A 54,306-nucleotide genomic window follows, 5' to 3' on the forward strand; every position below is an offset into this window, starting at 1 on the left:
AGATCAACGCCATGACACGTGGTCAGTCGTAAGCACGGGTCAGACCTTCCAGACTGCATGCATCTTCTCACAGTCGTAACAATTGCCCTTGCCACTCATCGATGGACGCAGGCCATAGGCCTGCAACTTCTTCTGATAGTCATAAGAACAATATTGGCTGCCGCGATCCGAATGGAAAGGGCAGCCTTCCGGAAGCTGGCGCAGGCGCACCGCCATATCCAACGCCCTGATCGCCAAATCCTTGTTGGCTCCGCCGCCCTTCGGGTCATCCTGTCGCTGACAGCCCAACCCACGACACGCCGGCGATGCAGGTCGAGGATGACGGCAAGGTAGAGCCAGTCCTCGGAGGTCCAGATATAGGTAATGTCGCCGGCCCATTTGCGGTTGGGAGCATCGCCGGCAAAATCACCGTCCAGCCAGTTTGCCGCGACACCCAGGCGATGGTGGCTATCGGTGGTCACCTTGTGCTCGCGTAAGCGTGGCGCCGAGGCCGCCTTGCGCGGTCGCGGGATGAAGGGCTGATTGCCGCTGGGATAGGGAGCGGCACAATGGATAGCGAGATCGAAGGTGGACCGGCGAGCGGTCATATGAGTGGGCGAGCCAAAGAGAATTTGGCTGGTTCATGTAGTTTATGAGAACATAACAAGAAACGATTCTGCAAGAGGCGTTGCGGTAGTACGATCTTCCCGGGTCTAGACTGCGCCACGCCCTAACCGCGCACCAGTTCAAGCAGCGGGTCGGGGAATGGCAATAGGGGGTGGCTACAGGTCGCTTTGAAGCCCGTTTGATTGTTTTGCAGCCAACAACTAACCGATTGGCACGAAAGGCAACGAATTTACCTCGTTTTGCTCGGAAAGCCCTATAAAACTGCCAAAAACTGATGCCTTCCAAGCTTGTGATGCGGGTTCGATCCCCGCTACCCGCTCCACCGTCATCTTGCGGCAGCATCGCGCCGATCCAGTCACGGCTATTTCGATATATCGGGGTCCCCCGCTTGGGCAATGGCACTGCCAAGGCCCTCAGCCTATGGTCGCGGCCGGATTTCAGCGCCGCAACAAACCGCGCATGAGCGGAGATTGGCTTATGAAGCAGGGCATCTCGCGCCGCGTCTTTTCGCTTGGGTCCGCCGCGGCGCTGCTTTCCGCGCAGGGCAGGGGCATGGCGGCAGCGGCATCGGGCGGCGCGCCGATCGACAAGATCAGGCTGCCTATAGTGGTGACTCCCGATGCACCGAAGGACTCCGTCGTTTATGCGGCCCAGGAACTGGCTGCCCATCTGGAAAGGGCGATCGGCGCCCGGCCTCTTATTTTTCCGGAAGCCCGGGTGGCGGAGGAGGGGGACGGGCACGCATTCATCTATCTTGGCGAGACAGGCTTCGCACGCTCGGCGGGATTGAACGTCGGGGACCTGCCGCCCGAAGCCTGCCAGCTTCGCACTATTGGAAACCGTCTGGTCATCGTGGGACGCGACGGGCCGGGGGACCCGCTGGATTCCGACGTTTCGGCTGGCACCCTGTTCGGCGTCTATGACGTGCTGGAAAAATGGCTGAAGGTCCGTTGGCTCTGGCCCGGGGATGGCGGGACCCTGGTTCCGAAGGTCGCAACGCTGATCTTGCCGCAGCTGGATGAAATTGTGGCGCCCGCCTTCATGCAGCGGCACGTGCGGATCTTCAAGCCGGACAGGGCAGGCCATCCCGAACTGGGATTTTCGCCGTCGGTTGCGGCCGACTTTCTCGCGGCGCAGCGGGTCTATCTGAGGCGGCATCGCATGGGCCGGCGACAGCGCATAGGCTATGGCCACGCCTTTGGCGACTGGTGGGCCCGCTATGGGGAGCAGCATCCCGAATGGTTCCAGCTTGTCGATGGCAAGCGCGGCCCGGTAAAGAAAGGCGGCCGCTATTCGATGTCGATCGCCGAGCCGGGGCTGCACGAAAAGATCGTCGCCCTGTGGCGCGAGAAAGGTGGCGCCGCCGCTCCGGCGAGCTTCATCAACGCGGTGGAGAATGATATTCCGGGCCTGTGCGAATGTCCGCTCTGCAGGGCGCTCGACAGTCCTGCGCCGCCCGATTATCTGACATTCGTTCCGCCCCAGTCGAAGATGGCGCGCACGGCGTTTGTAACGGACCGTTATGCGCGGTCCTGGCTCGCCATCCAGAAGCTGGCCGCGCGGGAAAATCCCGATGTCACCATCGTCGGCTATGCCTATGCCAATTATTTCGTGCCGCCGACATCGGGTGTTCGACTGAACCGGAACATCCTGATCGGCTTCTGTCCGTCCGGCTGGTTCTACCCGCGCCGGCCGCAGGTGCAGGAATGGATGAAGAAGCAATGGCGAGGCTGGGCCGGCACGGGCGCTCGGGTCTTTCTGCGGGTGAACTATTTCCTCGATGGCTATTGCATGCCGTTCATCTTTGCCCATCAGTTCGCCGATGAATTCGGGAACGCTGCCCGGAACGGGCTGGTCGCCACCGATTTCGACTCGTTGACAGGGCAATGGGCGACGCAGGGGCCGACGCTTTACCTCATGATGCGGCTCCAGAGCCGGCCTGATGCCGACCCAGACACCTTGCTGGAGGAATATTACGCAGCGTTCGGCAAAGCGGCGGCGGATGTGAAGGCGTATTTCACGCAGTGGGAGGCCTATGTCGCCAATCTTGGCCCCGGGCTGGACCAGACGTTTCGGGATCGGGATGCGTCTCGCTGGAAAAGCTGGGCGAAAGCGGCGGCGGCCGTCTATCCCGAAGCCTGTTTCGCGCAGGGTGAAGCGTTGCTGGCCAGGGCGGCGGCCAGCGTATCCGGCGATCCGGACGCATCGGAAAAAGTGCGGTTCCTGCAACTGGGCCTGGAGCATGCAAAGCTCTGTTCCCGCGTGGCCGGCGATCTCACCCTGAGTCCTGATGGCCCGCCCGACCAAAGCAGGGGCAGATCCAGCTTGGACGCGCTCATCCGCTTTCGCCGGACGCATGAGCGCCTGTTCATAGCGAATCTGGACCATTGTGCGTGGGTCGAAAGCGAAAGCTGGCAACTGTCCTGAACCACCCCGTCATCGCCTTAGTCGCACCACCGTCTCATCCAGCACCGACAGGAAGCGCGAGCGATCCGCCTTGCCGAAGGGCGCCGGTCCCCCGATGCTATCGCCCAGTGCGCCGGCGCGCAGATCCGCCATGATGGCTCGTACCGCCACCGCATTGCCGATGGACGCACGGGTGAAGGGCTTACCGGTCGGCGCTATCACGGCGCCGCAGCCGGCCTTGAGGCATCGATCCGCCAGCAATATGTCGGCCGTGATGATGATGGACCCCACAGTCACATGCTCCACGATCCAGTCGTCCGCGGCGTCGAAGCCGTCGCTCACGACAATGCGCGAGACGAGCGGATGGGCCGGTACGCGGATGGGGGAGTTGCTGACCACGACGACGGGCACGCCATGGCGCCAGGCGACCTTGTAGCTTTCGTCTTTTACCGGGCAGGCGTCGGCGTCTATGAGGATCTGGAGCATCGGAGGGCTGTAGAGGGTCGCGCGGAAAAAGAGGAGGGCCTGTACCTCAACCGCCCGTGTATCAAGGAGCATCCATGGCCGACATCATCAATCTTAGGCAGGCGCGCAAGACGCGGGCGCGGGCCGACAAGGCGCGGCAGGCTGAGGCCGATCGCGCCCGCTTCGGCCAGACCAAGGCGGAGCGACAAGCGCGTATTCAGGAAGAAGAACGAGCCGACCGGCAATTGGAGGGAAAGAAGCGGACTGGGTCGGAGGAGGATTCACAATAGAGGCAAAATGGTGAGGCAATAGCTCAGCGATATTCCGTCTCGTTCAAGATGAACGAATATTAATTCAGGCCTATTTCATGACGATTCGCCGGATGATCGGGGCATTTCGTCCCGAATATGAACCTGGTTATGCGTTCGATCGAACGGTTCGGTGGTTAAGCTTGGGCTATGAGAGGATATATTCACGCCGTTCGCCCCGCCGGAGCCGCGATTGCCGCTGTTCTGGCCCTTGGTTCCACCATGGCAGGAGCGCAGGACGCCCCCGCCGGATCGGCCCCCATAATTGTGCCGCCACCCGTCGTCACGGCCCCTGCGCCGACGTCGGCCGATCCTGCTTCCACGCCAGCGCAGCAGATGGTGCAGAAGACGCCCTCCGTGGAAGAGAGGTTGGCGGCAGCAAGAGCCGCGTCGGAAGCTGAAAGCGCTGTTCCTGCGCCGGAGACTTCTTCGCGCCGCGAGGCGCGCGCGCCACGAACCGAACCGTCTGCGCGGCCATATCGATCCAGCCGCGCGGCTGAAGCTTCGCCCGCCCCCGCCGCTCCACCACGCGTGCCGACCGCGCAGATGCGCGATGCCGCTCCGACTGGAGCCACCGAGGCCAGGGTACCCGCTGCTGCACCAATGGCCACTTCCGGGCGGCAGGAAACCGCCTCCCGCGCGGCGGGGAACGGCCAGGATCCAGCATTGCTCTGGGCTGCGGGTGGCGGCCTGCTGATTCTGGCCGGCCTCGGCGGCGCGGCGGTCATGCGTCGTCGCAGGCGGCTGTTGGATGATCGGGAAGACTGGACCGGCGTAGCGGTCGAGAGCCGTGCGGACGACATCCCCGCGGCGCCTGTCGAGCCTGACCCCGCGCCTCGTTACTCGATGGCGTCGCCGTCCGTCCCCATCAATGCCGGCGCAACCCTGCAAGACATGGTCGCCGCCCCGCCGACAGCTGAAAACCCGTTCCGTACGCACAAGAGGCGCTTGGCGCGGGCAAGATTCCTGCTGGCTCAGGAGGAACGGCAATCCGCCGCGCGGCCTGCCCCCGTCGAGACAACCCTGCCGCCCCAGACCATTCGTACCGAGCCGCAGACGCAGACCGTCTATCGGCTGGGCTCCGGTCCGGGAAATCGCCTGGGATACAAGCCGCAGACCCGCTGACGGGAAGCGACGCCGATCGAAGATGAGGGGCGATGGTACCATGCCGTCGCCCCGCGCAGGCCCAGCTGCTCGATTCGGTTGCACTTGGGGCCTACCCCTGATACCGGCGCGCCGGTAATTTCGCGCCAGTTTGAAGGAAGGTCGCTCCGCCCATGTCCGATAAGATCAACCGCATTGTCCTGGCCTTCTCAGGAGGGCTGGACACCAGCGTGATCCTGAAATGGCTGCAGCAGACCTACAGTTGCGAGGTGGTGACCTTCACGGCCGACCTTGGGCAGGGCGAGGAGCTGGAACCCGCGCGGCAGAAGGCCAAGCTGATGGGCGTCAGGGATGAGCATATCTTCATCGACGACCTGCGCGAAGAATTTGTGAAGGACTATGTCTTTCCGATGATGCGCGGCAATGCGCTGTATGAGGGGCTGTATCTGCTCGGCACGTCGATCGCCCGTCCGCTGATCGCCAAGCGGCAGATCGAGATCGCGCGGCAGGTGGGCGCGGACGCCGTGTCCCATGGTGCGACTGGCAAGGGTAATGACCAGGTCCGTTTCGAACTCGGCTATTATGGCCTTGCGCCGGATATCAAGGTGATCGCGCCGTGGCGCGAGTGGGACCTGACCAGCCGCACCCGGCTGATCGAGTTCGCGGAGCAGCACCAGATCCCGATCCCCCGCGACAAGCGCGGCGAAAGCCCCTTTTCGACCGACGCGAACATGCTGCACACCTCTTCGGAGGGCAAGGTGCTGGAAGATCCGTGGGAAGAAGTGCCGGACTATGTCTATTCGCGCACGGTGAATCCCGAGGACGCGCCTGACGCGCCCGAATATATCACGATCGATTTCGAGCGCGGCGACGGCGTTGCGATCAACGGCGTCGGCATGAGCCCGGCAACGCTGCTGGAAACGCTCAATGACTATGGCCGCAAGCATGGGATCGGCCGGCTCGATCTGGTCGAGAACCGCTTTGTCGGCATGAAGTCGCGCGGCATGTATGAAACGCCCGGCGGCACCATTTATCACCTCGCTCATCGCGGCATCGAGCAGCTGACGCTGGATCGTGGCGCGGCCCATCTGAAGGATGAACTGGCGCCCCGCTATGCCGAGCTGATCTACAACGGTTTCTGGTTCAGCCCGGAGCGCGAGATGCTGCAGGCGGCCATCGACCACAGCCAGGAGAAGGTAAGCGGTACCGTCCGCCTGAAGCTCTACAAGGGCGGCGTCCAGGTCGTTGGCCGCAAGTCGCCCTATTCGCTCTACAGCGAAAAGGTCGTGACCTTCGAGGACGATGCGGGCGCCTATGACCAGCGCGATGCGGCGGGCTTCATCAAGCTCAACGCGCTGCGGCTGCGATTGCTCGGCAGGCGGGACGGTTGAGGGAAGGCGCCTCGCGGTTACAAATTGCGACAGTTTCGCCCGTGACCTGACATAGTTGCGGGACAAGTCTTCCCCATAAGGCGTTGCAGGGACGGCGGTGCCGTTCGCTTGAACTCCGCGAAAGGAAGACTGGAAGATGATCCGCAAATTTCTCGGCACCGTTGGCGTAGGTGCGCTGCTGGTCGGCGGGCTGGCTGCATCGCACCTCGCCTTGGCGCAGCCCGATCGTGACGGGCCGGGCGGCCGGCAGGGCGCGATCATGGCGATGGTCGACGCCAATCATGACGGCAAGATCAGCAAGGCGGAACTGACCGCCGCGCTGAACGCCCGCTTTGACAAGCTGGACGTCAATCACGACGGCAAGCTGACGAAGGAAGACCGCGAACTGGCGCGGCAGGCGCGGCTTGAAGAGCGCTTTGCAGCGCTCGATACCGATCATAACGGGCAGATCAGCAAGGCCGAATTCCTCGCCGGCCATCAGGGACGCTTTGGCCAGCGTGACGGCGATCGGCCGGACCGCGGCAAGCATGAAGGTCGCGGCTTTGGCCGGGGCGGTCATCGCGGCTTTGGCGGTGGCATGATGATGCGCGGCGGTGGCGGCCCGATGGGCGAGGCAATGAAGGATGGTGTGGTCACCCGCGCCGAGTTCATGGCTGGCCCGCTCGCCATGTTCGACAAGGCGGACAGCAACAAGGATGGCTTCGTCACTGCGGACGAAATGAAGGCCGCCCGCGATGCCATGCGCAGCGCCTGGCAGGCTCGCCGAGGGGCGGAAGCGCCCGACCGGAACTGATCCGGAGAGGAAGGGCGCAGACCCGGCCTTCGCCCTTCCAAGCTTCGGCAAGTCGTGACAAGAACCCTGTATGAGCGAAAAGCCCCATCTGCTGCTCGTCGACGACGAGCGATCTATCCGCGAGCCGCTGGGGCAATATCTGTCCCGCAACGGCTTTCGTGTCACGGCGGTCGAAAGCGCGGTCGAAGCGCGGCTGCGCCTCAATGCCAACGCGATCGACCTCGTCGTGCTCGACATCATGATGCCGGGGGAGGACGGACTTTCGCTGTGCCGCCATATCCGCGAAACCAGCGATATTCCCGTCATCCTGCTGACCGCGAAGTCGGAGGAGACAGACCGCATCGTCGGGCTGGAGATGGGCGCGGACGATTATGTGCTGAAGCCTTTTTCCCCACGCGAGCTGGTGGCGCGGATCAAGGTGATCTTTCGCCGCGTGGCGGCCGGCGGCCAGCGCGTAACCGCGCCCGATGGCGCAACCTACGCCTTTGCCGGCTGGCTGCTCAAGTCGCAGGAGCGCACGCTGGTCGACAGCGAAGGCGTGGCCCTGCCGCTATCGACCGCCGAATATAATCTGATGCTGGCTTTCGCGACGCGGCCCAACCAGGTGCTGAGCCGGGACCAGTTGCTGGACATCACGCAGGGGCGCGAGGCCAACGCCTTCGACCGGGCGATCGACAACCAGATCAGCCGGCTGCGCAAGAAGATCGAACCGGACCCCAAAAACCCGACACTCATCAAGACAGTCTGGGGCGGGGGCTACACATTGTCGGCGGATGTAAGAAAGCTGTGAGACGGATTCGCCTGTGGCCGCAAAGCCTGGTCGGTCAGATCATCATGCTGGTCGCGATCGCCCTGTTCGTTGCGCAGGCGATCAATTTCGGCCTGCTGCTGCGCGAGCGGAACCGGCTGACGCTGATGGCGCAGACGGCTCCCGGCGTCTATCGCATCGTTGACGCGCTTGATGGGCGCGCCGATCGCCGACGCAAAGACGGTCGGCCGCGCGCATATTTCCAGGATATGGCTCCCCGCCTGGCGGGCGACAGGCGGCCGGAGGTGGAACGCCGCGCGCTCGCCATGTTCGCTGACATCGGCCTCAACATTCGCGCAGTCCGGGTCTTCGAGGACAGTCAGGCGGCGCCGCTGCGCCGCTGGGAAAGTATTCGCATTCGCGCGCGTGGCGAGCTTCCGCCGGGCGGCCGCATCCGGCGCCTCATCATGGCCGCTGAATATCAGCCGGGCCAATGGGTGGTGACGCAGGCGCGCATCGGCGATAGGTCGCCGCGCTTTGGTGGTTGGTTGATGGGGCAGACGCTCATCCTTTATGCCATCGTACTGCTGCCCTTGCTGTGGATGGGGCGGCGGCTGGCGCGGCCTTTGGGGCAGTTGACCCGGTCCGCCCAGCAATTCGCGGCCAGCGGCGTCGCGGACCCGGTGGAGGAGCGCGGGCCAGGCGATGTCCGCGAGCTGACGACCGCTTTCAACGCGATGCGCGGCCGCATCGTCGCCATGCTCGACGAAAAGGACCGGATGCTGGGCGCGATCGGCCATGACCTGCGCACGCCGCTCGCATCGCTGCGCGTGCGCACCGAGTCGGTCGAGGACGAAAGCGAACGGGCGCGCATGTCCGAGACCATCGACGAGATGAACCGGATGCTGGAGGACATATTGTCGCTGGCCCGCGCCGGACGCAGCAGCGAGCTGCTGCAAAAGGTCGACCTGTCCGCCCTTGCCGACGCGGTGGTGGAGGATTTCATCGAATTGGGATCACCGGCGCAGATGGCGGACAGCGATCGCGCGGTTGCGTCGGTACGGCCCCGCCAGATCCGCCGGGCGCTGCGCAACCTCATCGAAAACGCCATCGTCTATGGCGAGCGCGCGCATGTGTCGGTGGAGCGGGGGGACGGCGCGATCCGGCTGGTGGTGGCGGATGACGGTCCCGGCATCGCCGAGGACAGGATCGCGGAAATGATGATGCCCTTCACCCGGCTGGAAGGATCGCGCAATCGGGAGACGGGCGGGGCTGGGCTGGGCCTCGCGCTCGTGCGTGCCATCATGGCGGAGCATGGCGGGTCTTTGAAGCTTGTCAATCGGACCCAAGGTGGCCTGGAGGCGAGCCTGGTCCTGCCGGTCTGACGGGCCTGTCGCCATTCTGCGCTGCCGCCCCCCTTAAATATAATTAACTGGCGTTTCCCTGTCTCCATCGCAAAAAGTCCGGTCGTCACGCGAAGGGTGTCCGCATGGAACTGGAAGTCAGCGCAGAGGCGAAGGACAAGGCGCTCAATCGCAAGGTGGCGATGACCGTCGTCATCCTGTCCGTCGCCATGGGGCTGGGCAACATCAAGGACGGCAACATCGTTCAGGCCATGCAGCAGGCCAAGGCGGACTCCGTCGATCGATGGGGCGAATATCAGGCAACCAAGACCAAGTGGCACATCGCCGATACAGCGCGGGCTGAAATCAGCGTTATGGCGGGCGAACGGCCAAGCGCTGCGGTCGCGAAAACGCTGGCGTCACTGGACGCAGAGGTTGCCAAATATCGGACCTCAGCACCGCAACTCGCCAAGCAGGCCCAGGATCTGGCGGCACGCTATGACGCCCTCAACGTCCATGACGACCAGTTCGACGCAAGCGAGGCATTGATTTCCACCGCCATATCGGTCGCTGCCGTCGCCGCCCTTGCCGAAAGCTTGGGCACGCTGACCATGGCGTGGGTGCTGGGCGGGTTCGGCCTCTTCATGGGTGTGTGCGGCTTTGCCGGGTGGGGATTTCACCCCGACATTCTGAGCAATTTTCTGGGCTGAGCGGGGCTGGGTCAGGGACCCGCCGAAGCCGGCGCTTCGTTGGGCAGATCAATGTTTGCCCGGCTTGCTCGATGTCCCAGGCGCCGTCGGGTTGATCAACTGCGCCCCCTCGGGAAGGCCGGTGCCGCCCAGATCGAGCTTCTGCGCCTCGGCATGGGCGACCTTGACCGGATCGTCGCGCTCGCGGATGGCGGCCTTCGTGGCTGCGTCAGGAGCTTCCTCGTCGCTTCCGTCCCGGCCGCCGGGTGTCCAGCCCAGCACGATGGACATGCGCCGATTGCGCGGATCGTAGAGATTGTCCTTCGCGAACGGCTCGCGGTCCGCGACGCCTTCGATCCGGGCGAACCGGTCATTGCCGATGCCGCTCTCGCTCAGCGCCTTACGGGTTGCTTCGGCGCGGGCGGAAGAAAGCATCCAGTTGTTCATCGTCTGCCCCGCGCTGTACGGCAGGCCATCGGTATGGCCGCGCACGATCAGCGGGTTGGGCATGGTGCGCACGACGCCAGCCACTTCCGTCACCAGCGCCCGGGCCTGCGGCAGCAGCCGGTCGGTGCCCATCGCGAACATCGCGAAATTGGCTTCATCGATCAGGTCGATGCGAAGCCCTTCGCGCGTTTCCGTGAAGCGGATGTTGCGGCGCAATTTCGCCAGGGCCTTGTTGCGGGCCATGCGCGCTTCCAGTTCCTTCTTCACCGCCTCGAACTTGGCGCGATCGGCGGCGCGGGTGGCCTTGCCGCCCTGATCCTTCGTGCCGGTGGCGTCGCGCGGAATGGTGATGGCCAGATTACCCTGGCCGCCGGTGGTGGGATAATTTTCCTTGCTGACCATGGAGTCGCCGCCGAACAGGCCGCTTGACCCCGCAGAGGCCATTTTCAGTTCGACCAGCGTGGGCGTGAAATAGTCGGCCAGGCCCTTGCGCTGCTTTTCAGTGGTCGCGCCCAGCAGCCACATCAGCAGGAAGAAGGCCATCATCGCGGTCACGAAATCGGCATAGGCGACTTTCCACGCACCGCCATGATGACCGCCATGCCCTTCGACGATGATCTTCTTGACGATGATCGGGCGAGGTTCGGGTTCGTTCGCGCCGCGTTTCTTGTCCGCCATGGCTTATTTGCCCCGCATACCGTCGAACACCTCGGCGAAGGCCGGCTGGTTTGCATGGGTGAGGCTGGACCGTGCGGCCTCAATCACCAGTGGCTGCGGATGGCCGTGCAGCGAGGCGATGATGATCTGCTTGACCACATGATACATTGACCCGTCCGCTTCGATCACCGCGCGGCAGCGGTTGGCGAAAGGATTGACCATGCCGTAGGCGAGCAAAACGCCGAGAAAGGTGCCGACCAGCGCCGAACCGATCATGCCGCCCAGGATCGCCGGCGGCTGGTCGATCGCGCCCATCGTCTTGACCACGCCCAGCACCGCCGCGACGATGCCGAGCGCAGGCAGCGCGTCGGCGAGACCCTGGAGGTTGTCCGCGGGGCGCAGCGCTTCGTGGTGATGGGTCTTGAGCGCGTTGTCCATTACCTCTTCGACCGCATGCGGATCGAGTGTGCCCGAGGAAACGACGACAAGGCGCAGCGTGTCGCTGATCAGGTGGATCAGCGTCTTGTCGCCCATCAGGCGTGGATATTCGGAGAATATGGTGGAACTGGCCGGATCCTCGATATGGGGTTCCAGCGCCACGGGTCCCTCGACGCGCAGTGTCTTCATCAGGCGCGAGACCAGGAAGATGCAGTCGAGAAAGTCCTGCTTCTTGTATTTGGGGCCTTTGAAGACCTTGCCAAGGCCGCCGCCCAGCGCCTTCAGGTCCGCACCCGAGTTGCCGATGATGAGCGCCCCGACGGCGGCGCCGCCGATGATGATCATCTCATGGGGCAGGGCATGGAGAACAGGACCGATATCGCCGCCTGTGAAGATGAACCCGCCGAACACCATGGCGAGCAGCACGACCAGGCCGATAATTGCGAACATGTCTATCCCCGAAAATTCTGCCCTGGGGGCCCCTGTGGTCGCGCCTGCATGGCGCCTCGATCGATGGTTAATACGGATTGGTTAGCGCGAGGTTTAGGACGCCGTATTTTTCTGCTCTCGGTGCGCTGCCGTTGCCGGGCACAGGGCCGTCGGCCCAGCGCGCGCCGGGACGATCATGGGCGAAAGCGCGAGCCGCCTTATTTGATGAGGTCGAACAGCGTTTGCTGGTTGATGCGGGCGAAGGCCGACTGCGCGGCATCGAGTTGCAGCAGCTTGCTCTTCACCGAAGAGATTACCTGCGAGAGGTCGGTCGATTCGAGGCCCTGCCGCCGTTCCGCAAGGTCCAGATCCACCGTCGTCAGCCGATCTCCGATCGTGCTGAGCCGGTCGCCACGAACGCCCTGCTTGGCCTGTTCGATGACGAGGTGCCCCTGACCGGCCTTGATCCCGTCGAGCGCCGAGACGAGGTCTGCGTCCGTGCCGCTTTGCAAGGCCGTGAGGCTCTGGCCCAATATGTCGTCCAGCGATTTGGGTGTGCCGCCGACATCGATGCCTTCCGACACGTCCTGGCGCGTGCCGACCACGGCCAGGTTAAGGCCACGGCTGACCGGTACGAGCACGCTTTGCGTATCGTCGAACACAGGCACCCCTTGATAGTCAGTCTGTGTCAGCAATGATCCAACCGTCGTCCGGATCGTCTTCATTTCCTCAACGATGGCAGAGCGGTTGGAATCGTTGAGCGACCCATTGCGCGCCGAGGTGACCAGTTCCTGCGCGCGGACCAGCAGCGTGTTGATCTGCTGCAGATTGGCTTCCGCGTTGGCCGCCCGGGTGGATCCATAATTGACGTTCGCCTGCCAGGCGCCTTGCTGTGACTGGGCCTTGCCGATCTCGGACACTTGCACCCAGGCGAGCGCGTTGTCGGACGGCTTGTTCAATGTGATGCCCGTCGAAATGGCGGTCTGGCCTTCGACGATCGACTGTGAAAGTTGCTGCTGCCGACGGATTTCAGCGATCAGCGTCTTGTTGGTGATGCCTACCATGGGTCAGCCCTTTCAGATGATCTGCAGGATCGCGTCGACGGTTTCCTTGGCGATCTGCAGGATTTTCGCCGATCCCGAATAGGCCTGCTGAAGCCGCAGCAGGTCGGCCGCTTCCATGTCGAGGTCAACGCCGCTTACCGCTTCGCGCGCGGCGACGGCCTGATCGCTGCGGCTTTGCGCGGTGGTCTGTTCCGCCTTGACCGACGACAGCAGGTTCGCCTGGGTCGCGATCAGCGACGTCCAGCCCTGCTCGACGCTGCCATTGCCGCGCAATGTCGTCCCCACCGTCAACAGATTGCCGTTCAGCGTGCCATCCGATGACTTGGTCGCAACGGCCGAGGGATCGGTGATCAGCGCGGTCACGCTGGCCGCGGTTGTGCCCGAAAGGAGGGGGCCGCCGGCAGCGCCCGCGTCCGTCAAGCCCTGCGCATGCCAGGCGTTCATGTCGGTTACGAACTGCTGCGCCAGCGTGTCGAGCGCGGATCGGCGCTGCGCCGTGGTGGCCGCGGCGGAAAACAGCCCGCCAAGGGTGCCGTTCGACGGAGCAGTCAGCGCCGCTCCCCCGCTCGTCGCCAGCGCCAGCGTGCCATCGGCATTGGCCGTCACCGCCAGCGTCGTCGCGCTTGCGCCCTGCACCAGCGTCTGTCCGTTGAAGCTGATTTGCGCCTGGTCATGAGCGCCGAAGCTGATGTCGACGTTGAGGTTGGCCGACAGGGCGCTGAGCGCGGCGTCGCGGCTGTCGAGCAATTGGGCATAGGCGGACGTGCCGGGCTGCGAGCGCAGCAGGCTGTTGTTGATGTCCGCAAGCTGCGACAGGGACCGGTTGATCGTGGCGGCAGACGCTTGGGCTTCGGTTCCGATGCCGGCGGAGACCTGGCCCAGATCCGCCGAGGTGCTCTGAAAAGCTTGGGCGACCCGGTTTATGCTGTCCAGCGTAGTGACCCGCAGTGAACGGTCCGTCGGACTCGCCGATAGCTTGTCGAAATTCTGGAACATCGTCGTCATCAGCTTGCCGACGCCGGTGTCCGTGTCATTGAGCGCGCCTTCGATGTCGCTCATCCAGCGCAGGCGCGCGGTCGAATTGCTGAGCGCCATGCCGGTATAGCGGACTGTTGCGTCGAGATAGGGGTCTGACGCGCGGGTGACGCCCGCAACCTCGGTTCCGCCGAAATTGGCGCGCGAGATATAGGTCGCCATCGTCGCGGTGGAGGACCCGGATTCCACCGTCGTCACCGACCGTCGGGAATAGCCCTCGGTACTGGCATTGGCGATATTCTCCGATACCGCCGCCATCGCCTGGCGATAGGCTTTCGTTCCTGACGCGCCGATGATGAACAGGTCGCTCATGCGCCCTTATCCCTGGGCGAGGCAGAGGGGGCGGTGGCGCTCAAGCCGGCGGCTGTGCTGCTGCGGCCTCCGAACTGGCGCAACAGCATTTCGGCGATGCCCAGGCTGCCTTTTTCCGCCATGGAATCTGCGGTGCGTGCGTCGGCCATGTCGCGGAACTGGTCGCTCGCGCTCGAATCGAACAGGCCCTCGCCCTGCCCGGCCTGACGCATGGTGCCGATCATCTGACGCAGGAAGATCGCCTCAAACTGCCGTGCGGCCTGCTCCAGTTGCGCCTTCTGTGGCGATGGGCTGCCTTGCGTGCCGGGAGAAATCGCCTTGATTTGCATCACAATACCACCAGTTCAGCCTTCATTGCGCCCGCCTGTTTCAAGGCTTCGAGGATCGCAACCATGTCGGCAGGTGAGGCCCCGATGGCATTCACCGCCTTCACTATATCGGCCAGCGATGCTCCACCTTTAAAATTAATCATCGGTTTCTTTTCCTGGTCGATCGAAATCGAGCTGGAAGGCTCGACCGCCGTCTGCCCCTGGGAGAAGGGTGCAGGCTGGACGACGCGGGGCGATTCATTGACGCTGACCGTGATCTTTCCGTGCGCGATCGCGGCAGGGTGGATCTTGACGGCGCCGTTGATGACGACCGTGCCGGTGCGCGCGTTGACGATCACCTTGGCGGCGGCGTCGGCGGGCGATACCTCGATATTCTCGATCATCCCCATCATCATGATGCGGCTCTGCGCGCCCGGCGCGGCGTCGATCGTCACCGAAACGGCGTCGGTCGCGTGCGCGCGCTGGTCGCCGAAAGTACGGTTGATGCCGTCTGCAACGCGCAGCGCGGTCGTGAGGTCGGCCTCGGCGAGGTTGAACGTCAGCGTCGGTGCGGTGTCGAAGCCGGTCGCGACCGCGCGCTCAACCGTGGCGCCGCCCGGAATGCGGCCGGCCGACGGGATGTTGACCGACACCTGGCTGCCATCGGCGCCCGAAACGCCGAGGCCGCCGACGGCGAGATTGCCCTGTGCCATGGCGTAGATTTCATTGTCGGCGCCACGCAGCGGGGTCATGATGAGCGTGCCGCCGCGCAATGACTTGGCCTTGCCCAGTGCCGATACGGTGACGTCCAGCATCTGGCCGGGCTTGGCAAAGGCGGGCAGGTCGGCGGTGACAAGCACGGCCGCCGCGTTCTTCAGCGCCGGATTGATGCCCTGCGGCAATGTCAGGCCGAAGCGCGAGACGACGCCCTTCACACCTTGCGTCGCATAGTCGAGGCTATCGTCGCCCGTGCCCGCAAGGCCAACGACGATGCCATAGCCGGTCAGCTGGTTGGGCCGGATACCCTGGAAGGTGCCAAGGTCCTTGATCCGTTCGGCATGGGCGGGAAACGCCAGCAGGCTGAGCAGGATCGCCAGGAAGCGGAAAAGGCGGGTCATGGCTCGGCCAGTCTCCATCAGAAGGGGCTGATCATAGAGAAGAAGCGCTGCAGCCAGCCCTGGCGGCTTGCGCGGGCGATTTCGCCCTTGCCGGTGTAGATGATCTTGGCGTCTGCCACACGGGTCGACGCGATGCGATTGTCCGGCGTGATATCCGCCTGGCGGACCAGGCCGCTGATCTGGATGAACTCGTCACCGCGGTTGAGCGTCAGCGCCTTTTCACCCTTCACCAGCATCGTGCCGTTGGGATAGACCGCCGCGATCGTCACGGTGATCTCGCCACTGAGCGCGTTGGACTGGGTCGCGTTGCCCTTGCCAGTGAAACCCTGATCGCCGCTCGCGCCGATGTCGGTGGCGGAGAAGAGCTTGGACAATGGTCCCGTGCTGGGCGGGGTCAGGCCGATATTGCCGGTGCGGCTTGTGTCGGCGCTATTACTCTTGGTGGCCTGCGTCTTTTCGACGAGCACGATGGTGATGATGTCGCCGACGTTCTGCGCCCGCGCGCCGCTGGTGAGCGGGGTATAACCCATTGACGCCTGGAAAATGGAGCCATTCGCCGGCGCCGCGACGGGCGCGGCCACGACGGCAGGGGCAAAAAATTGCCGCTCGGCATCGCGCTTTTTGCCGGCCATTGCCGGCGACCCGGCAAAAGCCATTAACGAAATGGCGAATAAGGACGTCGCAGCGGAGCGCATCGTCAACCTCACAGCTGCTGGTTGACGTACTGGAGCATCTCGTCGGTCGCCTTGATCATCTTGCTGTTGACCTCGTAGGCGCGCTGGGTCTCGATCATATCGACCAGCTCCTCGACGACGTTGACGTTGGACGTTTCCAGACTGCCCGAACGGATGACCCCGCGGCCGTCAAGCCCGGCCACGCCCACCTGGGGCGTGCCGCTGGCCGCGCTTTCGGCGAGCAGGTTGCCGCCGATCGGCTGCAGGCCGGCGGGGTTCATGAAGCTCGCCAGCTCGACCTGCCCCAGCTGCGTGGGTTCGCTCTGGCCCTGAAGGGTCGCGGTCACGGTGCCGTCATTGCCGATCGTGACACCGGTCGCGCCCTGGGGAACCGTGATCTGCGGGATGAGCGGCATGCCGTCGCTGGTGACGACGACGCCTTCGGCGGTGGTGCTGAAATTGCCCGCCCGGGTATAGGCGGTGCTGCCGTCCGGCCGCTGGACCTGAAAGAAGCCCGAGCCTTCGATCGCCATGTCGAGAGCGTTGCCGGTTTCCTGCAACGTACCCTGGGTGTTGATCTTGCTGGTGCCTTGCATCGCGACGCCCGAACCCAGGTTCAGGCCGGTGGCGAACTTGTTCTGGCTGTCCGAATTGGCGCCGGCCGCCACCATCTGCTGATAGGCGAGCGTTTCGAAGTCGGCGCGGTCGCGCTTGAAGCCGGTCGTATTGACGTTTGCCAGGTTGTTGGCGATTACCCGCATCTTCGTATTCTGTGCGTCAAGCCCGGTCCGGGCGACGTGAAGGGCTGCGTTGCTCATCGTGTCTCTTCCTCAGGAAGTCAGTCTTGCTGCATGAGAAGCAAGGTTCGTGCCAAATTAACCATCAAGCCGCATGAGCGACGCGCCGCCGTCATCCAGTTCCTTGGCGGTGTTGATGAGCTTCACCTGGGTTTCCCAGGCACGGCTGGCCTCGATCATCTGCACAAGCGCGGAAGTGGCGTTGACGTTCGATCCTTCGAGCGATCCGCCGGTGACGGTCGCAAGCGGGTCCTGCGGCAGCGCACCGCCATTGACTTCGCGGAACAGGCCGTCAGTGCCCTTCGCCATGCTGGAGCCGACCGAGCTGACGAGCTTCAGCGCGTCGACCCGCTGCGGGTTGGATGCTTCGCCCCCCTGCGGCACGCCCCAGATGCTGCCGTCCTGCGCGATCGAGACGCTGTCCATCGCGGGCAGGGTGATGGGGCCGCCCTCTCCCAGCACGGGGAGGCCGTCGCCGGTGGTCAGCAGGCCGCTGTCGGAAACCTTGAGGTCACCGCGGCGCGTATAGGCTTCGCTTCCGTCCGGGGCCTGGACGGCGAGCAATGCGTCGCCGTTCATGGCCACGTCCAGCGGATTGCCGGTTTCGCTGACCGCCCCTTGCGCCATGTCGGAAGCGATCACCTGTTCGGACTGTTGCGCCCGCGTGTCGAACCCGTCGCCCTTGATCCAGCGTGTCTCGGCATTGGCGATCTCCGCGCGGAAGCCAACCGTGTTGACGTTCGCGAGATTGTTGGAAATCGCCGCCTGCCGCGCCATCGCGCCGCGCATCGCGGTAAGAGCCGTGTTGACGAGCCGGTCCATGGGTCTGTCCTGTTATTATCGGCGGGCCTGAGCGCTATCAGGTGCGCATGTTGACGATGGTGGTCGACAGCGTGTTGGCCGCTTCGATCGCCTTGGAATTCGCCTGGAAGTTGCGCTGGGCCGATATCAGCTGGACCAGTTCCTCGGTGATGTCGACGTTCGACCGTTCCAGCGCGCCGGAGCGGACAGCGCCGTAAAGGCCGCTGTTGCCGAGGCCGAACATCGCGTTGCCGCTGGACGAGGTCGCGGTCCAGTGAGCATCGCCCTGCTGGCGCAGGCCTTCCTGGCTGTTGAACGCGGCCATGGCGATCCCGCCCAGATACACGGTGGTGCCGTCAGCGTAGACGCCGGTGATCTTGCCTTCTTCCGACACGCCGACGCTCGACAGCTGGTTGCCGGTGCCGTTGGCGGGCCAGTTGGTCGGGACCTGAAGGTCGACCAGCGCCGAGCTGGACAGCGTGCGATTGGTGATCGCGGTCTGGTCGGCAGCGGAAGGCTGGCCGGTTACCGGGTCGAGCGCGACGACCTGGACGCGGGCGCCGGTCGTGTCGACGGCATAGCGGTTCTCATCGACCGAAAAGGCACCGTTGCGCGTGTAGCTGATCTGGTTGTCGCCGGTGCGCTTCACGGTGAAGAAACCTTCGCCCGTGATGGCGAGGTCCAGCGTCTTGTCGGTGGTTTCGATCGTGCCCTGCGTGAATTGCTGGCTGATGCCCAGCGTGCGCACGCCTTGCCCCGCGACCTGGGTGGTCGTCTGCATCGGCGCGGCGGCGAAGATGTCGCCGAACACGGCCTTGCTCTTCTTGAAGGCCGTCGAGTTCACGTTCGAGACGTTGTTGGCGATGGTCGAAAGGTCCGACTGCGCGGCCTTGAGACCGGAAAGCGAGATATAGAAGGACATGGCGTTGCTCCTTGGGTGATAAGGATGAGGTGCGAGTGAAGGTTAGGCGAGTGAAAGGGCGTCGTTCGGACTGTAGGTGCCGAGCGGGGTGATGAGTTTGGAGGCGCTGCCGTCGGCGGGTGACTGGACCGCGGCGATCGTGGCCCAGCTTGCGACGCGAGTGGGCGAGGCGCCGTTGACGCGGATCCTGAGAGCGTCGGTGGCGACCATGTTGCCGCTTTCGTCCTTGCCGTCCCAATAGAAGTTGGTGTCTCCGGCGGGGCGGTCGCCCAGACTGATGGTCTTGACGACATTGCCGCCGCCATCGAGCAGGTCGACCGTGGCGCCGCTGGTGGCACCCGCGAAGCTGACCTGTCCGGTATATTGTCCGGCCGCGTCGGGAGCGACCAGGTTGCTCTGCACCAGCATCGACTTGCCGATCCAGCTGGCCGCATCGCCCAGCCTGGAGCCGCTCATTTCCGAAGCCAGGCTTTTGAGCGTCGCGTTCATTTCCGCGATGCCGCTGGAATTGGTGATCGTCGCCATCTGCGAGACCATCTGGGTATTGTCCATCGGCTGGAACGGGTCCTGCGTCTGCATCTGCGCGGTGAGCAAGCGCAGGAAATCGGCCTGGCCCATTTCCGACTTGCCGGTGCCGACATTCTTGTAGGGATTATAGACGGACAGCCCGGCGCTGTCGGTGACGGTTGAAGTCGTGCTCATTTGCCGATCCTTATGGTTTCGAGCATCAGCGATTTGGCGGTGTTCAGCACCTGAACATTGTTCTGGTACATGCGGGCGGTCTCGATCATGTCGACCAGTTCCGCGCTGCCATCGACCGCAGCTTCCCATACATCGCCATTCTTGTCGGCGAGGGGGTGGTTGGGGTCGTGGCGTTTGGTGGGCCTGGCGTCGGTGGTCAGGATATTGGCGACCTTGACCGTCGAGACGCCGGGCTTGTCGGTGACCGATTCGAAAACGGGCTTTATCGCGCGATAGGCCTGTGCCTCGCTGCCCGTGACATTGCCGGCGTTGGCCATGTTGGACGCGGTGGCGTTCAGGCGCACCAGCTGCGCGCTCATGGCGCGGCCGGCGATGTCGAAGACGTTCATGGGACCCGAGCCGCTCATGCTCATTCTCCCTTCAGCGCGCGTGTGATGGTGTTGATGCGGCCCTCAAGGAAAGAGAGGGTCGTGCGATATTTGACGGCATTTTCAGCGAACAGCGTCTGTTCGGTGCTGAGTTCGACGGTGTTGCCGTCCAGGCTGGGCTGCAACGGGACGCGATAGCCCATGCTGTCGTCGACCGCCTTGGACACGTCGGCGACGGAGCCGCCCTGCTGCTGGGCCGTCGCTTCCTTGAGCGCGGACTCGAAATCGATGTCGCGCGCCTTGTATCCGGGGGTCGAGGCGTTCGCGATGTTGGACGCGAGCAGGGAAAGACGCTGGGAGCGAAGCGCCAGCGCCTTTCCATGTATCCCGAACAATCCGTCTTCCAGCGACATATGTCCCATTCCGTTTTTTTGGGCGGAGCCCCTAAAATCTGACCTTCACCTGCCGTTCTGATGCCTGAAGGCGTGAACCGCGGGTGATCCGAAGTGATATCAGCAAGAGCCGTGCCAATTTGCGTGGGTGACGCATCGGCAAGACTCGAAATTGCGGGATTCCGGGGATCGGCGGGGTGGAAACGGCAAGGGCGGCAAAGAATTGCCGCCCTGTGGCAGCGCTTTGCCGCCGCCGTCAGGCTGTGATCGGGGGATTATCCGGATGATGGGAATATTGGCGCATCTGTTCGATCCCCTCACCATGGCGGCGATGCTGGCGGGCCTGTGCGTCGTCGCCCTGTTCCAGAATGGCGTCGCCGCGCTTGTTCGCGCCTGCGCCGCGCTCATCCCCCTGTTGAGGGCTGATCCGGACAGGGATCGCGATGTCGCCAGGGCGTCGATGCTGAAGATCGACCAGGTGGCGCAGCTGCGTGGCCTTGCCTGCACCGACCGGGTGAAGACCGCCAATCCCTTCCTGGCCGAAGCGGCGCGCAAGCTGGCGAATTGCGAGCGTCCCGACCAGTTCGAAACATGGGCGGGCCAGACCCTGGCCGACCGCGCCCGCCGGCATGCCGGCGCGCGCAATGTGTGGCTGTCGGTTGCGGACACGGCACCGGCGCTTGGCATGGCCGGGACCATATTGGGCCTGATCGGCATGTTCGCGGCGATGGACGATCCGGCGAAGCTTGGCCCATCCATGGCGCTGGCCCTGCTGACCACCCTATACGGAGTCGTCATCGCCAATCTGGTCGCGGCGCCCGTCGCAAGCCGGCTGACGGACCTGTCCGAACGCGAACTGGCCTGGCAGCAGGAGACGGTCGACCGCATGGTCGCGATCGCGCGGCGCGAAAGCGTGCCGGCGCGCCGCGCCTCGATCCGCGAAGTCGCATGATGAAGGGCGCGGCGTCTCCAGCCCGGCGCAGCCGCTGGGCGATCAGCTTCGCCGATCTGCTGTTGTTGCTGCTCGGCTTTTTCGTGCTGCTCCAGGCGAGCGGCCAAAAGCGCGACGTGATGCTGGTGCAGGTACGGCAGCAATTTGGCGGAGGGCCGATGCAGTCCGGTGTTGAAATGCGCGCCGACGAGCTGTTCCTGCCCGGTGAAGCATTGCTGTCGGACAAGGGCAGGGCGCAGCTGGCGCGGGTCGCGGTAAAACTGCGGGTCGGCGCCGACAGGCTGGAGGTGCGGAGCCTGGGGACAGATCCAGCGCGCCAGCGGTTCGACGAATGGGATCTGGCGGCGGCTCGGCTGGGCGCGGTGGCTCGCGCGCTAGAAGCGGGCGGTGTTGGCCGCGATCGGCTGGTGATCCGGGGGCTCGACCAGCTCGATGGCGGGACCGGCAAGGGCCAGCGGATACGCATCGTCCCCAGTTCCTGAAAGCGGCGTTAACCATTTATTGGGCATCTTGGGTGCTTAGTGACCGGTGAACCCTGTCCGCGTCCCGGAGCCAAGCCGTGAAACTGTCGCCTTTGATATCCTTCCTCCTTGTCTTCGGTGCTGGTGCAGAGCCTGCGCTGGCGCAGCAGAAATTCGAGAATCTGGACCGCATCGATGGTCTGGTGGCGATGACCGTCGGCGCCAATATCGGCGAGCCGGGCGGCCCCGTCGCGCCGGTCGACCGCCGGTTGCGGCTGGCTGCCTGCCCGACGACGCCCAATGTCGAGGGGCCGGTTTTCGGCGCAGCCATGGTCAAATGCGATGCCTTGGGGTGGCGCATTCGCGTGCCGCTTGCGCCAGGGGGTGCCGCCTCGGCCGGGGCGCCCGCCGGTCGCTATGGCGTCGCCGCTCGCCCTGTCCAGCGGGAGATTGTCGTCAAGCGCGGCGATCCGGTGCAGTTGATGGCGGGCAATGCGACGTTCAGCGTTTCGCGGATGATGATCGCGGATGAAGACGGCGCCGTCGGTCAGACGATCAGGGTGCGGGAAGACAAGAAATCGACGCCCGTTCTGGCGCAGGTCGTGGAAATGGGAACGGTCCGCATTCCGGGATTTAATGATTTTTGAACCCCGCCGTTATATATCCTGCGGGACGAGTGAAGGATTACAAGCGATGATCAAATCTGTCGGCCAGAATATCGGCGCCGCCATTGAGGCGTCCCGCTTGCGGGAAAATGGCAAGGCGCGCGCGTCTTCGGACAAGGCTGCGGCAATGACGGCCTCGTCCGCTGGAGCCAGCACGCCGGCCGCGCGCATGGCAGCCGAAGGTTCACCCGTCGACCTGGACCGCATCGCCGCGATCAAGGCCGCGATCGCTTCGGGTAATTATCCGGTCGATCCTGCCGCCATCGCCGACAAGATGCTGGCGCTCGACCTGCCGGTGAACGGGTAAGCCTGCCCATGCCGCTTGGCCTCGCCGCGCTGGACGATCTGCTGAACGCCTTCGAGGCGTTGCGCGCCGCGCTCGACGGCAGCGATCCCGCGACGATCGAAGCGGCGACCAGCCGGATCGACAGGGCCACGACGGCCGCGCGGGCTATCGGGGCCTGGCGATCGGACGAAGCGGTGAAGGCGCGGCTGACCGCACTTCTCCCGCTGCTCGAATCGGCGCGGGTGCGTCTCAACGTCCTCACAGACCAGGCCGGCCAGCGGCTCGCAATCCTGGCGTCGCATGGATCGACGCACGCGCCGCTGACGTACAGGCGCTGAGCTTCACCTGCCGTTGTTCCGAAGGGCGCCCACGAGGCGCCTTTTTCTTTGTGGTTGATGCGCGCTCAATATTTATGGATCGGGCGTTAACCAAATCTTGGCACTAAGCTTGCTCTAATGAGCCCCGGTACCAACGGGGATGTAAAAGCACCAGTGTCGGCATTCGCAGACATAGCAGCGACAGGCGCTTCGGTCGGCAATCGCGTGACCAACGCGATCGCCATGGCCAGCCGCAGGACAGGCGTGGACTTCGCCTATCTGCTCGGCCAGGCGAAGATCGAGAGCAGCCTTAATCCCACGGCACGCGCTACCACCTCGTCGGCGCGCGGCCTGTATCAGTTCGTTGACCAGAGCTGGCTGGCCGTCATTGACAAGCATGGCAGCGAATATGGTTTGGGCTGGGCCGCGGACATGATCAGCCGCACCCCCAACGGCCGCTATTATGTCGCCGACCCCGAAATGCGGCAGCAGATACTCGACCTGCGCAACCATCCAGAGACCGCTTCGGTCATGGCGGCGCAGCATGCCGCCGACAACAAGGCCTATCTGGAGCAGCGCCTGGGCCGGGAAGCTGAGCCGGTGGACCTTTACCTGGCGCATTTCCTGGGCGTCGGCGGTGCAAGCAAATTCCTGAGCGCCCATGACCGCGCACCCGACGCGGCAGCGGCGTCGCTTTTCCCGGCGGCGGCCCGCGCGAACCGTTCCATCTTCTACGACAGGCAGGGCAATGCCCGCAGCTTCGCGGACATCCGCCAGCGTTTCGCCGCCAAGCTGCAGAAGGGCATCGATTCGATCGATGCCGGCCCGATCCAATATGCCGATGGCGCACAGCCGTCCGGACTCCCCGAAGGCGCGAAGGCGGTTCAGCCCGCCGACTATGTGCGCATCGAAACCCAGCGCCTCGCGACCGCGTCGGACGTCAGCGTCCGGCCTGATCCCAGGACGGCGCGCCTCGCCTACCTCATGCTCGCCACCCTCGGAAGGTAACTGGCACTTATGACTCCCGCCCAAGTCAAAGCGAAAATCTGGATAAGCGCCGCCAAGGGAGCGGTGCTGCCCGTCGCGACGCTGATGGTCGTGCTGTTCATGATGGTGCCGGTGCCGGCCTTCATGCTGGACGTCGGTTTCATCACGAACATCATGATCAGCCTGGCTGTGTTGATGGTGGCGTTGAACGCGGGCAAGCCGCTCGACTTTTCCAGCTTTCCCACCGTGCTGCTGTTCGCGACGCTGTTGCGGCTGGCGCTCAACGTCGCCTCCACCCGCGTCGTGCTGGTGCAGGGTCATGAGGGGTCCGATGCGGCGGGCCATGTCATCGAAGCCTTTGGTCATTTCCTGATCGGTGGCGATTATGTCGTCGGCATCTTCGTCTTCGCGATCCTGATGATCATCAACCTGGTGGTCATCACCAAGGGCGCGGGCCGCGTGTCGGAAGTCAGCGCGCGCTTCACCCTCGACGCCTTGCCGGGCAAGCAGATGGCGATCGACGCCGACCTCAATGCCGGCCTGCTGACGCCAGAGGAAGCCAAGGTCCGCCGCCGCGAGGTCGCGACCGAAGCGGATTTCTACGGGTCGATGGACGGCGCCAGCAAGTTCGTGAAGGGCGACGCAGTCGCGGGCATATTGATCCTGGCGATCAACATCGTCGGGGGCATCATCCTGGGCGTCGTCAGCCACAAATTGTCGATCGGCGAGGCGGCGCAGACCTATATCGTGCTGGCCATCGGCGACGCGCTGGTGGCGCAGGTCCCCGCGCTGCTGCTGTCCATCGCCGCAGCCGCGATCGTGACGCGCGTTGGCAGCGAAGAGGATCTTTCGGACCAAATCACCGGGCAATTCGGATCGGGCAAGGCCTGGGTGCCGGTTGCGGCGATCCTGACCTTCCTCGGCATCCTGCCGGGCATGCCGCACTTCATCATCTTGTGCGCCGCAGCCGTGGCAGGCGTGATTGCCTGGCACCTGCGCAGGACGGCAAAGGCGAAGGCCGCCGAGCCCGCGCCGATGCCCGAGCCAGCCAACCCGGCGATCATTGAATGGAACGACGTGTCGGACGGTGCCATGCTGGGGCTGGAGATCGGCTACGGCCTTATTTCCCTGGTCGACGAGCGCAAGGGGGCGCCGTTGATGGCGCGCATCACCGGCATCCGCCGCCAGCTGTCGAAGGAGCTGGGTTTCGTCGTCCCGATGGTCCGCGTGAAGGACAATCTCGCGCTGGAGCCGAACCAGTATCGCATCACCATCGCAGGCGTCGTCGTCGGCGAGGATGAGGTCTGGCCCGAGGATCTGCTGGCGCTCGACAGCGGCGCGCTGGAAGGCGTGGTGTCCGGCCGCGAGGCCAAGGACCCGACGTTCGGCCTTGACGCCGTATGGATATCGCCCGCCAAGCGCAGCGAGGCCGTCGTGTCGGGCTATACGGTCGTCGACCCGCCGACGGTGGTCGCGACCCACCTGAACCAGCTGATCGCGATGAACGCCAGCGAGATGTTCGGTCTGGATGATGCGCGCAAACTGCTCGACAATCTGAAGGACGCCGCGCCGCAACTGGTCGAAGGACTGACGCCGGGCCTGTTCAGCCTGACGCAGATATCCGCGCTCTGCCGTGCGCTTCTGGCCGAAGGCATCGCGCTCAAGGACTTCCGCCGCATCTGCGAGGCGATGGTCGATGTGGGCCGCCCCGATATGAGCCATGAGCAGCTGGTGGAAGCCGTGCGCCAGCGGATCGGGGCGTTGATCATCCAGGGCCTCGTGCCGGTGAAGATGCCGCTGCCGGTCATCACGCTCGACGGCGATCTGGAGGCGCTGCTGGCACAGGCGATGCGCGTTGCGGGCGATGCCCGGCATCCGATCGAACCCGCGCTCGCCAACCGCATCATCGAAGCGGTCGTGCAGGCGGCGCGGCCGATCATGGGCCAGGCCCGCAACTTTGCGATCGTCACCTCGCCAGTGGCGCGGCGCGCGCTCGCCCGCCTGTTCAAGCCCCATCTGCCTGAAACGCCCGTCCTGTCCTTCCTGGAAATTCCGGACGGCAAGGCAGTCGAAGTCGTGGCAGTGGTGGGTGGCGAACAACGGCCTGCTCCGCGCCATGACCCGCTGCCCGCGCGCGAACGCGTCGCTTGAGGATAACCGACCGATGTTCATGAAAAAAATCGTCGCCGGAACAGACGTCAACACCTACGGCCGTGCCGGCACCGACAATTCGCCCGAACAGCTTGCCCGGCGCTACATGCCGCTGGTCCGCAAGATCGCCTGGCATGTCCACGGCCGGGTTTCGAGCGCGATCGAGATCGAGGATCTGCTTCAGATCGGCATGGTCGCGCTGGTCGAAGCCGCCAACAGCTTTGAGGACCGGGGCCTGGGCTTTGCCGCCTACGCGCAGATGCGCGTGCGCGGCGCGATGATCGATCATCTGCGTCGCCAGGCGACGCTCGCCCGGTCGGCCATGGCGAACCGCAAGCAGCTGGCAGCCGTCCGCAACCGCCTTGAACAGAAGCTCGGTCGCTTGCCGCTGGAATCGGAAATGGCAGCGGAGATGGGCCTGGATGCGCCCACTTATCGCGAACTCGCCGATGGCTGCGAGATGGTGCAGCACAGCAGCATGGACGAAGTCTATTCCGACCAGTCCATGTGGTTCGCCGATGTCGAGGACCGCGCTCACGACGTCATGGAGCGCGAATCGCTGAAGGCTGCGCTCGGCAAATGCATCGGCGAACTGCCCCAGCGGGAGGCGCTGGTGCTGCAACTCTATTTCGTCGAGGAACTGAACCTTGAGGAGATCGGGCAGACGCTGGATATTGGCGCCGCACGCGTCTGCCAGATCAAGAAGGCCGCGCTCGACAAGCTGCGCGACAAGCTGCGCGAATGGAATTGACGGGCGGTAACCAAGCGCCGTGCCGACCAGGATGACAATGCACAATCAGCGATCGTTCGCCACGACGTTCTGAAGTGGCGGCGCCGGCCGCCCCGGCTCGGCATTGTGCGGCGCTCGAAAGTTCTGGTTTCGCCACCAGGGTTCCGCCACCTGAAACAGCCCGTGGGCCTCGGCCCGTTGTCCCAGATCCTTGCGCGCGGTCACTGCCGCAAGAACGGGCGCCAGCACCAGTCCAGCCACCACTGGCATGATCCAACCGATTGACGTCCCGGCGCGGATCGCGATGACGGTAAGCGCGCCGCCCAGCATGATATGATATTTGAACAGCCAGACGGCTGTTGTCATCGCCATGCCGTCACGGTCGCGCGTCTGACCGTTCCAGCTGCTTTTGCGCCCCATCAATATGCCGAAGAGATTGATGGTCTGGGTCAGCATGCTGACCGGTGCCATCAGGATCGACAGCGCGATGTCGGCGATCACGCCACGCGCCATCCGCGCCGCTCCGCCGAAGCCGATGCGCCGGGCAGGATCGGCCATCGCCCAGATCATGGCGAGCAGCTTGGGGCCGAACAGCAGCACCGCCGTCAGCGCCAGCAGCCCGCCCGATGGCAGCACGGCAGAGGGCGGCCACACGCCCGTCAGCGCGCCGACCAGCACAACCAGGATCAGCGCGAGCCACAGCGGCGACGTGCAATAGGCCGATGCGCCCACCAGCAGCTGGAAGCGGCTCACCGGATGGAGGCCGCGAATGCGTGAGATCAGCGGCACATGCTGGATATTGCCCTGGCACCAGCGGCGATCGCGGGTGGCAAGGTCGGGGAGGGACGGCGGAAATTCTTCGAAACTGTCGTCCGCCGTGACCATGTGCACGTCCCACCCACGCCGCCGCAGCAGCGCGGCCTCGATCATGTCGTGGCTCATGATGTGGCCGCCAAAGGGCGCCCGGCCGGGCAGTTCGGGAAGGCCGCAGCTCTGTGCGAACGCCTTTGTCCGCAGGATGGCATTATGGCCCCAGAACATGCCTTCGGACCCCGCCCACCAGATCATGCCGGCGGCGGAGATGGGGCCGAATAACCGGCTGGCGAACTGCTGCCAGCGGGCGAACAGGGTGGACGCGCCCATGATGGTCGGCACGGTCTGGATCAGGCCGACATGCGGGTGACGCTCCATGTCCACGGCCAGCCTCGCCATCGTCTGGCCATTCATCACGCTGTCGGCGTCCAGCACGATCATATAGTCGTAGCCGCCGCCGAAACGCCGCACCCACTCCGCGATATTGCCGGGCTTACGACCCACATTCAGCGCCCGGCGACGATAATGGACCGGCCGCGAAAAGGCCGGGCGCATGTCCAGATAGGCGCGTCGTTCCACATCGCCATTGGCGGGACTGGAATCGCTCAGGATGAAGAATTCGAACCGTTCGCCGCCCATGACCTGCGTGAGCGATCGTTCCATGATCGACAGGCGCCCCAGCACGCCCGTGAAATCCTCGTTGCAGACGGGCAGAAGCACGGCGGTGCGCCCTTTGAGCGGAGCGGCGAAATGGGCTCGATGCGCGCGCCTGCCCGCGCCGCGTCCGATGGTCAGCAGCAGAAAGCCGATCAGGCTGGTGGCAAAGCCGAACGCGATCCAGGCGAACAGGGGGATGAAAAGGGCGAGATAGACGCCCTCCCACGCTGAAATGCCGTCCAGGCCGATGGACCGTCGCATTTCGTGCGCTGCCATCGACGCCGGGAGCAGGGCCAGCAGCACCACCAGCATACGGCGAGCCCATTGGTCGATATTCACCGGGCGATGAGGAAAATCACGCGGACTTTCCGCGAAATTCTGGTCTGGCATGGCCAACGGAATCTCCGCGGGCACGCATTCGAACCCCCGCGGGGGGGAATCAGCCCCGGCGTTGCCGCCTGTCTGCTTGCCGCCCGGTGCCGTCATGTCCGATCCAATTTCCGAAACGATGATATATGCGCGAACCCATCCGGCAGCTGCCGGTTTCTCATGCGCCCAGCGGATAATGAACATACTCGCTAATTGGGCGATTGCCCATGCGAAGCTGAACCCGAATATCCGTCGGCCTGCCGTTGTTTCTGCGAATGTCCAGCGCCACGCGGAACAGGCCGGGCTGGTGCAGCACGGGATAGCCCCCCTTGTTGGCGAGCGCGCCGTCGGACAGGTCGACCCAGATGTCCGGCTTGGCGTCGCTGGGCAGGCCGGCGAAATCGAGGATCAGCCGATCGACGCCTTCCTCGCCCGCCTTGCCGGTCCAAACATTGTTGAGCACGGCGATGCCTGGTCCTGCCTGGGAACCGGTGGACGACCAGTCGAGACGATAGCTCGCATCGATTCGGCCGCCGCCGCGAACGGGGGCGGCGGGGGTCCAATAGGCGCAGACATTGTCGACATATTCGCTGGTGGTGGTGAATTCATAAAGCCTCACCTCACCCGCCCCCAAGGGCTTTCGCGGACTCGCCCAGAGCGACGGGCGGCGCTCGTAAAAGACGCCGTCATCCTGATAATGGTCGAAATTCCGGTCGCGCTGCATCAGGCCGAAACCCCGCTGATCGCGCTCGGCAAAGGCATCGACGCGTGGCGCGGCCGGGTTGACGAGCGGGCGCGCATGCGCGGTGCCGTCGACGCTCATGATGGCGAGCAGGTCGGAATCATGGATCTCCGGGCGCCAGTCGCTGCGGGTTGCGCGGCTGGACTGATCATACCAGAACATGCTTGTCATCGGCATGAGGCCAAGTTCGGCGATGGCACGGCGCGGGAACAGCGCGACATCGACATCCTGTCGTACGCCCTGCGGCGAGCGTTCGCTGACGAAGCGATAGGCGCCGGTGATCGACGCGCCGTCGAGCAGCGCGTAGATGGCGAGGCTGCTGCGCCCGGTGCGTTCCAGCCAGAAATGGGTGAAGCGGGGGAATTCCTCCTTCCCCTGGATGCTGGTGTTGATCGCGATCGCCCGGGCGGAAAGACCGAACTGCTTGGTAGCGCCGGGCGAGCGGAAATAGCTGGCGCCCAGGAAGGATAGCCAGTCGCCGTCGCGCGCGGCATTCATCACCCGGAAGCCGGCATAGCCGGCGTTCGGCCCCAGCCTTCGCACGGCATTGTCCGCCGGCGCATTGAAGATGTTTGGGTCATAGGCGAGCGGCGTCGCCCGCCCCTTGTCCACCAGCGCGATTTCGACCGGCTGCTCGGCTGACGCGCTCAAGGGAAAAAGCTGTACGCCCGTATCACCGGGCAGGTCGCCCCAGATCGTCCGGTCATCCCTGAACCGGGCCTGGTAGAGCGCCTCATAGTTGACGTTCCTGGCTCCAGGATGATGGGGCGTTTCGCGGTAGGGCGCACGGGCCAGGCGCTGGGCCCGCGTCACCAGGCCTTCCCAGGAGAATCCCGCCGACCGGGATTGAGCCAGGCCCGAGCGCGGGATGAGAAGGGCGGCGCCCGTAGCGGCGATCATCGCCCGCCGATCGATCTTCGTCATGGCGCCATGATGGGCCCGAAACGATGCAATGCAAGTCCTGGCCGCGCGAAAATGCGATGAAGCCTCCGCCCGGGGGGACGGAGGCTTCGCTGTGCTGGTCGTTCGATCGAAGATAGTCGCCCGGCGCGTTGGGGACTGTTGATGCGCCGGGTTCCCATGGCGGGCTGTCAGGTGACCAATGCCCCAGCCCGCCAATTCAGCTTGCCGGTCCGGATTACTGGATCAGCTTCAGGACGTTCTGCTGGCTCTGGTTCGCCTGGGCGAGCATCGCCGTCGAAGCCTGGCTCAGGATCTGCGCCTTGGCGAGAGCGGTCGTTTCGGCCGAGAAGTCGGCGTCCTCGATGCGGCTGCGGGCGTCGCTGAGGTTGGTGATGTTGTTGGTCAGGCCGTTCACCGTCGATTCGAGCTGGTTCTGTACGGAACCCAGACCGGCGCGGGCGGTCGAGATCGCCTGGATGGCTTCATCGAAGCTGCCGGCAGTTGCGGCGCTGCCCAAAGCCGTCGCGAAGTTGGCCGTCGTGGCGGTGGTCGCGTCGAAGCCGAGGATGGTGGCAAGCGGGGCCGCCAGATCGCCGAAGTTCATGGTGACCGTGTCGGATGCGTTGGCGCCGGCCTGGATCGTCACGGCGCCAGCGGTGCCGGCAGTACCGTCGAACAGTTTCTGGCCGTTGAATTCGGTGTTCGCCAGCGTGCTGGTGATCTGCGAGCTGAGGGCCGTGATTTCGGTCTGGATGTTGGTTTTGGCGTTTGTGTCGTTGATGCCGTTGGAAGCCTGAACAGTCAGTTCACGCATGCGCTGCAGCATGTTGGTGACTTCGCCGAGCGCACCTTCAGCCGTCTGCGCCATCGAGATGCCGTCGTTGGCGTTGCGGATGCCCTGGGTCATGCCCTTGATCTGCGAGCTCATGGTCGCTGCGATCGCAAGGCCAGCGGCGTCGTCCTTGGCGGAGTTGATGCGCTTGCCGGTCGACAGGCGTTCCATTGCGGTGCTCAGCGACTTGCTCGCGGTCGCCGAAGCATTCATGGCGCGCAGAGCAGAGGAGTTGGTTCCGATAACAGTCATGATGAATTCCCTTCTTCTAACATCAGGTCGCTGCCATCAGGCTGCTTGCGGCCTCGAAAGGGGATAACGGCAGGGGCAAAAGAGCTTTTAGGGACGCTGTCGATTTTTTCCGGAGAAAGTCGAAAAGATCAGGAAATCCGCGGAATTCTTAGCGGTTCGGGGAGCCGTTGGCTGGCAAAGTTTCGCGAAGGCGGCAAAAAACTTCCGCAAAGCGGCAAGGTAATTGCCGCATTAACCAGATGATAACCACGCTAAGGCAGATCTAACTCATCGAAGAGGGCTGGGGCGTGCGGGGGCACAATCCAGCCAAACGGGGATGGGACTGTCATGTCATCGCTTGACGTCAGCCGAGGAGTCTGCACGCTCGTTCCGGGGTTGCAGCACTGGCTGGAAAATGCCTTCTACATGGTGCGCGTCGTTGATGCGCAGAGTCCGCGCGAGCGGGACGACCGGCGCGTGCTGCTCGCTACCGAGATCGGGCACGCCACGCATCGCGACGTGCTGATCAACCTGGTCGATGGCGCGCCTTCCCTGATAGCCGCCGCCAACGGCTTGCCGGCCCGCGTCGCCTTTGGCCTTGAAGACATGGCCTTTGCCTTCGCGCTGATCGCCGAGCTGGCTCGCCCCGCAGCGGTCCCCGCAGTGGGCGACGCGGCAAGCACCCGGCTCATGACGCTGGCCGGCCGCATCGCCCGCAGCGACGCGACGGTATTGATCCAGGGTGACACCGGGACCGGGAAGGAAGGCATGGCGCGCTTCCTCCACGTCCAATCGGGCCGCACCTCGCATGATTTTATCGCGGTCAATTGCGCCGCCCTGCCTGAAACGATGATGGAAGCGATGCTCTTCGGACACCGGAAGGGCAGCTTCACCGGCGCGGCGAATTCGTCCGACGGACTGTTCCTGGCCGCGGACGGCGGCACATTGTTCCTGGACGAAATCGCCGAACTGCCGCTCGCCTTGCAGGCCAAGCTGTTGCGCGCGTTGCAGGAAGGCGAAGTGCTGCCCGTGGGCGCGACCCATCCGGTGCCGGTTGACGTCCGTATCATCGCGGCCTGCAACCGCAACCTGGCCCAGGAAGTCGCCGCCGGCCGCTTCCGCGAAGACCTCTACTGGCGCCTGAACGTCATGCCGCTGGAAATGCGGCCGCTGGCCGAGCGTCCCGGCGACGTTACCGCGATCACGGCCACGATGCTGTTGCGCCAGTCTGCATTCGTCTGGCCGACCGCCGCCGCGCTAGACAAGCTGGCTGGCCATGTCTGGCCCGGCAATGCGCGGGAACTGGGCAATGTGCTTCAGCGCGCGGTGGTGCTGCGCGATGGCGACCGGATCGACGCGGACGACCTGCACATCGTTGGCGCGCCGCAGCTGCGGATCGTTGGCGCCGAGGCCGCGCCGGCCATCAGCGCCGAGCCGATCAGCCTGCGCGATGTCGCCCGCCAGTCGAAGCTGGAGGCGGTCCGCGCGGCGCTGCGCGAGACGGATGGCCACCGTGCCGCCGCCGCCGCAAAGCTGGGCATATCGGAACGCACCCTGCGCTATCGGCTCGCCGAGATGCGCGAACTTGCAGCGGCTTGAGGGAGATAGGATATGACCGGCATTTCCCCGACTGACAGCGTGATGGCGATCCGCAACGCCATACTCCAGAAAAACGCCGCCCTGCGCGACGTTGCCCAGACCGGCACGGTCGGGGGTGCGCCAGGCGTCGGCGGGGCCGAGGGCACCAAAGCCGGCGGCTTTACCGAAGCGCTCAATTCCGCCCTGCAACAGGTCAATGGCTTGCAGGCCCAGGCAGGCGAGGCGGCATCCGCCTTCGAACGGGGTGAATCGACAGACATTGCCGCAGTCATGCTTGCCAAGCAGCAGGCGTCGGTCAGCTTCGAGGCGACCCTCCAGGTCCGCAACAAACTCCTGTCCGCCTACAAGGACATCATGAGCATGCCGGTATAAACCATGAGCGAGAACGCACTCACACTCGGCAGCGGTGCCGCTGCTCTTCCCGCCGCCAGCCCCGCCGCCAGTTCTTTTGGTACCGGTGCGAAGGGCGCCGACGCGCTCAAAGCACGCGTCACCGGCTTCATGAAGCAGCCCGCCGTGGCGAAGAGCCTGCCGCTGCTTGGCCTGCTGGGCGTGGTCGCCACGGCCGGCGCCGCCTGGCTGGCGCTGCGCGAACCACCGCAGCGCGATCTCTTCCGTGGCTTGCCCGACGCGGACAAGTCGGCGGTCGCGCAGGTGCTCGACCAGAATGGCGTGCGCTACGATTTCGACAATTCCGGCAGCATGACCGTCGCGGAAGACGATTATTTCAAGGCGAAGATGATGCTCGCGGCGCAGGGCCTGCCCAAAAGCGCGCCTGATGGCAACAGCATGATCGATAGTCTGCCGATGGGCGCGTCGCGCGCCGTGGAAGGCGAAAAGCTTCGCTCGGCGCGGGAGATGGACCTTGCTCGCACGATCGAGGCGATCGACAGCGTCGAAAGCGCCAAGGTCCACCTCGCGGTGGAGCCGCCCAGCGTTTTCCTGCGGGAGCGGTCCAAGCCTTCCGCTTCCGTCATGCTGCGCCTTGCCTCAGGTCGATCGCTGACCGACGCGCAGGTGAGCGCGATCGTGCATCTCGTCGCTTCGTCGGTGCCGGAACTGAACCCCGAAGATATCTCGGTCGTCGACCAGAATGGCCGGCTGCTCAGCAACAATGACAGCAATGCCGCGGACGATCGGCAGATGGCGCTCCAGACCCGGATGGAGGACCGCTATCGCCAGTCGGTGGTCGCGTTGCTGACGCCGATCCTGGGCGACGGCAGATTTTCGACCGAGGTCCACGCCGAATTGAACTTCGCCGAGCGTCAGGCGACCCGCGAAACCTATCCACAGGACGAAGCGCGGCTGCGCAGCGAAACCGGCAGCTGGCAATCCGACCCACGCGGCCAGGGCGGCGCGGCCGGTGAGGCCAAAGGCATTCCCGGCGCGCTCAGCAATCAGGCGCCGGTCAACCCGACCGTCACCCAGACCAACCCCAACGGCCAGGCGGTCAGCCAGGGCACGATGAGCGCGCAGAGCGCCGCTCAGCCCGCGACGCCCGGCAACCCGCCGCTCAAGACCGAAGAGACCTTCAACCGCAACTTTGAACTGGGTCGCGAAGTGTCCGTGACCAAGGACGCGATCGGCACGGTCAAGCGTCTGTCGGTCGCCGTCGCTCTCGACAATGGTCCTGACGGCAAGCCCCGGTCTCCCCAGGAGATCGCCGCGCTCGAGGCGCTGGTGAAGGGCGCTGTCGGCTTCGATCAGGCGCGCGGCGACGTGGTCGCGCTGTCATCGCGCAGCTTTGTCAAGGCCGAGGAAGTGAAAGCGCCCTGGTACGAGGCCAGCTGGATTTCTCCGCTGGTGCGGAATCTGTCGGCGTTCGCCGTCGCGCTGCTCGTCATCCTGGGCATCGGTCGCCCGCTCTTGAAGCGCCGCGCCGCCGCCCAGGAAGCCGCCGCCGCAGCCAACGCCGCCGCAGGGCAAAAGATCGGCCGCGAGATTTCGACTGAGATCGGCCGTCAGGCAAGCGCCGCGCCTACCGCCGGCCAGGCGGTGACGCTCGACATGATCTCCTCCACCTATGACTATGCGCAGCGCGCCGACCTCATTCGCAACTTCGTGAAGCAGGACCCGGATCGCGCCGCGCTGGTGGTGCGCGACCTTCTGAAGGAAGGGAAGAAGGACAATGGCTGACCTAGCCGAAGCCCCGGTCATCAAGGGCAGCGCTGCCGCCGCCGTCCTGCTGATGCTGTTCGACGAGGATGAGGCCGCGCAGATCCTTTCGCGCCTGGAACCCGACGAAGTGCGCCAGCTTGGCTATGCCATGTATGACGTGGCCGACGTTCAGGTCGAGGAGGTCAATGAGGCTCTCGACCATTTCGTCACCAAGGCGAAGAAGCGCACCACAATCGGCTATGGAGCGACCCGCCATATCCGTGGCGCGATGACCAAGGCGCTGGGCGAGGAACGGGCCGAAACCATTCTCGCTCGCATCACTCCGCCGACCCGCTCCACCCAGCTGGAAATGCTGAAATGGATGGACGCCAAGGAAGTCGCGGCGCTGATCGAGGCGGAGCATCCGCAGATCATGGCGGTGGTGCTCGCCCATCTGGAAGCACCGATCGCGGCCGATGTGCTGCAGTTGATGCCGGCCGAATATCAGGAAGAGATCGTCTACCGTATCGCGACGCTCGGCCCCGTGTCCAACGAGGCGCTGGACGACCTGGAGCAGCTCCTGCTGCGCGGCTCCACCGCCAAGAAGCAAGGCGCGCAATCGCAGCGCGGTGGCACCGTCGAGGCGGCCGCGATCATGAACAATGTCCGCAAGGACAATGAGCAGCGGATCATGAAGGCCGTCGCCAAGCGCGACAAGATGATCGCCCAGACCATCGAGGAAGAGATGTTCGTCTTCGATAACCTGATCGACATGGACGACAAGAATATGGGCACGCTGATGCGCACCATCGACAGCAGCGTGCTGGTCGTGGCGCTCAAGGGCGCGAACGACATGCTGAAGGGCAAGATCTTCGGTTCCATGTCGGCACGCGCCGCGCAGGCCATCGCCGACGAGATCGAGGAGCGCGGGCCAATCCGCCTTGCCGAGGTTATCGAGGCGCAGAAGCTGATCATCGCCACCGCTCGCCGCATGGCCGATGCGGGCACCATCATGCTGGGCGGCAAGGGGAACGACTTTGTTTAAGGTCTGGGACGCCAGCTTCGGCCGGGAGGCCGCGAGCATCCCGCTGGCCGGGGTTGGCCAGGTGCAGAGCGGGGGGTTCCGCAATCTCTTCGCCGAAGGGCAGGGCGGCCATGCGGCGTCGAGGCATGATTCGGCGTCGGCCATGACCGAAGAGGATATTCTGGAGCAGGCCCGGATGGAGGCGTTCGCGCAGGGCTTTGACGAAGGATGCCGCGTGGTAGGGGACGCCGCCGCCATCGACGCGCAAGCGCGGGCCAAGTTGGCCCAGGCGCTTGAGATCCTCGCGCCGGCGCCCAGCGGCATGCTTTCCACCATGTTGTCTGCCACTGTCGTCCGGCTGGTCGAACAGATTGTCGGCGAGGTCGAAATCGACATCGAAAGGCTGTTGCAGCGCTGCGACACCGTCGCCGCCTTCATCGAGGATAATGAGGAAAAGGGCGCTCTGCACCTGCACCCCGAGGACATCGTGCTGCTCGACGCGGACCAAATAGGCGTGAAGCTGGTCCCGGACGAGGCGATGCATCGCGGCTGCGTGCGGCTGGAAACCGGCGATGGCTGGGTTGAGGACGGTCCTGACGTGCGTCTCGCTCGCCTGCGCGCGTTGCTCGATGACATGGAGGGCAAGGCGTGATCCGCGCCGCGCTCTCCCAGGCGGAGAGCCTGTTCGATCATATGCAGGTGCAGAACCGCCAGCCCCGCCACGTCGGACGGCTGGTGAGCCACGACGCCGGCATGCTGGAGGTCACGGGCTTTCGCAAACCCATTGGCGCCGGCGCGCGCGTGATTGCGTCGGATGGCACTATTTGCCGGGCCGAAGTCGTAGGCTTTCGCGGCGACCGGACGTTGCTGGTGCCGCTCGACGCCGACGCGCCACTGGAAAATGGTGCAAGGGTCGAACCGGACAGCCAGGCGACGATGGTGCAGGTGGGCGAAGGGCTGATCGGCCGCGTCATCGACGCGATGGGCCAGCCGCTCGACCGCAAGGGGCCGATCATCGCCGGCGGGTCCTGGCCGCTCAACGGGGTCAAGGGCAATGTGCTCGACCGGGGTCGGGTGACCGAGCCTTTTGACCTTGGCGTGCGCGCGGTCAACGCGCTGCTCACCGCCGGGCGTGGCCAGAGGATCGCCATCATCGCAGGATCGGGCGTTGGCAAGTCTGTCCTCATGGGCCAGATGATCGCGGGCGCCGAAGCCGACATCGTCGTCGCTGGCCTGATTGGCGAGCGCGGCCGCGAGGTCAGCGACTTTCTGGAAACCAAGCTCAAGGGGGCGATGCACAAGTCGATCGTCGTCGCCGTGCCCGCCGACCATCCTCCGGTGCTGCGTCTGCGCGCCGCCGCCCGCGCCACCGCCATCGCCGAATATTTCCGCGCGCGGGGCAAGAAGGTGCTGCTGCTGATCGACAGCCTGACCCGCTGCGCCCATGCCCAACGGGAGATAGGCCTTGCCCTGGGCGAGCCGCCGGCGATGAAGGGCTATCCGCCCTCGGCCCTGGCGCTCATCCCCCGGCTGGTCGAGCGCGCCGGCGTCGACGTCCGTACCGGCGGGTCGATCACCGCGCTCTATACCGTGCTGGCGGACGGCGACGACACTGACGATCCGATCGTCGATGCTGCCCGTGCCATTGTGGACGGGCATTTCATCCTGTCGCGCCATTTGTCCGAACAGGCCATCTTCCCGGCGATCGACATCGGCAAGTCGCTGTCGCGCGTCATGGCCGATGTGGTGCCCGACGATCACCGCCTGGCCGCCGCCGCCTATCGCCGTCTCTGGGCCGCCTACGAGGAAAATCGCGACCTCATCCTGATGGGCGCCTACCGCCCCGGCAATGATCCCGTGATCGACGAGGCGGTGCAGCGCCGGCAGGAGGTCCTCGACTTTATTCGGCAGGACCAGAAAAGCCATATCGACCTTGGCACCAGCGCCGATGCGCTGATCGCTGAGTTCGGTGCATGAAGCATGCGCTCAAGACCCGCCAGCGCATCGTGCGCGTCCGCCATGTCCAGCATGCCCTGGCCGTGGCCGAAACCGCCCGCGCGCGGGATGAGGCGGACGGCATCGAACGCAACGCGGAACGGCTGCGAAAAGTGCGTGGCGATCTTTTTTCCAACCCGGGCATGGCAACTGGCGCGAATTTTGCTGCGATGCAGGAACTGGCGAGCCGTCTGGAGCAGGCGGGCCGCCAGCTGGATGGCGCGCTGTATGATGCGCGCCGCAAGGTGGAAATGAAGGAAGGTCTCAGCCAAGTGGCCAATCGCGATCGCGAAATCGCCGAAAAGCTCCAGGATCGCGCCCGCGCGGACCTGGAAGAATGGCGTGAGAACACGCTCGCGGCGCTGCCGCGCTACCGTCGCATGCAGCGGACAGGGGGTGTCTGACATGAACATGCTCACAAGCCTGAAGGCACTGCTTTTTTCCTCGACGGCCGCGGGGGCTGGCGTCTCCGCGCCAACGCCTGCTGCGGGCTCTGCCGATTTCGCGGCGATGCTGAAGGGATCGATCACCCAAGCCACGCCTGCCATACATCTGGCGTCCGCGCCCTCGGTGGAGGCGACCAGCGCGCCTGAAGGCAATGCGGTTGCTGCCGATGGAGTACAGGCTGGTGCTGCACCGGATCGGGTGTCGGATGATATTTCTCCGCACGGCCTGGCTATTTCCGTGGCCGCGGGCAAGATGCCGGGCGTACCTGCTTCTTTGCCGCCGGGTCTGGCTCTGGGCCTGGTCAAGCGCGCTGCTGACCCTGCATCGGCTGATGAGCCTGCCTCGTCCGCACCTGCCGCTGCCGTTCCTGCCGAGCATGGGTCGGTGGGAGAGGTGGCGATGCCTGGGGGGGAGACTGTTCCGGAAGGCGCATCGCAAGCGGCTCCCGAGGAGATGACGACGCAAACACCAAAGGCTCTCAAGGCGATGCGTCTGGCCCGGCAGGCCGACACAGTGGTCGCTGAGGCCGGGCAGCCCGATCCCCCAATTGCCGATGCGGTCGAGAGCGCGTCCGACCGGCAAGACAAGCCGAAATCCAAAAAGGCGGAGCCAGCGCCCCCGGTGGCGGTGCCCCCTGTCTCGGTGCCGACGATTGCTCCGCCAGTGATCGCGGTCACAGTTCCGGCGCGTCCAAGCTCCTCGTCCGCCCCGTCCCCCGTCAGTCGCTTGCCAGCGGATGTTGTCGATCAGGCTGCCGCCGTGCCGTCAGCCCTGTCGAAGCCAGCCGCGCCGGCGGTAGATGACAAGGGATTGGCCGCCTCTCCACCTGCGACAGCCACTGCGCTCGCGACTGCCGCCGTCGCGAAGCCCGTGCTTGACAAGAAGGCAGATGGCGCAGCGGCTCGCCCCGCCGATCCGTCCTTGACCATGCCGGTCGACATCGGCGCCAAGGTTGAGCCTCTCGCGGGAGGCAAACCACTGAAGTCCGAGGCGCTGACCCTCCTGCAGCTCGCCCGCGACCATGCAAGCGTTCGCCAGCCCAGGCCTGTTCCCATAGGGGAGGAATTGCCTGCCTCGGCCGGCAAGCATCCCCAGGGCAGAAGCATGCCGGTCGAGGCCGGCGCCGTATCGGCCGCCTCGGCGATAACGGCCGACGCTCCGCAAGCCATGCCGGCGTCCAGCGCGACGGCGCCCGTCGCGTCGGCTGCCCTTGCGACACCACCGCCGGTCAATCTTTCGACCAGCCTCAACACGCAGGTGGTCGACATGGGCGTGTCGGGACAGTGGATCGACGGGCTCGCCCGCGACATAGCGGGCCTGTCCAGCAATGGCGCACAGGGTCGTTTCCAGATCAACGCCGACCAGCTGGGGCCTGTGCAGGTCGATATCCGTCAGGGTAGCGACGGTGCCGCAGTCCATCTGACCGTCGCCAGCGAAGCTGCGGAAATCGCTCTGCGGCAGGATAGCGATCGGCTGAAGCTTGACGCCGCCCTGTCAGCGGTGCGCATTGCCGAGGTGAAGATCGACCGGGCCGCCCATGTCAGCGAACCCGCCCGCGCCGATGCACCTGGTCAGCAATCCAGCCAGCAGCAGTCGCAGCAATCCTCTGGTCAAGGCGCTGCCGCCTGGGCGAACAACAGCCAGAATATGGGCCAGCCGCAGAGCCAGCAGGGCCGCTGGCGCGCGGCCGAAAATAATGGCCTTGCCGCTAAATCCTCCGATGATCCGGCCGTTCTTAACCATGTGCAGGAGCGACAGGACGCCAGCGACAGCAGGCGCGCGCGCTACGCCTGATGAGTCGAGATTCCGGGGGATCCATCCATGAGTGAAGAGAAGAAGGCGAAGAAAAAGAAGGGCGGGGGCATGAAGACCATCCTGCTCGTCGTCATCGCCATGGTGCTGGGGGGCGCGGGTGCCGCAGGCGGGCTTTATGCCGCCGGCTTCTTCAGCGCGAAGGAGGAAGGGCCCAAGGAGGACCCGAACAAGCCCGTACTGGTGCTTGCCGGCGAGAGCGCGGAAGACGTCGCCAAGGCACATGGCGGCGGTGGCGGTGGCGGTGAAGGAGGTCATGGCGGTGGTGGCACCCCCCATGTTCCGACCAGCGTCCATGTGCCCGCCAAGGGTATCGATTTGCCGAGCCCCGCCAATCCGGCCGCCTATCAGGCGACCTATTTCCAGCTTCAGACGCCCTTTACATCCAATATGTCGGATACCGACGCCTTCGCGCAGATCTCGATCGCTATGTCGACCTATTACGATATGCGCGTGATCGAGGCGATCAAGGCGCACGAGATGGCGATTCGCAGCCAGATACTGATGCTGCTCGCGCAGCAGCCCGAAGCCATGCTTCTGACACCGGAGGGCAAGCGCCAGCTCCAAGGCCGCATCAAGGGCGTCATCAACGATGTTCTGAAGCAAAAGACCGGATATGGCGGCATCGATAACGTTTATTTTACCAATTTCGTTATTCAATAGGGGTGCCTGAACGGTCGGGAAGTCCCCTGATCCGCTAGGGCAGGGGACTAACATGGACGATGTTCAGACCTACGCCTTCGGGCGGGGGGAATCGCAGACACCGCAAATGCTTTCGGGGCTGGACCGGCTGGGCGAAAAGCTCGGCCGGCGTTTGCGCGCTCTCATCGAACCGATGACCGGCTCGCGGCCCCACATCGCGGCGCTCGACGCGCAACTGCTGGATTTCGCCGCCTGGTCGGCCGGGGTGCCCGCCTTTTCCAGCATCGGGGTCTATCGCGTCGCACCTTTGAAGGGGCAGATGCTGCTGCGTCTGGACGCAGTGATGATCTCGACGCTGGTCGATTGCTTCTATGGCGGGATAGGCAATCGCCCGCTCAGTCAGCGCGGTGAATTCACGCCGACCGAGGACCGCCTGATAAGCCGCATCTCCGAGGGCGTGATCGCGCGCATGGTCGAATGCTGGAGCGATATCCTGACCATTGATGCCGGCCTGATCGTCCGTGAAACCGGCATCGGCTTCGCCTCGGCGGCCCAGCCCGGCGAACAGATGGTGCTGCAACGCTTCATGGTCGGCATTACCCGCGGCCAGGAATGGCCGATCGACCTGCTCTTTCCGCTCTCCTCCCTGCGGGCTGTAGAGCCGCTCATGGGCGCCAAGGCCCCTGTGGATGAAGAACGGGTCGATCCGGTCTGGCAGGCCTGCATCGCCCATCGCATGCGCGACATCCGCCTGCCCGCCCGCACCGTGCTGGCGCGGCCCAATCTTTCGCTCGCCGACCTTATGCAATTGAAGGCCGGCGACATCATTCCCGTCACCATCAGCCGCAGCCTGCCGCTGATCGTCGGCGATCGCATCGTGGCGCATGGGTCGATCGGCGACCAGGACGGCCGCGCCGCCTTCCAGATCGAAAAGCTTGCAAGCCAACAACCTATTTGGGGACCCGAACAATGAGCGACATGAGCGAAGCGCCGCGTATCGACGGCATGGGCGACGGCAGCTTGAGCCGCATGGTCAGCAACCCGCAATTCCGGCTGCTGGCCGACATTCCGGTGCGCATGTCGGTGGAGGTGGGCTCCACCTCGCTACGCCTCGCCGAGGTCATGGACCTGGCCGAAGGCAGCATCGTCGAACTCGACCGCCAGGCCGACGACCTGCTCGACATCATGGTCAACGGCGCCCTGATCGCCAAGGGCGAAGTGGTGACGGTGAACGGGCGCTACGGCATCCGCATCGTGGAAATCGCCGCGACCGAAAGCCGCCTGGCGGGGGTGAAGCGGCGCGGCTGATCGCGCGCCTCACGCTTTTCCCTTGCCGTGCGCCGGTCTTTCTGATTCGGATGGCGAATTAACCATCTTTCGCGGGCCTCATTCCGATGTTCTGGTACTTCGTTAAATTGCTGATCCTGCTACCGCTCGTGGGCGGTATGGCCTTTGGCGCACTGTGGCTGTGGCGCAAATATCAGCCCGGCATGATCGGCGGCCAGGACGGGCGGTCGCTCAAGATGCTGGAGGCGCTGCCGCTCGGCACCTTCGGCAAGCTCGCCGTGGTCGAGTTCGAGGGCAAGAAGATCCTGCTGTCGGTCACGCGGGGGCGTATCGAGAAGATCGCGGAAGGTGATCCTTACCGTGCGCGGTAAGGCGCTGCTGATCGGTGGCATTGCCCTCGGCCTCGGCGCACTGTTGCTGGCTGAACCGGCGCTGGCGCAGACGGTCGCGCAGGCGGCGCCCGCCGCCCCTTCGCCTGTGGACAATGGCGGCGCACTGACCCGCGCGATGGGTGCCATCTCCGGTGACGGGCGCCCGCTTTCGCTGTCGCTTCAAATCCTGGTCCTGATGAGCCTGCTGACGGTGCTGCCGTCGCTGATCCTCATGATGACCAGCTTTACCCGCATCATCATCGTGCTGTCCCTGCTGCGTCAGGCGCTGGGCCTACAGCAGACGCCGCCCAACCAGGTGCTGGTCGGCCTGTCGCTGTTCCTGTCGCTGTTCGTGATGCGGCCGGCCATCGATCAGATCAATGCGCAGGCTTTCGATCCCTATGGCAAGGGCCAGATTCCGATCGAGGAGGCGGTCGGCCGGTCGGCCAAGGTGCTGCACGGCTTCATGAGCAAGCAGACGCGCGAGACCGACCTCAAGCTCTTCGCCAATCTCGCCAAGGCGCCCGCCTTCCGCACGCCCGCCGACATCCCCTTCACGATCCTGCTGCCGGCTTTCGTCACCAGCGAACTCAAGACCGCGTTCCAGATCGGCTTCATGATCTTCCTGCCCTTCCTCATCATCGATCTGGTGGTGGCATCGACGCTGATGGCGCTGGGCATGATGATGCTGTCGCCGACCATCATTTCCATGCCGTTCAAGCTGCTGCTGTTCGTGCTGGTGGACGGCTGGGCGCTGACGATGGGCAGTTTGGCGGGTTCGTTCGCGACGTGACTTCGCTCGCTCAGGCATCCTCCGTTCGGTTCGAGCTTGTCGGGAACCGCTCTCGACGAGCCTGTCCGGCTATGGTCGAGGCTATTCGAAGCGAACGGGTGGAAGGTGAGGGGGCGTAGTCATGGACAATGCCGACTTCTTCATGGGCCTGGCCCAGCAGGCGCTGTGGATCACCGCGCTGGCCGCCGCGCCCATCCTGATCCCCGCGCTGATCGCCGGCGTCCTCATCGGCATGGTGCAGGCCGCGACCTCGATCAACGAACAGACGCTGTCCTTCATCCCCAAGATCATCGTAGTCGGCGCTGTGCTCGTGTTGTTCGGCGGATCGATCATGGTGCTGATCGCGGATTTCACGCGCGAGATTTTCGAGCGCATTCCGGACCTGCTGCAATGATCGCACCCGGTTTCGCTCATATCGAAACCCAGCTGTGGATCTGGCTGATCGCGATGATCCGGCCCGGCGCCGCCTTTGTCGCCGCGCCCGTTTTCGGTGCGCCCTCCGTGCCGCTGCCGTTGCGCTTCATCCTGGCGCTGGCGCTCGGCATGGCCGCGCTCAACAGCGTGACCATCCAGCTGCCCCATGACGGCGTTGCCAGCTTCGAAGGCGTGATGCTGGTCGCGGGGGAGGTTCTCGCCGGTCTTGCCATCGGCTTTGCGGTGCAGATCGGCTACGCCGCCGCCTTTGTCGCGGGGGAAACGATCGGCAACACGATGGGCCTCAACTTCGCCGCCATGGTCGACCCTTCATCGGGCCAGGCGACGCAGGCAGTCGGCACCTTCCTCTCCATCCTCGCCACCTTCCTGCTGCTGGGCATGGACGGGCACCTGTTGCTCGTCAGCTTCGTGGTGCAAAGCTATCAGGCGTTGCCGCCTGGCGGCCCGATGCTGAGCAACGACGCGGTCTGGCACATCGTCCAGTTCGGCGGATCGCTGTTGGGCGCGGGCGTCACAGTTGCTTTGCCGGTCGCCTTCGCGCTGGTGCTGGTGCAGATCATCATGGGCATGCTGGCCCGCAGTGCGCCGTCGCTGAACCTGTTCGCGGTCGGCATGCCCGTCGCCGTCATGACGGGGCTCGTACTGCTCGCGATCGCCGCGCCCGTCATGGGCGAGGGGCTGACTGCTGCGCTGCGGGCCGGGCTCGACCAAGCCCGTTCCATTGCGGAAGGGCGCTGATCCATGTCGGGCAGCAATGGCGGCGGCGAAAAGACCGAAAAGCCGACCCAGAAGAAATTGGAGGACGCCGCCCAGAAGGGCGACATCCTCCAATCCAAGGAACTGGCTACAGCGCTGGTCGTGATGGCCGGTGTCGGCTGGATCGCGGTGACGGGGCCATCGCTTGTCGAATCGCTGTCAGAGATGCTGGTGGAGGCGCTGCGCTTCCGACGCGAGGACATCGTCGATTTCGCACCGGCGGCGCGCGGCTATGACCTTCTCGCCGGCATCGCTCTGCCGGTCGCGGGTATCCTGCTCGCCACCACGCTGGCGGCAATCGCCGGACCGGCGCTGCTGGGTTCGCTCGGCTTCCGTCCGGGCGCCTTCTCGCCCAAGGCTTCGAAGCTCAATCCTGCCGCCGGGCTCAAGCGGATGTTTGGGCCGCAGGGATGGATCGAACTGGCCAAATCGATTGCCAAGGTCGCTCTGCTGGGATCGATCGGCGTGTGGCTGATCTGGGATCGCCTGACCGCCATCGTCGGCCTGGGCAAATCCGGCCTCGCCCCAGCCATGTCGGACCTTGGCAACATGTTCATCATGACCTGCCTCATCATGGCCGGCGGCCTGTTCCTGATCGCTGGCATCGACGTGCCCGCGCAGATCATGCAGCGATCAAAGCGCCTCTCCATGTCGAAGCAGGAGATCAAGGACGAGAACAAGGAGAGCGAAGGCTCGCCCGAACTCAAGGGCCAAATCCGCCGCCGCCAGTTCGAGGTGCTGAGCGGATCGGCCCGCAAGGCGGTATCCGAAGCCAGCGTCATCATCACCAACCCGACCCATTTCGCCGTCGCGTTGCGTTACAAGCCGGGGCAGGATGCAGCGCCCGTCGTCGTGGCGCGCGGCTGCGATGCGATCGCCGCCGCCATTCGCGAGCTTGCCGACCAGAATGGCGTCACCGTCCTGCAATATCCTGAACTCGCGCGCGCCATCTACTTCACCTCGCGTGCGGGGCAGATCGTCAATGAGGGGCTGTATATGGCGGTGGCGACCGTGCTGGCCTTCGTCTTCCGGGTGGAAAACCGCCTGGCAAGCGAGATGGACCGGCCGTTTATCAGCGTACCGGACGACCTGCGCTTCGACGCGGACGGCAAAAGGGGCTGATGGATACCGCAAAAAAATTTGCATGGTGAACTAAAGTTTAGCCTTGAATGGCCGTAAACTCTTCATGGGGACGCATTAGGATGGTGCGTCATGAACGAATATCTTTCGCGGAACGACTTATCACAGGTTGATCGGGTCATCCCCCGGGCCGCCGGGGCAGTCTCTGCGGTCCAGCCGGTGTCGCCGCAGCAGGGGGCCGAGCAGCGTGGCGGAGCCTCCAGGGAGGGAGCGGTCGCCAACGCCTTGTCCGAGGACGATCTGGCCAGCGCCGCCGAATATGCCAAGGTGCATGCGAAGGTCGCCGACATCCTTGCTGAACTGCGCTCGTCCGCCAGCACGACCAGCGTCGATGGCGCGGAGGCGGCTATCCAGTCGACGCTGCCGGCCCCACTCATTCTGGTGCCGCTGCCTCCAGCATCCAAGGAAGCGGTCGAAAGCGCCGTGGAACTGGGAAAGCGGATCGCCGAACAGGCGAGCTATGCCCATGCCGCCCAGGCGCATGTGAAGCGTGGTACGGTGGACCAGATTCTGTCGACCCAGGCCTAGGGCAGCGCCCTTCATCTGCCTTCGGCCGGATGCTTTCTGTCGCGCCGGATCTCCTTAACCACGAAATCATTCCTAAAGGTCTTCGCCCTAGAGCCGTTCTGAGCCCTGAAAGGACGGACGATGACGACCTCGGTAAGCAGCAACATCTTGACCGCGCTGGGCGCCGGATCCGGGATCGACACCGCGTCGCTCGTGACGAGCCTTGTGGCGGCCACGCGCGATCCCAAGCAGAAGGTCATCACTGACCGTCAGACCACCAATAATGCGCGGATTTCGGCCCTGGCCTCAGCGACCAGTTCGCTCGACACGTTCGCGGACGCCTTGAAGAGCCTGCTTGCGGGCACCGGCTATGCCGGCACGCCTGGTTCCAACGACCCAAGCATAGTGGCGGTCAGCACGTTGCCGGGCGGCGTGCCCAAGCTGCCGGCCCAGATCGAGGTGCAGCAGCTTGCCTCGGCCCAGACGATCGCCTCGACTCCCGCGGCGGGAGCAACGGCGTCGACTTCGGTCGGTGCCGGCACCTTTGCGCTGACGGTGGGCACCAATGCCCCGGTGACCGTCACGCTCACGGCGCCCAGCACCAGCTATGCGGACCTCGCGGCGGCGATCAACGCGACGGGCAGCGGCGTCAGCGCCAGTGTCATCACCGACAACCAGGGCACGCGCCTCGTCATGAAGGGGGCGACCGGGGAAGCCAACAGCTTCACCTTCACGCAGACATCCGGCGATCCCTCGCTCGCGGCCTTCACCTGGGACGGCACGTCTGGCGGGATGGGCCGCCAGACCCAGGCGAAGGACTCGATCATCCTGCTGGACGGGGTGGAGCAGCATTATTCGACAAATACGATCGACACCGCCATCGCGAACCTGCGCATCGACCTCAACAAGGCTGCACCGGGGAGCGAGGTGACGCTGGCGACGACCCAACCCACCACGTCGATGCGCGATCTGATGGTCGAGTTCGTCGACGCCTACAATACGTTGATGAAGGCGCTGAACACCGCGACCGCGAAGGGCGCGGATCCCTCCAGCGCCGGCGTGCTGAACGGAGAGTCGTCGATCCGCGACATGCAACGCCAGCTGTCTATGTTGACCTCCACGCCACTGGCGACCACGGGAAGCTATACCACGCTGGCGTCGATCGGCGTCGCGACGAACCGCGACGGCACATTGAAGCTGGACACGGACGCGCTGGACAAGGCGATCGCCGCCGACCCGAGCGGCATCACCCAGATGCTCAATCCGACGGTGAAGTCGGCCGCCAATCCGGGCCTTGCAGGTGTGATGTCCGATGTGCGCGACAAGATCGAGCAGAAGGACGGCGCACTCGCCTCCGCCAAGGCCAGATATGATGCGCTCGCCAAGAATCTTTCGGATCAGCTGGACAAGCTGAACGATCAGATGACGGATTATCAAGCGCAGCTGAGCAAGGTCTATGACGCGATGGGCACTCGCCTTGCCGCGATGAAGGCGACGCAGAGCTATCTTGAGCAACAGGTCGCCATGTGGACCAAGAGCAATAATTGATAATAGGGGTCAGATAAGATGTTCTACTCTCAGGGCTATGCCGGCGCGAACGCGGCCCGGCGCTATGCGGCGGTCCATACCGGCAGCCGGATCGAGGGCGCGACGCCCCATGCACTGGTCAAGATATTGTTCGATGAACTGCTGATCGCGCTGGAAGCGACCGCGCTTGCCGAACGGAACGACGATCGGCTCAAGGTTTCGGACAAGCAGGCTCGCGCCATGTCGATCCTGATTGCGCTCGAATCCAGCCTCGACTTTGACAAGGGCGGCGATATCGCCACGGGCCTCGCCCGCATCTACCGCGAGGCGCGCCGCCTGCTGTTGCTGAGCGCCAAGGAGCGCGATTCCGAGCCGGTCGAACAGGCCCGCGACATCATCGCGGAAATTGCCGAAGCCTGGGGCCAGATCGTATAAGGCGGACGCTCGATGCGCGCGGGTCGACCCGTTCGCATCGGGGTTGCGCCCCCGGATTGGCGCTAGTATAGGCGAACCTCGCGTGAGGGCGGCCCGGCGGGGGCCGCCTTTTTGCGTTTCGGACTTTTTTCATCAGCCCAGCGAAGGGAGGGCCTCATGTCGATTACGCCGCTCATGCCCGTTTACCCCCGGTGCGATGTTCGCCCGGTTCGAGGCGAGGGCTGCTATCTGATCGGCGAGCGCGGCGAGCGGTATCTCGACTTTGCGAGCGGCATCGCGGTCAATATCCTGGGGCATGGTCATCCGACGCTGGTGAAGGCCATCGCGGACCAGGCAGCGACTCTGATGCACACCTCCAATCTCTACGGCATGCCGCTCGGCGAGACGTTCGCGCAGCGGCTGGTCGACACGACCTTCGCCGATACCGTGTTCTTCACCAATTCGGGCGCCGAGGCGGTCGAATGCGCGATCAAGACCGCGCGCCGCTACCATTACGCCAATGGCGAGGCGCATCGGCACAAGATTGTCACGTTCGACAATGCGTTTCATGGCCGCACGCTCGGCACGATCTCAGCGACCAGCCAACCCAAGATGCGCGACGGCTTCGAACCGCTGCTGCCGGGCTTCAATGTCGTGCCGTTCAACGACCTGGCTGCCGCGACCGCCGCGGTCGATGATGATACCGCTGCGATCATGCTGGAGCCGGTGCAGGGAGAGGGGGGGGTCACCCCGGCCACGCAGGCGTTCCTGTCCGGCCTGCGCAAGCTGTGCGACGACCGGGGGCTACTGCTGATCCTGGACGAAGTGCAGTGCGGCTATGCGCGCACCGGCACCTTCTTCGCCCATGAGCAATATGGGATGAAGCCTGATATCATGGCCGTCGCCAAGGGTATCGGCGCCGGTTTTCCGCTCGGCGCCTGCCTTGCGACGGAGGAAGCGGCCAAGGGCATGGTGTTCGGCACCCACGGGTCGACCTATGGCGGCAATCCCCTCGCCATGGCGGTCGGCCTGGCGGTACTCGACGAAGTGCTGGCGGAGGGATTCCTCGATCATGTGAAGGCGATGGGCGCGCGCTTGCGGTCCGCGCTGGAGCAACTCATACCCAATTACGACATGTTCGAAGATGTTCGTGGCATGGGGCTGATGCTGGGCGTCAAGCTGAAGGACAACGTCGACGCACGCGGCTTCGTGGCGCATCTCCGCGACCATCACGGGCTGCTCACCGTATCGGCGGGCCAGAATGTCGTGCGCATCCTGCCGCCCCTCGTCATCGAGGAGAGCCATGTTGCCGAATGTATCGAGAGGATGTCGGCCGGTGCGCGCAGCTTTGCGGAGGCCGCTGCCGCTTAACCCAGTTAGCAGAACTCTTCCGTTCCGGTTCGAGCAGCTTCGAGCGAAGCCGAGGAGCGTTGGTCGAGAACAGGTCTCGACAAGCTCGAACCGAACGGAGGTGGGAACTTTAGAAGGATTCCCATGAGCAGACATTTCATCAATCTGTCGGACGCCGGCGGCGATGCCCTTGCCGCGATGATCGCGGACGCCATCGACCGCAAGGCCGCGCGCCAGGATTTCCCCAAAGGAAAGGCGGACAGCGACGCGCCGCTTGCCGGCCACACGCTGGCGATGATTTTCGAGAAGAATTCGACCCGCACGCGCGTCAGTTTCGACATGGCGATCCGCCAGCTGGGCGGAACCTCGCTGATCCTCGATGGCGCGACCAGCCAGCTTGGTCGCGGCGAAACCGTGGCGGATACCGCCCGCGTGCTCAGCCGCATGGCCGACATGATCATGATCCGCACCGACGATCATGCGAAGATCGAGGAAATGGCGCATCACGCGACCGTTCCTGTGATCAACGGCCTCACCGACCTGTCGCATCCCTGCCAGATCGTCGCCGACCTGCTGACCGTCGTCGAACATGGCGTGGCGTTGCCCGGCAGCCAGTGGGCCTGGCTGGGTGACGGCAACAATGTGCTGCATTCGATCGTGGAGGCCGCCGGCCTGTTCAGGTTCGACGTGCGGATCGGCGTACCCCAGGGCTATGAACCGGATTCGAGCTTTACCCGCCAGGCGCAGGCCGCCGGCGCGCGCATTTCGCTGACCCGCGATCCGGTCGAGGCCGTCAGGGACGCTGATGTAGTCGTTACCGACACATGGATTTCCATGGGACAGGCCCATGCCGAAGAAAAGCTGGCGGCAATGATGCCCTATCAGGTGACCGCGGCGCTGATGGCGCAGGCGAAGGCGGGCGCGAAGTTCCTCCATTGCCTGCCCGCCCATCGCGGCGAGGAAGTCGTGACAGAAGTGATCGACGGCCCGCAGTCGCTGATCTGGGACGAGGCGGAAAATCGCATTCATGCGCAGAAGTCGGTGCTGCTATGGGCTGCAGGGCGGCTTGGTTGAGTTTGTGACGGGGCATCCTATCTAGACGACGTTCGTTCGGGAGGTTGCCCCTGTCACTGCCTGATCGCCATCAGCTCTCATCGCGCATGGCGCACGGAGACGCTCGGGCGTGATGCAGAACCTCGCTCAGTTCGGCGCTGACCGGGAAGAAACTGAACCGTTGGAATTTCATCGCCCGCCCAGCGGGATACGGAGCCTCGCTTTGACCTCATCTGCCACCATCGACCAGGCCCAGGGCTTTACCATCCCGTCCCGAAACGCGCGCGGCCGCATCCTGCGCCTTGGTCCGGTGCTCGACAATGTGCTGGCCGCGCACAGCTATCCCCCGGCGGTCGAGCGGCTGCTGGCCTCCGCGCTGGTGCTGGCGGCGCTGCTCGGCAGCACGCTCAAGGATGACGGCGGGCAGCTGACCCTGCAGGCGCAGACCGAACATGGCGTCGTCAGCCTGCTCGTTGCCGACTACAAGGACGGCGAAGTGCGCGGCTATGCGAAGTTCGATGCCGACCGGCTGGCGGAACTTGGCCCTGATCCGACGCTGTTCGGCCTGTTTGGCAAAGGTTATCTCGCCATCACCTTCGACCAGGCGGTCACCGGCGAGCGGTATCAGGGCATCGTGCCGCTGGAAGGCGATTCGCTTGCGAGCGCCGCGGAACATTATTTCTTCCAGTCCGAACAGATTCCCAGCATCATCCGCATCGCCACCCGCCACGATGCCGGCAAGGGCTGCCTCGCTTCCGGCATGCTGCTCCAGCATCTCCCCGAAGGCGAGGTCGGCCGCGACCGGCTGCACACGCGCCATGATCATCCCGAATGGGAACATGTACGCGCGCTTGCCGTGACATTGCGGGACGATGAACTGACGGACGAGAGCCTGCCGCTCACCGATATCGTCTGGCGTCTGTTCCACGAGGAAGAGGTGATACGGGTGACCCAGCCTGTGGCCCTTTCCAAGGGCTGCCGGTGCGAGCTGACCCATATTCGCGGCGTGCTCGGTCGTTTTTCTCCCGAAGACCGCGCCGAAATGGCCGATGACCATGGCATCATCGGCGTTGACTGCGCCTTCTGTTCCCGGCTCTTTCCGGTTTCGCTGGACAGTTTCGCGCAAGACTGACACGAATTCCTGGCGATTGTGGAGGCATCGGCGCGCATGCGGGGGCTTGCGTTGTGGTGTCGCCGCGTTCGGGGTGCGGAACGTCATGGTCAGAACGGCCACGCATTCCGGCTCTCGCTTGCGAGGCCGCAGGGCAATAGGGGGCGATCGATGACGACAGGTCTGCGCTTCGTGGGCGGGGTAGCTGCGATGCTGATCGCTGCCTCACCCACTTTGGCCTTTGGGCCGTCCGGTCGGCTCAAGGGACTGGAACCGGGTGAATGGGAACTGCGGGAGCGCGGCGAAGACGGCGCGGGTGTGCGGCCGCGTCGTCTGTGCCTCACCGATCTGCGCCAGCTCATCCAGATTCGCCATTCCGGGCACAATTGCAGGCGACTGACCGTCGATGAGACAACCAGCCGGATCGCTGTCAGCTATGATTGTGCGGGAGCGGGCGGCGGCCGCACCGACTTGCGTATCGAAACATCGCGGCTGGTGCAGATCCGTTCGCAGGGAGTCGTGGGCGGTGCGCCTTTTTCCTTCATGATGGAAGGCCGCCGGATCGGCGCCTGCCGCTGACGCGGTCCCCGCTTGCGCGGCGGACCTCCGAGGGCTAGCGCGGAGCGATGGTTGCCAAAAATGGAAAATTCGCCGTCGTCCTGCTTTCCGGCGGGCTTGATTCAATGGTCGCGGGCGGGCTGGCGCGGGAGGCAGGCTATCATGTGCTGGCGCTCACCGTTGACTATAACCAGCGTCATCGTGTTGAGTTGCGCGCCGCTGCACGGATTGCGGCGGCGCTCAATGCCATGCGCCACATCGTCCTGCCGCTCGATCTCGCGGCTTTTGGAGGGTCGGCCCTGACGACCGACATGGCCGTGCCCAAGAGCGGCCTCGGGCACGGCATTCCCGTCACCTATGTTCCCGCGCGGAACGCGATCTTCCTGTCGCTCACGCTTGGTCTCGCCGAGGTGTCGGGGGCGAATGACATCTATATCGGTGTCAATGCACTCGATTATTCAGGCTATCCCGACTGCCGCCCGGAATTCATCGACGCTTTTCAGAAGATGGCGACGCTCGCGACCAAGGCAGGGGTGGAGGGGCTCCCGATTCGCATCAACGCGCCGCTCCAGCATATGAGCAAGGCGGACATCGTGCGTGAGGCGCATCGGCTGGGTCTGGACGCCGGCATGAGCTGGTCCTGCTACGATCCGGCACCTGATGGTAGCCATTGCGGCCTGTGCGACAGCTGCCGCTTACGCGCCAAGGGGTTCGAGGAGGCGGGCCTGCCCGACCCGACCCGCTACGCCGCCAAGCCCCACGTCGTGCCGTGACCTACGCCGTCAAGGAAATGTTCCTGACGCTCCAGGGGGAGGGCGTGCATAGCGGCCGCCGCGCGGTATTCCTGCGATTTGCCGGCTGCAATCTGTGGACGGGACGGGAAGAAGACCGGCGCAAGGCGGTGTGCCAGTTCTGCGACACGGATTTTGTTGGAACCGATGGGGACGGGGGAGGCAAATTTGTCGACGCGACGAGCCTCGCCAACGCGGCGCTCGCCTTCTGGGGAGAGGGGCGGGAGGGCCGCTATATCGTCCTTACCGGCGGTGAGCCGATGTTGCAGATCGACGACGCCCTTATCGACGCCCTTCACGCGCGCGGCTTTACCATCGCGATCGAAAGCAACGGCACCATAGCTGCCCATCCGGGCATTGACTGGGTCTGCATCAGCCCGAAGGCGGGCAGCGATGTCGTCCAGCGCAGTGGCCATGAGTTGAAGCTGGTCTGGCCGCAGCCGGGTGCCGGCCACAGCCTTGCCGAAGTCGAGGCAATGGAGGGCTGGGCCTTCGATCACCACCTTGTCCAGCCGCTCGACAGCGTGGAGGCGGCGGCAAACATGAAGGCGGCGGTCGATCTGGTGATGGCGAGGCCCAGCTGGCGACTGAGCCTCCAGTCGCACAAATATCTGGGGTTGCGCTGACCCTGCCGTTACCCGAGTGTGGCGACACTCCGTCCCCGTCCTGCGGGAACGGGGAATTGACCTGAACGGCGAGATTTAGCCTCCCACCTTATGCTCATAGGCCACCTGGCATTCCGGCCGCAGCTTCGTATTCTTCCAGCATTTGGGGTCCAACGAGGGCAGGGTCAGCGAATAGCTGCGCCCCGGATCGCCGTAAAATTGCTCGCCAGCCAGCACCAGCGACTTCTTGATGGCGCCCAAGCCATTACGTGCCACTTCATGCAGGTTGCCGCGGTTGGCGAAGATCGCCTGCCGCCCGACCAGCGCCGCCGCCTGACAGAAACCGCGTTGCGCCTGGACAGTCGAATAGCCCGAATAGATGCGTGTGCCATACTGATCGGCGGCAGCCTGTCCGGCCTTGCCCTTGCCCACGGTGCGCTGGAAATAGCCGAGCAGGCCGGCCTGCGCCGCGTCCAGTTCCGCGTCATGATGCGCGATCATCGCATTATAGTTGCTGATCGACAGCAGCGTCGGTTCGAACTGGCACTGAAGCGCCGCGACGTTGAGCGCCGCGCGCAG

The 54,306-nt window shown here is 64.6% G+C and carries 59 protein-coding genes and 1 pseudogene (1 of these 60 only partly in view); 41 read left to right on the forward strand and 19 right to left on the reverse strand.

Annotated elements, in window-relative coordinates; all coding sequences use genetic code 11:
- Window positions 1–45: 45 nt before the first annotated feature.
- A pseudogene (locus tag AAC640_RS14050) lies at window positions 46–488 on the reverse strand (DDE-type integrase/transposase/recombinase); the annotation flags it as partial.
- Between the two features lie 595 nt (window positions 489–1,083).
- On the opposite strand from AAC640_RS14050, the gene AAC640_RS14055 reads away from it, so the two are divergent.
- Window positions 1,084–3,033: a DUF4838 domain-containing protein gene (locus tag AAC640_RS14055; RefSeq protein WP_340267313.1), complete on the forward strand. Its 1,950-nt coding sequence runs from the start codon at window positions 1,084–1,086 to the stop codon at window positions 3,031–3,033.
- A 9-nt stretch (window positions 3,034–3,042) separates the two neighbouring features.
- On the opposite strand, the gene AAC640_RS14060 is transcribed toward AAC640_RS14055, so the two are convergent.
- The gene (locus AAC640_RS14060; protein ID WP_340267452.1) at window positions 3,043–3,498 is read right to left on the reverse strand and encodes a YaiI/YqxD family protein; all 456 of its coding nucleotides are present in this window, start codon (window positions 3,496–3,498) and stop codon (window positions 3,043–3,045) included.
- Between the two features lie 74 nt (window positions 3,499–3,572).
- On the opposite strand from AAC640_RS14060, the gene AAC640_RS14065 reads away from it, so the two are divergent.
- The 7 genes from AAC640_RS14065 (at window position 3,573) to AAC640_RS14095 (ending at window position 9,874) form a co-directional block, all read left to right on the forward strand.
- Window positions 3,573–3,767 carry a DUF4169 family protein gene (locus tag AAC640_RS14065; RefSeq protein ID WP_340267315.1) on the forward strand — a complete coding sequence of 65 codons (195 nt, stop codon included), beginning with the start codon at window positions 3,573–3,575 and terminating at the stop codon, window positions 3,765–3,767.
- Window positions 3,768–4,388: 621 nt separating this feature from the next.
- The gene (locus AAC640_RS14070; RefSeq protein WP_340267318.1) at window positions 4,389–4,910 is read left to right on the forward strand and encodes a hypothetical protein; all 522 of its coding nucleotides are present in this window, start codon (window positions 4,389–4,391) and stop codon (window positions 4,908–4,910) included.
- A gap of 152 nt (window positions 4,911–5,062) precedes the next feature.
- The gene (locus AAC640_RS14075) at window positions 5,063–6,280 is read left to right on the forward strand and encodes an argininosuccinate synthase (RefSeq protein WP_340267320.1); all 1,218 of its coding nucleotides are present in this window, start codon (window positions 5,063–5,065) and stop codon (window positions 6,278–6,280) included.
- 136 nt (window positions 6,281–6,416) lie between these two features.
- Window positions 6,417–7,073 (forward strand): EF-hand domain-containing protein, encoded by a 657-nt coding sequence (locus tag AAC640_RS14080; RefSeq protein WP_340267322.1) that lies wholly within the window; start codon window positions 6,417–6,419, stop codon window positions 7,071–7,073.
- Between the two features lie 70 nt (window positions 7,074–7,143).
- Entirely contained in the window at window positions 7,144–7,863 is a 720-nt protein-coding gene (locus tag AAC640_RS14085) for a response regulator (RefSeq protein WP_340267324.1), read from the forward strand.
- Window positions 7,860–9,206: a sensor histidine kinase gene (locus AAC640_RS14090; protein ID WP_340267326.1), complete on the forward strand. Its 1,347-nt coding sequence runs from the start codon at window positions 7,860–7,862 to the stop codon at window positions 9,204–9,206. Before AAC640_RS14085 ends, AAC640_RS14090 begins: the two co-directional genes overlap by 4 nt.
- A gap of 104 nt (window positions 9,207–9,310) precedes the next feature.
- Window positions 9,311–9,874, forward strand: coding sequence for a DUF4337 domain-containing protein (locus AAC640_RS14095; protein WP_340267328.1), 564 nt, complete (start codon window positions 9,311–9,313; stop codon window positions 9,872–9,874).
- Window positions 9,875–9,922: 48 nt separating this feature from the next.
- Here AAC640_RS14095 and AAC640_RS14100 read toward each other — a convergent pair whose 3' ends face one another.
- From AAC640_RS14100 to flgB, 13 genes are all read right to left on the reverse strand, one after another.
- Window positions 9,923–10,978, reverse strand: a complete 1,056-nt coding sequence (locus AAC640_RS14100; protein ID WP_340267330.1) for a flagellar motor protein MotB — start codon at window positions 10,976–10,978, stop codon at window positions 9,923–9,925.
- A gap of 3 nt (window positions 10,979–10,981) precedes the next feature.
- Complete coding sequence (gene motA / locus AAC640_RS14105) at window positions 10,982–11,845, reverse strand: flagellar motor stator protein MotA (protein ID WP_340267332.1); 864 nt, start codon at window positions 11,843–11,845, stop codon at window positions 10,982–10,984.
- Window positions 11,846–12,042: 197 nt separating this feature from the next.
- Complete coding sequence (locus AAC640_RS14110; RefSeq protein ID WP_340267334.1) at window positions 12,043–12,888, reverse strand: flagellin; 846 nt, start codon at window positions 12,886–12,888, stop codon at window positions 12,043–12,045.
- A gap of 12 nt (window positions 12,889–12,900) precedes the next feature.
- Window positions 12,901–14,235 carry a flagellar hook-associated protein FlgK gene (flgK, locus tag AAC640_RS14115; RefSeq protein WP_340267336.1) on the reverse strand — a complete coding sequence of 445 codons (1,335 nt, stop codon included), beginning with the start codon at window positions 14,233–14,235 and terminating at the stop codon, window positions 12,901–12,903.
- Window positions 14,232–14,564, reverse strand: a complete 333-nt coding sequence (locus AAC640_RS14120) for a rod-binding protein (RefSeq protein ID WP_340267338.1) — start codon at window positions 14,562–14,564, stop codon at window positions 14,232–14,234. The genes flgK and AAC640_RS14120 overlap by 4 nt, the downstream gene beginning before the upstream one ends.
- Entirely contained in the window at window positions 14,564–15,661 is a 1,098-nt protein-coding gene (locus tag AAC640_RS14125) for a flagellar basal body P-ring protein FlgI (RefSeq protein WP_340267340.1), read from the reverse strand. Before AAC640_RS14125 ends, AAC640_RS14120 begins: the two co-directional genes overlap by 1 nt.
- A 17-nt stretch (window positions 15,662–15,678) precedes the next feature.
- Window positions 15,679–16,356 carry a flagellar basal body L-ring protein FlgH gene (locus AAC640_RS14130; protein ID WP_340267454.1) on the reverse strand — a complete coding sequence of 226 codons (678 nt, stop codon included), beginning with the start codon at window positions 16,354–16,356 and terminating at the stop codon, window positions 15,679–15,681.
- 8 nt (window positions 16,357–16,364) lie between these two features.
- Complete coding sequence (gene flgG / locus AAC640_RS14135; RefSeq protein ID WP_340267342.1) at window positions 16,365–17,153, reverse strand: flagellar basal-body rod protein FlgG; 789 nt, start codon at window positions 17,151–17,153, stop codon at window positions 16,365–16,367.
- A 57-nt stretch (window positions 17,154–17,210) separates the two neighbouring features.
- Window positions 17,211–17,954 carry a flagellar basal body rod protein FlgF gene (locus tag AAC640_RS14140; RefSeq protein WP_340267344.1) on the reverse strand — a complete coding sequence of 248 codons (744 nt, stop codon included), beginning with the start codon at window positions 17,952–17,954 and terminating at the stop codon, window positions 17,211–17,213.
- A 37-nt stretch (window positions 17,955–17,991) separates the two neighbouring features.
- Window positions 17,992–18,855, reverse strand: coding sequence for a flagellar hook-basal body complex protein (locus tag AAC640_RS14145; RefSeq protein WP_340267346.1), 864 nt, complete (start codon window positions 18,853–18,855; stop codon window positions 17,992–17,994).
- 42 nt (window positions 18,856–18,897) lie between these two features.
- Window positions 18,898–19,557, reverse strand: coding sequence for a flagellar hook assembly protein FlgD (locus tag AAC640_RS14150; RefSeq protein WP_340267348.1), 660 nt, complete (start codon window positions 19,555–19,557; stop codon window positions 18,898–18,900).
- Window positions 19,554–19,964 (reverse strand): flagellar basal body rod protein FlgC, encoded by a 411-nt coding sequence (gene flgC / locus AAC640_RS14155; RefSeq protein ID WP_340267350.1) that lies wholly within the window; start codon window positions 19,962–19,964, stop codon window positions 19,554–19,556. Before flgC ends, AAC640_RS14150 begins: the two co-directional genes overlap by 4 nt.
- A 2-nt stretch (window positions 19,965–19,966) precedes the next feature.
- Window positions 19,967–20,338, reverse strand: coding sequence for a flagellar basal body rod protein FlgB (gene flgB, locus AAC640_RS14160; RefSeq protein ID WP_340267352.1), 372 nt, complete (start codon window positions 20,336–20,338; stop codon window positions 19,967–19,969).
- Window positions 20,339–20,600: 262 nt separating this feature from the next.
- Here flgB and AAC640_RS14165 point away from each other — a divergent pair, with 262 nt between their 5' ends.
- From AAC640_RS14165 to AAC640_RS14200, 8 genes are all read left to right on the forward strand, one after another.
- Complete coding sequence (locus AAC640_RS14165; RefSeq protein WP_340267354.1) at window positions 20,601–21,269, forward strand: MotA/TolQ/ExbB proton channel family protein; 669 nt, start codon at window positions 20,601–20,603, stop codon at window positions 21,267–21,269.
- The gene (locus tag AAC640_RS14170; RefSeq protein WP_340267356.1) at window positions 21,266–21,751 is read left to right on the forward strand and encodes a flagellar motor protein MotB; all 486 of its coding nucleotides are present in this window, start codon (window positions 21,266–21,268) and stop codon (window positions 21,749–21,751) included. The genes AAC640_RS14165 and AAC640_RS14170 overlap by 4 nt, the downstream gene beginning before the upstream one ends.
- 77 nt (window positions 21,752–21,828) lie before the next feature.
- A complete protein-coding gene (locus AAC640_RS14175) occupies window positions 21,829–22,377 on the forward strand; it encodes a flagella basal body P-ring formation protein FlgA (RefSeq protein WP_340267358.1) in 549 nt (182 codons plus the stop codon).
- Between the two features lie 46 nt (window positions 22,378–22,423).
- Window positions 22,424–22,702 carry a flagellar biosynthesis anti-sigma factor FlgM gene (flgM, locus tag AAC640_RS14180; RefSeq protein WP_340267360.1) on the forward strand — a complete coding sequence of 93 codons (279 nt, stop codon included), beginning with the start codon at window positions 22,424–22,426 and terminating at the stop codon, window positions 22,700–22,702.
- 8 nt (window positions 22,703–22,710) lie between these two features.
- Window positions 22,711–23,019, forward strand: coding sequence for a hypothetical protein (locus AAC640_RS14185; RefSeq protein ID WP_340267362.1), 309 nt, complete (start codon window positions 22,711–22,713; stop codon window positions 23,017–23,019).
- A 153-nt stretch (window positions 23,020–23,172) separates the two neighbouring features.
- The gene (locus AAC640_RS14190) at window positions 23,173–24,006 is read left to right on the forward strand and encodes a lysozyme family protein (RefSeq protein WP_340267364.1); all 834 of its coding nucleotides are present in this window, start codon (window positions 23,173–23,175) and stop codon (window positions 24,004–24,006) included.
- 9 nt (window positions 24,007–24,015) lie between these two features.
- Window positions 24,016–26,136 (forward strand): flagellar biosynthesis protein FlhA, encoded by a 2,121-nt coding sequence (gene flhA / locus AAC640_RS14195; protein ID WP_340267366.1) that lies wholly within the window; start codon window positions 24,016–24,018, stop codon window positions 26,134–26,136.
- 13 nt (window positions 26,137–26,149) lie between these two features.
- Complete coding sequence (locus AAC640_RS14200) at window positions 26,150–26,887, forward strand: sigma-70 family RNA polymerase sigma factor (RefSeq protein WP_340267368.1); 738 nt, start codon at window positions 26,150–26,152, stop codon at window positions 26,885–26,887.
- A gap of 45 nt (window positions 26,888–26,932) precedes the next feature.
- Here AAC640_RS14200 and mdoH read toward each other — a convergent pair whose 3' ends face one another.
- The 3 genes from mdoH to AAC640_RS14215 form a co-directional block, all read right to left on the reverse strand.
- The gene (mdoH, locus tag AAC640_RS14205) at window positions 26,933–28,822 is read right to left on the reverse strand and encodes a glucans biosynthesis glucosyltransferase MdoH (protein ID WP_340267370.1); all 1,890 of its coding nucleotides are present in this window, start codon (window positions 28,820–28,822) and stop codon (window positions 26,933–26,935) included.
- Window positions 28,823–28,883: 61 nt separating this feature from the next.
- The gene (locus AAC640_RS14210) at window positions 28,884–30,371 is read right to left on the reverse strand and encodes an OpgD/OpgG family glucan biosynthesis protein (protein ID WP_340267372.1); all 1,488 of its coding nucleotides are present in this window, start codon (window positions 30,369–30,371) and stop codon (window positions 28,884–28,886) included.
- 214 nt (window positions 30,372–30,585) lie between these two features.
- Window positions 30,586–31,434 carry a flagellin N-terminal helical domain-containing protein gene (locus tag AAC640_RS14215; protein ID WP_340267374.1) on the reverse strand — a complete coding sequence of 283 codons (849 nt, stop codon included), beginning with the start codon at window positions 31,432–31,434 and terminating at the stop codon, window positions 30,586–30,588.
- Window positions 31,435–31,761: 327 nt separating this feature from the next.
- Here AAC640_RS14215 and AAC640_RS14220 point away from each other — a divergent pair, with 327 nt between their 5' ends.
- From AAC640_RS14220 to queE, 25 genes are all read left to right on the forward strand, one after another.
- A complete protein-coding gene (locus AAC640_RS14220) occupies window positions 31,762–33,012 on the forward strand; it encodes a sigma-54 interaction domain-containing protein (RefSeq protein ID WP_340267376.1) in 1,251 nt (416 codons plus the stop codon).
- Window positions 33,013–33,024: 12 nt separating this feature from the next.
- On the forward strand, window positions 33,025–33,384 hold the full coding sequence (fliE, locus tag AAC640_RS14225) for a flagellar hook-basal body complex protein FliE (RefSeq protein ID WP_340267378.1): 360 nt from the start codon (window positions 33,025–33,027) through the stop codon (window positions 33,382–33,384).
- A 3-nt stretch (window positions 33,385–33,387) separates the two neighbouring features.
- A complete protein-coding gene (fliF, locus tag AAC640_RS14230; RefSeq protein WP_340267380.1) occupies window positions 33,388–35,148 on the forward strand; it encodes a flagellar basal-body MS-ring/collar protein FliF in 1,761 nt (586 codons plus the stop codon).
- The gene (fliG, locus tag AAC640_RS14235; RefSeq protein ID WP_340267382.1) at window positions 35,141–36,154 is read left to right on the forward strand and encodes a flagellar motor switch protein FliG; all 1,014 of its coding nucleotides are present in this window, start codon (window positions 35,141–35,143) and stop codon (window positions 36,152–36,154) included. The genes fliF and fliG overlap by 8 nt, the downstream gene beginning before the upstream one ends.
- Complete coding sequence (locus tag AAC640_RS14240) at window positions 36,147–36,785, forward strand: FliH/SctL family protein (RefSeq protein ID WP_340267384.1); 639 nt, start codon at window positions 36,147–36,149, stop codon at window positions 36,783–36,785. The genes fliG and AAC640_RS14240 overlap by 8 nt, the downstream gene beginning before the upstream one ends.
- Window positions 36,782–38,110: a FliI/YscN family ATPase gene (locus AAC640_RS14245; protein ID WP_340267386.1), complete on the forward strand. Its 1,329-nt coding sequence runs from the start codon at window positions 36,782–36,784 to the stop codon at window positions 38,108–38,110. The genes AAC640_RS14240 and AAC640_RS14245 overlap by 4 nt, the downstream gene beginning before the upstream one ends.
- Window positions 38,107–38,532, forward strand: coding sequence for a hypothetical protein (locus AAC640_RS14250; RefSeq protein ID WP_340267388.1), 426 nt, complete (start codon window positions 38,107–38,109; stop codon window positions 38,530–38,532). The genes AAC640_RS14245 and AAC640_RS14250 overlap by 4 nt, the downstream gene beginning before the upstream one ends.
- Before the next feature lies 1 nt (window position 38,533).
- Complete coding sequence (locus tag AAC640_RS14255; RefSeq protein WP_340267390.1) at window positions 38,534–40,369, forward strand: flagellar hook-length control protein FliK; 1,836 nt, start codon at window positions 38,534–38,536, stop codon at window positions 40,367–40,369.
- Window positions 40,370–40,396: 27 nt separating this feature from the next.
- On the forward strand, window positions 40,397–41,050 hold the full coding sequence (locus AAC640_RS14260) for a flagellar basal body-associated FliL family protein (protein ID WP_340267392.1): 654 nt from the start codon (window positions 40,397–40,399) through the stop codon (window positions 41,048–41,050).
- Between the two features lie 52 nt (window positions 41,051–41,102).
- Complete coding sequence (locus AAC640_RS14265; RefSeq protein ID WP_340267394.1) at window positions 41,103–42,002, forward strand: flagellar motor switch protein FliM; 900 nt, start codon at window positions 41,103–41,105, stop codon at window positions 42,000–42,002.
- Window positions 41,999–42,337 carry a flagellar motor switch protein FliN gene (gene fliN, locus AAC640_RS14270; RefSeq protein ID WP_340267396.1) on the forward strand — a complete coding sequence of 113 codons (339 nt, stop codon included), beginning with the start codon at window positions 41,999–42,001 and terminating at the stop codon, window positions 42,335–42,337. Before AAC640_RS14265 ends, fliN begins: the two co-directional genes overlap by 4 nt.
- A gap of 86 nt (window positions 42,338–42,423) precedes the next feature.
- Window positions 42,424–42,687 carry a FliO/MopB family protein gene (locus AAC640_RS14275; protein WP_340267398.1) on the forward strand — a complete coding sequence of 88 codons (264 nt, stop codon included), beginning with the start codon at window positions 42,424–42,426 and terminating at the stop codon, window positions 42,685–42,687.
- On the forward strand, window positions 42,668–43,480 hold the full coding sequence (gene fliP / locus AAC640_RS14280) for a flagellar type III secretion system pore protein FliP (protein ID WP_340267456.1): 813 nt from the start codon (window positions 42,668–42,670) through the stop codon (window positions 43,478–43,480). The genes AAC640_RS14275 and fliP overlap by 20 nt, the downstream gene beginning before the upstream one ends.
- A gap of 121 nt (window positions 43,481–43,601) precedes the next feature.
- Window positions 43,602–43,874 carry a flagellar biosynthesis protein FliQ gene (fliQ, locus tag AAC640_RS14285; RefSeq protein ID WP_340267401.1) on the forward strand — a complete coding sequence of 91 codons (273 nt, stop codon included), beginning with the start codon at window positions 43,602–43,604 and terminating at the stop codon, window positions 43,872–43,874.
- Complete coding sequence (gene fliR, locus AAC640_RS14290) at window positions 43,871–44,653, forward strand: flagellar biosynthetic protein FliR (RefSeq protein ID WP_340267403.1); 783 nt, start codon at window positions 43,871–43,873, stop codon at window positions 44,651–44,653. Before fliQ ends, fliR begins: the two co-directional genes overlap by 4 nt.
- Window positions 44,654–44,656: 3 nt before the next feature.
- The gene (gene flhB / locus AAC640_RS14295; protein WP_340267405.1) at window positions 44,657–45,793 is read left to right on the forward strand and encodes a flagellar type III secretion system protein FlhB; all 1,137 of its coding nucleotides are present in this window, start codon (window positions 44,657–44,659) and stop codon (window positions 45,791–45,793) included.
- Between the two features lie 90 nt (window positions 45,794–45,883).
- Window positions 45,884–46,339, forward strand: a complete 456-nt coding sequence (locus AAC640_RS14300) for a hypothetical protein (protein ID WP_340267407.1) — start codon at window positions 45,884–45,886, stop codon at window positions 46,337–46,339.
- 120 nt (window positions 46,340–46,459) lie between these two features.
- Window positions 46,460–47,866 (forward strand): flagellar filament capping protein FliD, encoded by a 1,407-nt coding sequence (gene fliD, locus AAC640_RS14305; protein WP_340267409.1) that lies wholly within the window; start codon window positions 46,460–46,462, stop codon window positions 47,864–47,866.
- Between the two features lie 18 nt (window positions 47,867–47,884).
- Window positions 47,885–48,280 carry a flagellar export chaperone FliS gene (locus tag AAC640_RS14310; protein ID WP_340267411.1) on the forward strand — a complete coding sequence of 132 codons (396 nt, stop codon included), beginning with the start codon at window positions 47,885–47,887 and terminating at the stop codon, window positions 48,278–48,280.
- 156 nt (window positions 48,281–48,436) lie between these two features.
- Window positions 48,437–49,630: an aspartate aminotransferase family protein gene (locus AAC640_RS14315; protein ID WP_340267413.1), complete on the forward strand. Its 1,194-nt coding sequence runs from the start codon at window positions 48,437–48,439 to the stop codon at window positions 49,628–49,630.
- A 123-nt stretch (window positions 49,631–49,753) separates the two neighbouring features.
- Window positions 49,754–50,683 (forward strand): ornithine carbamoyltransferase, encoded by a 930-nt coding sequence (gene argF, locus AAC640_RS14320; protein WP_340267415.1) that lies wholly within the window; start codon window positions 49,754–49,756, stop codon window positions 50,681–50,683.
- A 202-nt stretch (window positions 50,684–50,885) separates the two neighbouring features.
- Complete coding sequence (hslO, locus tag AAC640_RS14325) at window positions 50,886–51,794, forward strand: Hsp33 family molecular chaperone HslO (protein WP_340267417.1); 909 nt, start codon at window positions 50,886–50,888, stop codon at window positions 51,792–51,794.
- 150 nt (window positions 51,795–51,944) lie between these two features.
- Complete coding sequence (locus AAC640_RS14330; RefSeq protein ID WP_340267418.1) at window positions 51,945–52,352, forward strand: DUF3617 domain-containing protein; 408 nt, start codon at window positions 51,945–51,947, stop codon at window positions 52,350–52,352.
- 47 nt (window positions 52,353–52,399) lie between these two features.
- Entirely contained in the window at window positions 52,400–53,104 is a 705-nt protein-coding gene (gene queC, locus AAC640_RS14335; RefSeq protein ID WP_340267419.1) for a 7-cyano-7-deazaguanine synthase QueC, read from the forward strand.
- Window positions 53,101–53,748, forward strand: a complete 648-nt coding sequence (gene queE, locus AAC640_RS14340; protein WP_340267420.1) for a 7-carboxy-7-deazaguanine synthase — start codon at window positions 53,101–53,103, stop codon at window positions 53,746–53,748. Before queC ends, queE begins: the two co-directional genes overlap by 4 nt.
- 75 nt (window positions 53,749–53,823) lie before the next feature.
- Here queE and AAC640_RS14345 read toward each other — a convergent pair whose 3' ends face one another.
- Window positions 53,824–54,306, reverse strand: partial view of a hypothetical protein gene (locus tag AAC640_RS14345; protein WP_340267421.1) — the 3' portion only. It continues 204 nt past the right edge of the window; 483 of the gene's 687 nt are visible here — the last part of the coding sequence; its start codon lies beyond the right edge, outside the window; its stop codon occupies window positions 53,824–53,826.

This window comes from Sphingobium mellinum, assembly GCF_037860795.1.
In the GTDB taxonomy this organism is placed as follows: domain Bacteria; phylum Pseudomonadota; class Alphaproteobacteria; order Sphingomonadales; family Sphingomonadaceae; genus Sphingobium; species Sphingobium mellinum.

Excerpts from the sequence above, each read along its gene's own strand:
- AAC640_RS14055 (WP_340267313.1), top strand. The coding sequence starts at position 1,084 with ATGAAGCAGGGCATCTCGCGCCGCGTCTTTTCGCTTGGGTCCGCCGCG.
- AAC640_RS14060 (WP_340267452.1), bottom strand. The coding sequence starts at position 3,498 with ATGCTCCAGATCCTCATAGACGCCGACGCCTGCCCGGTAAAAGACGAA.
- AAC640_RS14065 (WP_340267315.1), top strand. The coding sequence starts at position 3,573 with ATGGCCGACATCATCAATCTTAGGCAGGCGCGCAAGACGCGGGCGCGG.
- AAC640_RS14070 (WP_340267318.1), top strand. The coding sequence starts at position 4,389 with ATGGCCACTTCCGGGCGGCAGGAAACCGCCTCCCGCGCGGCGGGGAAC.
- AAC640_RS14075 (WP_340267320.1), top strand. The coding sequence starts at position 5,063 with ATGTCCGATAAGATCAACCGCATTGTCCTGGCCTTCTCAGGAGGGCTG.
- AAC640_RS14080 (WP_340267322.1), top strand. The coding sequence starts at position 6,417 with ATGATCCGCAAATTTCTCGGCACCGTTGGCGTAGGTGCGCTGCTGGTC.
- AAC640_RS14085 (WP_340267324.1), top strand. The coding sequence starts at position 7,144 with ATGAGCGAAAAGCCCCATCTGCTGCTCGTCGACGACGAGCGATCTATC.
- AAC640_RS14095 (WP_340267328.1), top strand. The coding sequence starts at position 9,311 with ATGGAACTGGAAGTCAGCGCAGAGGCGAAGGACAAGGCGCTCAATCGC.
- AAC640_RS14100 (WP_340267330.1), bottom strand. The coding sequence starts at position 10,978 with ATGGCGGACAAGAAACGCGGCGCGAACGAACCCGAACCTCGCCCGATC.
- motA (WP_340267332.1), bottom strand. The coding sequence starts at position 11,845 with ATGTTCGCAATTATCGGCCTGGTCGTGCTGCTCGCCATGGTGTTCGGC.
- AAC640_RS14110 (WP_340267334.1), bottom strand. The coding sequence starts at position 12,888 with ATGGTAGGCATCACCAACAAGACGCTGATCGCTGAAATCCGTCGGCAG.
- flgK (WP_340267336.1), bottom strand. The coding sequence starts at position 14,235 with ATGAGCGACCTGTTCATCATCGGCGCGTCAGGAACGAAAGCCTATCGC.
- AAC640_RS14120 (WP_340267338.1), bottom strand. The coding sequence starts at position 14,564 with ATGCAAATCAAGGCGATTTCTCCCGGCACGCAAGGCAGCCCATCGCCA.
- AAC640_RS14125 (WP_340267340.1), bottom strand. The coding sequence starts at position 15,661 with ATGACCCGCCTTTTCCGCTTCCTGGCGATCCTGCTCAGCCTGCTGGCG.
- AAC640_RS14130 (WP_340267454.1), bottom strand. The coding sequence starts at position 16,356 with ATGCGCTCCGCTGCGACGTCCTTATTCGCCATTTCGTTAATGGCTTTT.
- flgG (WP_340267342.1), bottom strand. The coding sequence starts at position 17,153 with ATGAGCAACGCAGCCCTTCACGTCGCCCGGACCGGGCTTGACGCACAG.
- AAC640_RS14140 (WP_340267344.1), bottom strand. The coding sequence starts at position 17,954 with ATGGACCGGCTCGTCAACACGGCTCTTACCGCGATGCGCGGCGCGATG.
- AAC640_RS14145 (WP_340267346.1), bottom strand. The coding sequence starts at position 18,855 with ATGTCCTTCTATATCTCGCTTTCCGGTCTCAAGGCCGCGCAGTCGGAC.
- AAC640_RS14150 (WP_340267348.1), bottom strand. The coding sequence starts at position 19,557 with ATGAGCACGACTTCAACCGTCACCGACAGCGCCGGGCTGTCCGTCTAT.
- flgC (WP_340267350.1), bottom strand. The coding sequence starts at position 19,964 with ATGAGCGGCTCGGGTCCCATGAACGTCTTCGACATCGCCGGCCGCGCC.
- flgB (WP_340267352.1), bottom strand. The coding sequence starts at position 20,338 with ATGTCGCTGGAAGACGGATTGTTCGGGATACATGGAAAGGCGCTGGCG.
- AAC640_RS14165 (WP_340267354.1), top strand. The coding sequence starts at position 20,601 with ATGATGGGAATATTGGCGCATCTGTTCGATCCCCTCACCATGGCGGCG.
- AAC640_RS14170 (WP_340267356.1), top strand. The coding sequence starts at position 21,266 with ATGATGAAGGGCGCGGCGTCTCCAGCCCGGCGCAGCCGCTGGGCGATC.
- flgM (WP_340267360.1), top strand. The coding sequence starts at position 22,424 with ATGATCAAATCTGTCGGCCAGAATATCGGCGCCGCCATTGAGGCGTCC.
- AAC640_RS14185 (WP_340267362.1), top strand. The coding sequence starts at position 22,711 with ATGCCGCTTGGCCTCGCCGCGCTGGACGATCTGCTGAACGCCTTCGAG.
- flhA (WP_340267366.1), top strand. The coding sequence starts at position 24,016 with ATGACTCCCGCCCAAGTCAAAGCGAAAATCTGGATAAGCGCCGCCAAG.
- AAC640_RS14200 (WP_340267368.1), top strand. The coding sequence starts at position 26,150 with ATGTTCATGAAAAAAATCGTCGCCGGAACAGACGTCAACACCTACGGC.
- mdoH (WP_340267370.1), bottom strand. The coding sequence starts at position 28,822 with ATGACGGCACCGGGCGGCAAGCAGACAGGCGGCAACGCCGGGGCTGAT.
- AAC640_RS14210 (WP_340267372.1), bottom strand. The coding sequence starts at position 30,371 with ATGACGAAGATCGATCGGCGGGCGATGATCGCCGCTACGGGCGCCGCC.
- AAC640_RS14215 (WP_340267374.1), bottom strand. The coding sequence starts at position 31,434 with ATGACTGTTATCGGAACCAACTCCTCTGCTCTGCGCGCCATGAATGCT.
- AAC640_RS14220 (WP_340267376.1), top strand. The coding sequence starts at position 31,762 with ATGTCATCGCTTGACGTCAGCCGAGGAGTCTGCACGCTCGTTCCGGGG.
- fliE (WP_340267378.1), top strand. The coding sequence starts at position 33,025 with ATGACCGGCATTTCCCCGACTGACAGCGTGATGGCGATCCGCAACGCC.
- fliF (WP_340267380.1), top strand. The coding sequence starts at position 33,388 with ATGAGCGAGAACGCACTCACACTCGGCAGCGGTGCCGCTGCTCTTCCC.
- fliG (WP_340267382.1), top strand. The coding sequence starts at position 35,141 with ATGGCTGACCTAGCCGAAGCCCCGGTCATCAAGGGCAGCGCTGCCGCC.
- AAC640_RS14250 (WP_340267388.1), top strand. The coding sequence starts at position 38,107 with ATGAAGCATGCGCTCAAGACCCGCCAGCGCATCGTGCGCGTCCGCCAT.
- AAC640_RS14255 (WP_340267390.1), top strand. The coding sequence starts at position 38,534 with ATGAACATGCTCACAAGCCTGAAGGCACTGCTTTTTTCCTCGACGGCC.
- AAC640_RS14260 (WP_340267392.1), top strand. The coding sequence starts at position 40,397 with ATGAGTGAAGAGAAGAAGGCGAAGAAAAAGAAGGGCGGGGGCATGAAG.
- AAC640_RS14265 (WP_340267394.1), top strand. The coding sequence starts at position 41,103 with ATGGACGATGTTCAGACCTACGCCTTCGGGCGGGGGGAATCGCAGACA.
- fliN (WP_340267396.1), top strand. The coding sequence starts at position 41,999 with ATGAGCGACATGAGCGAAGCGCCGCGTATCGACGGCATGGGCGACGGC.
- AAC640_RS14275 (WP_340267398.1), top strand. The coding sequence starts at position 42,424 with ATGTTCTGGTACTTCGTTAAATTGCTGATCCTGCTACCGCTCGTGGGC.
- fliQ (WP_340267401.1), top strand. The coding sequence starts at position 43,602 with ATGGACAATGCCGACTTCTTCATGGGCCTGGCCCAGCAGGCGCTGTGG.
- fliR (WP_340267403.1), top strand. The coding sequence starts at position 43,871 with ATGATCGCACCCGGTTTCGCTCATATCGAAACCCAGCTGTGGATCTGG.
- flhB (WP_340267405.1), top strand. The coding sequence starts at position 44,657 with ATGTCGGGCAGCAATGGCGGCGGCGAAAAGACCGAAAAGCCGACCCAG.
- AAC640_RS14300 (WP_340267407.1), top strand. The coding sequence starts at position 45,884 with ATGAACGAATATCTTTCGCGGAACGACTTATCACAGGTTGATCGGGTC.
- fliD (WP_340267409.1), top strand. The coding sequence starts at position 46,460 with ATGACGACCTCGGTAAGCAGCAACATCTTGACCGCGCTGGGCGCCGGA.
- AAC640_RS14310 (WP_340267411.1), top strand. The coding sequence starts at position 47,885 with ATGTTCTACTCTCAGGGCTATGCCGGCGCGAACGCGGCCCGGCGCTAT.
- AAC640_RS14315 (WP_340267413.1), top strand. The coding sequence starts at position 48,437 with ATGTCGATTACGCCGCTCATGCCCGTTTACCCCCGGTGCGATGTTCGC.
- argF (WP_340267415.1), top strand. The coding sequence starts at position 49,754 with ATGAGCAGACATTTCATCAATCTGTCGGACGCCGGCGGCGATGCCCTT.
- AAC640_RS14330 (WP_340267418.1), top strand. The coding sequence starts at position 51,945 with ATGACGACAGGTCTGCGCTTCGTGGGCGGGGTAGCTGCGATGCTGATC.
- queC (WP_340267419.1), top strand. The coding sequence starts at position 52,400 with ATGGTTGCCAAAAATGGAAAATTCGCCGTCGTCCTGCTTTCCGGCGGG.